Origin of the sequence: Guptibacillus hwajinpoensis, from assembly GCF_020171785.1 — a bacterium.
GTDB classification, from domain to species: domain Bacteria; phylum Bacillota; class Bacilli; order Bacillales; family Guptibacillaceae; genus Guptibacillus; species Guptibacillus sedimenti.
Window position 1 is genome coordinate 230686 of the sequence record NZ_JAIVAE010000007.1, and the last position, 57671, is coordinate 288356.

Consider the following 57671-nt stretch of genomic DNA (forward strand, 5'->3'; position numbering starts at 1 on the left):
GGCTCCGAAGCCGCGCCAGTGTGAGTGAGGAGGATCAACAGCAATTGTAGTATGGCCATTAACTTGATACAAGCCAATTAGAATCATGCTGTTCATACCTTTCCAGTTATGAATTTTAGTTCTCCTTATTTTAAAGGAGCTAGTTGTTAATATCGGGTTTATTGATACCCCAACTACACATTATACACGCTAGATTACATATGTCAAATGCAACTTTGTTATTTTTTTGAAAAATACCCGAAAAATCCAAGTGCTATGCCTAATAAGGCACCCCCAGCTACCTCAGCGGGCTGATGACCAAGTAATTCGTTCAATTCTACATCGCGCCTTGCATGAAACAGATCGGGATATTGTCCTGATAAGAGCTCAAAATCTTCATCAAGGTCATTAACAAGACGAGCGATCTCACCTGTATGTCGTCTAATACCTTGAGCATCGTACATAACAATGACTCCAAAAACAACCGCAAGAGCGGTCTCGATCGATTCTTTACCAGTTTTTAAAGCTGTGTAAGTAGCTAGTGCTGACACACCTGCAGAATGAGAACTAGGCATTCCTCCTGTTTGAAGGAGAGGTCGCCAATCCCACTTCCCTGATGTTGCTTTATGTGTCAGTATTTTTAGTCCTTGCGCAAGGACGATTGCTGAAAGTGCCAGGTTCATACCTTTATTCATTTTCTTCACCTCATTGTTATTCTGGCGAAAAACCACATGATTATGATAAGGGAGGGAGAAAATAAGAAAAAAAGTGGAAGAAGGTATGCATGTGAATATTACGCATCGAGAAGCAGAAGTAATTCGTTCCGCTTTAGCGACATTAATCAATGATACTAACCAAGAGTATTATGCGGGGATATTAGAGAAGTTGGCTCTTTCTCCGTCTGTCATCGAGTTATGTGATATGGAAGGATTTATGAATGGTGTGGATGATAGCAGTGATGCTGCGAATTAGTCAGAAGTTTTCAGCTTCTGACTATTATTTTTTTAAGCACATTAATAACCGATTCAAATTAGAACCGTGCCGTTTCTTTCAGTACTCTTAACATAGGAAAGAAAGAAGGGATGGTTTAAATGGATAAAGTCGTGATTGTTACTGGTGCAACGTCAGGAATCGGGCAAGAAACAGCGCGCTATTTTGCAGAAAAAGGAGCTAGTGTTCTTGGGCTTGGACGCTCAAAAGAACGCGGTGAAAGCCTAGAGCGAAGTAGCAAAGAGCTATTGGGTTCCATTACCTTCTATCAAGTCGATGTTGGGAAAGAAAACGAAGTAAAAAAGTTCGTTGAAGAATTTAAGACAACCTATGAGAAAGTAGACGTTCTCTTTAATAATGCTGGTGTAGCAGATGTCGCGATCGGACCTCTGAGTCGCGTTTCAGATGATGAATGGGACCGTCTTTTTCAGACCAACTTAAAGTCAATCTATTATATGGTGAATCATTGTGAAAGACTTTTTAATAAAAATTCAGCGATTGTAAACAATGCTGCTATTGTGGGAACACTCAAATACCCTTCAGCTCTCCCGGCATATAGTGCTGCGAAAGCTGGGGTAGTAGCATTATCAAAATCATTGGCAATTCGTTATGCGAAGCGAAAAATTCGTGTGAATGTCATTTCTCCTGGCCCCATTGATACTCCTCTTGCAAGAAAGTTATATGGTTCGGAAGAAGTATTTCAGACAGCTTTCCAACAGCATCCAAGGGGTTCATTTGGATCACCACTTGAAATCGCCAAAGTCGTATACTTTTTATCTAGCGAGGATGCTAGTTATATTAATGGACACAATCTCGTCGTAGACGGTGGGTACACGCTTTCGTAAAAAAATAATAAAAGGACTACTTTCGTTAAGACGTTATTCTAACGAGAGTAGTCCTTTTATTAGAGTTTAGGGACTTTTAGGCTTGGAATCCATTTTTTCATATGATTGTTTATTTCCTCTAGTCGCTCAGGCTTGGCTTCTATAAGAGGATGAACGTGATAGTTCTGATCAACATACGTTGGCGTGAAGGAGGGAGAGGTGATTGAAAAGGTCGTTTTTCCTCTAAATTGCTCTTTGGCAAACTTCACTTTCAAAATGCCGCCGATGTCTTTGTAATCATCCTTCTGGCCAGACCAAAAATTACCGAGTGAATAAGCTACGAGTACGTTTCGTTTGTCTTTTGTTTCAATCCATTCAAGTGGTTGAAGCACGTGAGGGTGGTGGCCCAAAATAAGGTCAGCTCCTGACTCAGCTAGAAATGAACTTAGCTCCAATTGTGTTTTATTTGGGTAGCGTTCATATTCATTTCCAAAATGTACGCTTACAACGACACCATCTGCTTGCTTTTTGGCATTCTGTATATCTTGTTTCATCACGCTTTTATCAATGTAGTTAACGAGGTGCGGCTTATTAGCCGGAGGACGTATACCGTTCGTACCATAAGTATAAGAAAGAAAAGCTAACGAAATGCCATTATGTTCCATCGTTCGAATTTGATTCCTATCTTCTTTGGATAAGTAGCTTCCTGTATAAAGTATACCGATTTTTTTCCAATGTTGAATCGCATTTTGGATGGCCTTTTCTCCTCGGTCTAATGTATGATTGTTCGCCATTGAGACGATATCGACTCCGGATATTTTTAAGGCATCGCCAACTTCAGTTGGACTGTTAAAAGAAGGATAGGAAGAAAGGCCAATTGAGGTTCCACCTATTACTGTTTCCTGATTGGCAATGGTTATGTCTGCATCTTGCAATTGATTTTGTACGTTTTGAAGCATCGGATTAAAATTGTACTTCCCAGCTTCCCCTGCTTTTTCGTAGACGCGATCGTGGATCAAAATATCTCCAATTGCTGCAAGTGTTAAAGAAGAAGTTTCAAGTGTACTATCATTAGTGTGTTGTGTTACGTTTCGATAAGCAAGGAGATCTGATGTGTTCTTTGGATCTTCCTTTTGACTGGATAGCCAAAAGACGACACCTCCAACAAAAATCAAAAGAATGATAAGTAATAGCGACCTTCTTTTCATTGTTTTCACCTATATCCATATGTAAGTTATCTTAAAGCGTTATCATCGCTATCGTACCACCTTTTCATAAGAAAAGCATGTGGATGAAAAAAGGACCATTCGATTTGTGTAGAGAGTTCATTGAAAAAGAGAGGATCCATTCAAATAGACATGGTGAAGTCACCATGTCTATTTGAGGGAGAGCATATCAGGTTGAATGACTACTGAAGAAGTATTAATGCTTTTTAGAAAAGTGGAAGTGGTGGTATCTCCTGCTTGAAGTAAACCAGTTAGGCATGTTTTTGTGCTTGTCCTGTAAACTCCTTCAAATGGTTTTAGAACACCATTAAATACAGGAAGAGCACCGTCTACATCCAATTTCAACAAGTTTTTTATCAATCTACCTGCGATGCGAGTAGACGGGGCAAGATTATCTGATTCGATGACCCATACCACATCGGTCCTAGCGAGTGAAATCCCGGCATGTAAACCACCTAGAGGACCTTTGTTTTGAAAAAAATCTGTAATGATGCGTGTATCTGGTGGTACGAAGGGCAATAAGTCTCTAGGCGTATTCGTTACGACAATCATTTCATCAACAATCTTACGCATTTCTCTAATCTGAAACTGAATAAGCGGTTCACCATGATGTGGTAGAAGGGATCTGTGGCGACCGTAAATATACTCATTTGGTCCCCCGGCTAAAATAACTCCAGTTAGCATTCTCTTCACCTTCCAATTCGTTTGTTAGTTTAAATGTAACCGGTATTTGAAAAGTAGACTGTAAGGAATGTCACATCTTTATTAATAAAACGGGCGAGGTGTGATGTTTATCACACCTGAATGAGAAGTGAACTCTTATAATGAAAGCAACAGAAAGGTTCTAGGAGGGAAATCGATGAAGGTTACATGTCCAGTTGCGATGATGAATAAAGGGAGTTACAATACACAGTCTTTTACTAATGAAAATTTTGTGAAATTAGAAGAGTTAATGTATGAACAGCAGGTGCAACGTGGTGAAAAGATCTACTGGGAAGGAAACGACTGCAATCATTTATATTATTTAAAAAGCGGAGCAGTGAAACTTACGAAAAGTTCGGATGAGGGGAAGGACCTCGTTCTCTACCACTTTCAGGCAGGCGATCTTTTTGGGGAAATTGGAGATGATAGCCACGTGCTTAATAGCTTTAGTGCAGAAGCAATGACAGATTGCAGTCTTGGCGTCATTCAACAAAAAGACCTTGAAACAATCCTCTGGCAAAATGGTGACCTGGCGGTTGAATTTATGAAATGGATGGGATATATGCAGCGTTTTACGCAGACGAAACTTCGTGATTTAATGTTTTTTGGAAAGCATGGAGCTCTTGCCTCAACATTGATTCGAATCGCAAACACTTACGGTATTGAAGAAGGGAATACCATTCGAATGACTACAAAGTTCACGAATACGGAAATTGCTGATTTAATTGGCGCCACGCGCGAAACGGTCAATCGCATGTTAAATCAGTTAAAGAAAGATAACATCATTGCTTACGAAAATGGCACCATCATGATTAAAGATCTTGAACAGCTAAAAGCAATTTGTCATTGTGAAGGCTGTCCTAAAAACATATGTCGGTTATAACAAGTTCAGGAGAGTTGTCCTGAACTCTTTTTTTTGAGGTTTTATTGGCTAAAAAGCAAACTATATGGTCCAATTTCAAATTTTACTGGCCATACCCAAAACCTCTCACTGTTTTGTGAGTAAAGTCACAGAATAAACCCTTTTATTCTCCTAAACTAAACCTATACCGAGCATACAAAGGAGGAGGAACAATGGGGGTTCTTGAGGAGAAAAAGGAAACGGTGCGAAAAGTCGTTACGACAAAGGAAGGACCAAACCTGAAAGGAACGATGATTGCTGTCATGTTGCTTGGGGGATTTATTGTCCTGTCCTGGTTTAGCGTCTACTGGTTGTATATGGTTCGTCTTTAGAGAGAGAGGGGAGAGTAGCATGCACATGCATAAATTAGAAAGGCTATGGCTTATGATTGGAAGTGGAGCACTGATTCTTTTTTTAATGGTAATTGGTGTGAACGCTTTCGCAATGGGTCATACACCGCCAAGCGATAGTGAGATTCTTGATCCAACTCAAGTCGATTTAACGGCACCTTTCGATGACCCAGGCTTAAAAAAGATAGGTGAGAATGAATATGAATTGGTTCTGGTTGCTCAAGCATTCACATTTCAATCGAACGATGAAATAAAAATACCTGAAGGGGCAACTGTTCATTTTAAAGTAACGAGTAAAGATGTAGTACATGGATTTCAAATTCCGAAAACGAATGTGAATATGATGATTACACCAGGTCATATCAATACCATTACTCATACATTTGATGAAGCGGGACAGTTTCTTATTTTATGTAATGAATATTGTGGAGTTGGTCACCAGGCCATGGGTGTGCCGCTGGAGGTGATAAAATGAAAAACGAATTAGTAGTCGATCGAAATGATGCAAAGCTTAGTATGGCTCATTTGTATATCGCTTTTGCAGCCGTCCTATTAGGTGGGATTGCAGGACTTTTACAAACGCTAGTTAGAAGTGGAACGATTCAACTTCCTGCAGGGATAGGCTATTATCAGCTGTTGACCGCTCACGGTATTTTACTTGCACTTGTATTTACAACTTATTTCATTATTGGGTTTTTCTATGCCGGCATGAGCAGAACAATGGGGAAATTCTATGACCAACCTTATCGGTTGGGATGGCTTGGTTACATTGTAATGACAATTGGAACGGCGCTTACAACAGTGATGGTTCTTTTAAATGAAGGGACGGTTCTTTATACCTTCTACGCACCTTTAAAAGCTTCCCCATGGTTCTATATTGGCCTTACGTTATTTATTGTTGGTACCTGGTTAGCGGGGGGTGCGATGTGCCATCAATATTACATTTGGAAAAAGGTAACGCATAAGAAGATTTCACCTTTGTTTAGCTTTATGGCTGTTATGACAATGGTTTTATGGTTTGTCGCTACGATTGGTGTCGCCGTTTCCGTTATCTTTCAATTCATTCCATGGTCATTTGGATGGGTTGATGAGATTAACATTCTACTAAGTCGAACGCTTTTCTGGTATTTTGGTCACCCACTTGTGTACTTCTGGCTCTTACCTGCCTATGTGTGCTGGTATGTTATTATTCCAGAAATCATTGGTGGGAAAATTTTCAGTGACTCTTTAGCTCGTTTATCTTTCGTGCTCTTCTTACTGTTTTCTATTCCTGTTGGCTTTCATCATCAGTTACTTGAATCAGGAATCTCTCCGTTTTGGAAGTATTTGCAGGTTGTGTTAACGTTCATGGTTATCGTTCCTTCTCTCATGACTGCTTTCTCACTGTTTGCTACTTTTGAAATAGCAGGACGAAAAAAAGGAGCAAAAGGATTATTTGGTTGGTTTCGTGCATTACCATGGAAGGATGCAAGATTCTTTGCACCTATGGTTGGTATGCTCATCTTCATTCCTGCAGGTGCAGGAGGGATCATTAATGCTAGTAACCAAATGAACCAGATTGTTCATAATACGCTGTGGGTTACAGGGCATTTCCATCTTACTGTTGCTTCGAGCGTGGCGCTTACGTTTTTTGGAATAGCCTATTGGCTTATCCCTCATCTTACCGGTCGCGTACTAACAGGAAGAATGCATCAAATTGCAAATCTCCAAACAATTCTATGGGCGGTTGGCATGTTCTTTATGTCAGGGGCTATGCATACCGTTGGCTTGCTTGGTGCACCGAGACGAACAGCTTATACGACATACCAAGAGCATCCTGATGCATTAGGCTGGATTCCTTATGAAGTCACAATGGCGGTTGGTGGTTCCATTCTCTTTATAGCTATTTTACTGTTAATTTATATTATTACAGATCTTGCTTTTTTTGCCCCAAAAGGAAAAGAAGATTTTCCGATTGGAGAAGTGGCAGAGGCTGCAGAAAAGACACCAGTCATTTTAGAAAATTGGCGGCTGTGGCTTGGCATTGCAACTGTGCTTATCCTTGTAGCTTATATCGTACCAGTCATTCATATGATTGAACACGCTCCCCCAGGTTCTCCTGGATACAAGTTCTGGTAAACGCCGGCGATTAGCCGGCGTTTTTCTATTTAGACACCTTTTGATATAGTTAAGAAGGAAATTGAGGAGGGATTATGTTGAAAAAACCGAATATCTTGTTTATTGGTGCAGGGCGAATGGCTGAGGCTATTTTTTCTGGACTTAAGCAGTCAGATACGATTGGTAAAATTACGATTTCAAATCAGTCTGATCAAACGAGATTGACTCATTTGAAAGAAACATATAACGTGGAAACAGGTATATGGCAAGAGGTTATTTCGACCCATGATGTTGTGATACTAGCAATGCCTCCTGCAGCTCATCCTAATGTTCTTAAGGAACTTTCTAGTAAAGTAACCGATCACTTTGTCATTACGGTAGCTGCAGGGATTGGGCCTTCTATTTTAGAAGCTTCCTTGCCAGGTGTTCCAACAGCGTGGATTATGCCGAACACTGCAGCTGATATTGGCGAGTCAATGTCACTGTTTGCTTGCGGGAGTGAGGTAAAGGAAGAACATCGAGAAGTGCTACAAACAATTTTAGATGCTATTGGTGAATCCGAAGAGCTATCAGAAGAACAGATTCATGACTTAACAGCGGTTACGGGAAGTGCCCCTGCTTTTGTTTACCAATTCGCTGAGGCGTTAGAAAAGTCGGCGCAATCCTATGGTTTATCATCGGAAGTGGCGAGAAAGCTCGTGATGCAAATGATCTTTGGTTCAGCTTCGATGCTTAAAGATGGGCGGAAGGCAGGAGACCTTCGGGATCAAGTCACAACGCCAGGCGGCGCGACAGCTGCAGGACTTGACGTTCTAGAAAATGCTGAATTTAGTCAACTTTTACACAAGGCGGTACTAGCTGTAAATCATAAAGCTTCAGAACAAGCAAAGTAAAAAAGCATGTCCTCTGGCCAGAGGACATGCTTTTTTATTTGTTAGAGGATATAAGGTCCTAATAGGAAGATTAGCATGCCGAGATTTAATCCAAGTTGATAGGAGGTTCGCTGCATGATGGTCCATTCTTGATCTTGAGCAACGCGGCTAATCATATAAGATACAACAAAGATAATTAGCGGCCAGACGTATGAAGCTCCTGAAAAGGTTAGGTAAGATGGAGCTAGATATTGAAATGGTCCATCAAGAATAGACGGAAGGAAAATAATTTGAGAGGCAACACATAAAAGAATGATCGTCCATTCAACCCATTTTTTGTCTTGTTCAATTGCTGTTGTATTGGCGAAATAGAAGTACATTAATGCAACGGCAGGAAGGATGAGAAAACCAAATGAGAAGGCTAACATCGCAAACATACCGACAATTGCTGTGAACGTATAGTAAAGGGCATACGTTAAGTCATCGCTCGAGATGGAGCTACTGCTTTTCACAACGGTAGGATCTGTTGATGCGCCGTGCAAGACGAGTTCGTTTTTCTCTTGATCCATCCAGACTAAAGACTGATCGGTAATTGCAATGGGGCGGATAGATAACTCTTCTGTCGTACTCCGGCGAGAGGCAACCCACTCGCCATCCTGTTGCGAAGCTTCATAGATACTAATGACGGAACGTTTTGGTGAAATTTCTCCGTTCGAACTAAACAAAAGATGAGCCGCACCGTCTTTTTCGATTAATGAAAAGTAGTTTGGCTTCTCAAACCTGTCACCAGTTTCCGCATTTTGGATTTTCAAAAGCTGAACGTCAGCTTCCTTACCAGCAACACTTTCTCCAAAGTACGTATTTACAACTCGTGTACCCTGTCTCGTTGCACTAATGGTATAGGTGAACGTAAGTTTGTTATCGAGTTCAATCATTTGAAGATTGCTGTAAATTTCTCCTGATGTAAGTGGAGTCTCATATAGAACAACTGGGTCTTCACCTGCATCAAGTGTTAGAAACTGGTTCACATCATCCGTTTGAACATAAAGAAATGCCAAACCTTCTTCTGTTAAAGTACCGCTTTTTATGTATTGAGGTAGTTCGATTTCTGACTTAATTTTTCCTTCTGGTGAAATGGTGTATGCGGTGTGCCGTGACCACGCAATTACGCCATTTTCTGATACGTTCATTCCTTCAATTTCCTTTAAAATGCTTGTTTCTTTCTCGTCTGTTGCGTAAATTAATTCATCATTCTTCTTGTAAATCGCTTGCTGATCATCAACATAAAACGAATATCCGTCTGGAATGGAATAGCTGAGTTCTTCTGTCGTTGTATCCAACTTTTCGTTCACGACCACTTTTCGAACGGGATCACCGCTAAAAAAGAGAGTGCTACTATCTTCCTCACGTTGAACAAACATCTCACTATCTTCTGCAGCTACGTCAAGATTGACTGACCTGCTCCAATCCGTTGCCGGTTTTTCTTGAAGAATGGAGAGCTGATGAAGATAAACGAAAAGCAAAATGATAAAACCAGTGAGAATGGGAAAGCCTATTTTTTTCATTCTATTCCTCCTTGTTCCTTACATACGTTTGAATTTTACACAAGTTTCAAAAAATTTACAATAGTTATTAGTGAGAATCTCCGAAAGGTAGCGTGAATACAATACGGTAGCCTACTTGAGGAGGGAGCGCCATGCTAGAAAAGAAAGTAGATGAAAAAATAGAAGACCTATTAAGTGAGGCATTACGGCATCAACAAGGGAATGGTGCCTTTCACTTTTGTTTTGAGAATAGTTTATTAACGGATGCGATGATGATTGTCTTAATACGCATGCTTAAACTTCCAGATAAATCATTGCTTGAGGCTCTTGTGAAACGACTTCTATTTAAACAATCTAAAGAAGGATACTGGAAATTATATGAAGACGACCGGGGGAATCTTTCCGCTACCGTTCAGGCTTACCATAGTCTCCTTTATTCAGGGATGATGACTTGTAAACATAGTGAGATGAAAAAAGCAGAGCACTATATTAAAAAATGGGGTGGGATCGAAAGGGTTGATTCGATGACGTCCATTTTCCTCGCCTTAAACGGTCATCTAAATTGGCCTCACTTATTCCATATTCCGATGCTTTTTCTACTTATTCCGAAGGCTTCACCAGTTTCTTTCTATGATTTAAGTTCTTATGCAAGAGCGCATTTTGCACCAATTCTTCTATGCCAGGACCTTCGTTATTCCATTAAAACAAGATGGACGCCAGATCTCACGCATTTAACTTTGGAAGATCGATCCATGAAAGAAGATATTAAACAAGCATGGACTGCTATGAGTCAATTTCCATCAAACCAGCTATATAAAGCAAGAAAGAGAGCGGAACAATACATGCTTCAAAGAATTGAATCAGATGGGACATTGATGAACTATGCAACGGCTACTTTTTTTATGATCTATGCGATGTTGGCTCTAGGATATGAAAAACACGCTCCTTCTATTATACGTGCCTTTAATGGACTGAAAGGAATGCTCTGTGATTCTAATTCCCATCTTCAGAATTCACCTTCAACAATATGGGATACTGCCCTTCTGTCCTACACGATACAAGAAGCTGGCTTAGTTCATGCAGTACCTTCAACTAGAGCGGCTAACCATTATTTAGTTAGACATCAGCAGACAAAGTATGGGGATTGGGCGATTACAAGAGAGGGTATTGCCCCTGGTGGATGGGGGTTTTCTGAGGGTAATACAACTCATCCAGATGTAGACGATACAACTGTTGCGTTAAGAGCGTTGAAGGATATGAAAAATGAGTCCAGTCGTTGGCATGACGGAGTCAATTGGCTTCTAGCCATGCAAAATCAGGATGGAGGTTGGCCAGCTTTCGAACCGGATCGTCAGGCTTTTCTATTAAAAGACTTACCCATTGACGGGGCAAGGTCATCTTTTCCAGATGATTCATCGGCTGATTTAACTGGTAGAACCGTTGAGTTTTTATGTAATTATGCTGAACTAAACCGTAATCATCCTTCCATTAGAAAGGGAACAAACTGGTTAGTTCGGAATCAAGAGAGCGATGGTTCTTGGAGAGGTAGATGGGGGATTTGCTACATTTATGGTACATGGGCAGCGTTAACGGCTTTAAAGGCAGCTGGCTATCCATCTGATTTTATTCCTGTTCGAAAAGGAATACAGTTTCTTAAGAAAATACAGAGACATGATGGGGGATGGGGAGAGTCGTGTCAAAGTGATATTCAACAGAAATTCGTTCCTTTACACGTTAGCACGCCATCACAAACAGCATGGGCCGTTGATGCTTTATCCGTTTGTAAAGAAACAGGTGAATCATTATCTAGAGGTGTGGGTTACCTTCTCAAAAAATCATTTGATATGGAAGAACGCATGTATCCAACAGGGGCGGGATTACCAGGTGGGTTTTATATTAGGTATCATAGTTATGAAGTGATATGGCCACTACTTGCGCTATCACACTATAAAAAGTTACAAATTCAACAATAAAACAATAATCGAGAGGCGGTATGGAAACGCCTCTCTACAGTCAATTACTGTGATTCTACACCACTTTTTTCAATTTCTTTTACGGTAATTTCTCCTGCGCCACGAGGAATTTTCACTGTGTGAATGGTTTTTGCTTCTAAAGACCTTGCGATCGCATTCGCTGCTTCGGAAGGATCAATTTTATCTCCGCATGTATAGACATCAACAGAAGCATAGCCATGTTCAGGGAAACTGTGGATGGTTAGATGGGATTCAGCGATAATTACCGCCCCACTTATACCTTGAGGTTCAAATGGGTGGAAAACAACATCTCTTATTTCTGCTCCAGCTTCAAGAGCCGCACTAGCGAATGTTTCTTCTATATACACTAAATCGTTTAGTTTTTCTTTGTTACAATTCCACATCTCAGCAATGATATGATGACCGAGCGTTTCGATAGTAAATTGCCTCCTTCTTAACTGCATCCTTGTATAGTGTTGATTATAGGTATTGCTTTTATGCAGGTTTTCCCCTCAAACAGGAAGAAATAAACCTATAAAAGAGTTTTAAGATTGACATATTATGTTTAAATGTTTAAACTAAAGAACAATAAAGTCGTTAAGAGGAGAGTATAAGATGGAGCATATTGCTAATAAAGTAAGCCTGCAAAAAGAATATTTTTATACAGGAGAAACAAAATCCTATTCGTTTAGAAAAAAACAGCTTGAAACGTTAAGAGATGTGATTAAAGAGTATGAACCTGAGATTTTACAAGCGCTTAAAGATGATTTGCATAAATCAGAATGGGAAGCTTATACAACTGAAATTGGTTTCCTTCTAGAGGAAATTAAGTTCACACTTAAGCACCTAAAAGAGTGGATGACACCGGAGAAAGTAAAGTCACCCGTTACTCACTTTGGCTCTAAAAGTGTCATTCACCGTGAGCCGTTCGGGGTCACGTTAATTATAGCGCCGTGGAACTATCCATTTCAACTTCAGTTAGCTCCACTTATTGGAGCAATCGCATCGGGGAACTGTGCCGTCTTAAAACCATCAGAATTAACACCTGCTGTCTCAACTCTTATTAGTAAAATGATTCGAGAAGTTTTTCCTGAAAAGTACATTGTGGTTATTGAAGGTAGCGTTGAAACGAGTACTGAACTTTTGAAACAACCATTTGATCACATCTTTTTCACAGGAAGTGTTGCTGTAGGAAAGATTGTGATGGAGGCGGCTGCAAAGCAACTTATCCCTGTTACGCTTGAATTGGGAGGGAAGAGTCCAGCGATTGTTGACAAAGACGCTAATTTAGCTCTAGCTGCCAAACGAATTATGTGGGGGAAATTCACGAACGCTGGTCAAACATGTATTGCACCTGACTATTTGTATGTCCACAGTGACGTAAAACTAGCATTGATCGAACAAATGAACAATGTGCTGATTGAATTCTACGGAGAAGATCCACTGTCAGATGAAAAATACGGTCATATTGTAAGTGATCGTCACTTTGACCGATTAAAACGGTTTTTAGCTGATGGAGACGTATTAATTGGTGGACAGCATAAAGCAAGTGATCGGGTAATTGCTCCAACGATTATGGACAATATTTCATGGGAAGATCCAGTGATGCAAGAGGAGATTTTTGGTCCTATTTTACCTGTGCTTGAATTTACAGAACTTGAAACGGTTATTAACGAAGTACGTCGCCGTCCAAAACCGCTCGCACTTTACTTTTTCTCTGAATCTGAAGAAAAACAAGATGAAATAACGTCAGCCATTTCATTTGGAGGAGGGTGCATGAACGACACATTTATGCATATCGTCTCTCCTTACTTGCCTTTTGGTGGTGTTGGGTCTAGTGGTACGGGGAGTTATCATGGGAAAGCAAGCTTTCAAGCCTTCTCGCATGAGAAGAGCATTGTAAAACAAACAACGAAGTTTGATTTCGCCTTCCGTTACCCCTCAGCCAAAAACGGGCTGAAAATCATCAAGAAGATCATGGGGTAATGACGTTTTCTTCTTTAGTGTTTTACCTTGCCATGGTATGATTACGGAAAAGCTGTACCCTTGGTGCAGCTCTACAATTGATAGACATAGGAGGAAGTAGATATGAGTAAAGGTGTCATTAGTTTAGGGGAGGCATTAATTGATTTTATACCTCTTGACAAAGACAATTTAACGTATCAAAAAAGCCCTGGTGGAGCTCCGGCAAATGTAGCAGTTGGGCTTGCCCGTCTAGGCGTAAATTCCACTTTTCTTGGAAAAGTAGGCGATGATGTGCTTGGACGTTTTCTTCAAGAAACGTTAAAGAACTATGGTGTAGATGTTTCGACGATGATTCTAACTGAATCTGCACGCACAGGCGTTGTATTTGTGACCAATGCCGAAAATGGTGAACGTAGCTTTGACTTTTACATAAATCCAAGTGCAGATCGTTTCTTAAGTGAAGAAGAAATAAGCGATCAGTTATTTGAGCGTCATCGCATTCTCCACTTCGGATCCATTTCTATGATTAGTGAACCCTCTAGAACAGCTACTAAAAAAGCTGTTGAGAAGGCAAAAGAGAACGGACTGCTTATTTCCTATGATCCGAACTTACGACTTGGTTTATGGGAGAGTGAGGAGCGAGCAAGAGAAACGATTGTTTCCATGCTATCTGAGGCAGACATTCTTAAGCTTTCTGAAGAAGAATTAACTTTTATTACTGGTGAAGAAACTGTCGAAGCTGGAATTAAAAGATTGGCTCACTATCGTATCCCAGTTATTTTCATTACAATGGGCGGAGAAGGTAGTCTGGTTTTTACCCCTAACTATTCAATCAGAGTTCCTGCTATGAAAGTAAAAGCGGTTGATACGACAGGTGCTGGCGATGCATTTGTATCAGGCATCCTTCATGGTTTTAACGAATATGTTGGTTCTCTCACCGAACTATCGCGCGAAGAGCTCGAGCGAATGACACAATTTGCTAGCGTTTCTGGTGCTTTAGCAGCTGCAACAAAAGGCGCTATGACGGCTCTGCCAACGAAAGAAGAAGTGGAAGAAATTTTATTGAAAGAATCGAAATAGCGAGGTGCCCCGTCTAAATGCGGGGTGCTTTTTTGTATTGAGCTGGCATCCAAAACTAGAATGAAGACTAGCTGTAAGATACAATGAAAAAGGAACTAATTAACTAATCGGAGGTGCTTCGTATGAATCGGGAATTTTTATTGGAATTGTTATCAACTGCTTCACCGTCAGGAGCTGAAATGGAGATTCAGCATAAATGGATGGAGTATGTGAAGGAATTTGCGGACGAAATGAAAACAGACAATGCAGGAAATGCCATTGGCGTTCTTAATCCCAATGCAGAATTTAAAGTTCTCCTTGCTGGCCACTGTGATGAGATCGGATTTATGGTAAAGAAAATTGATCAAGATGGTTTCATTCGTGTGGAAAAGTTAGGTGGGATTAGTCATAAACCTGCTATCGGAATGAAGGTAACCATCCTTGGCACACATGGAAACTTAACTGGAGTATTTGGGGTGAATGCTGAACATCATGGTGGAGCAAAAGAATTCAATTTCGAAGATCTTTACATAGATTGTGGAGCAACTTCAAAAGAAGAGATTGAAAAGTATGTTCAGATAGGGGATCTAGCTGTCTATAAACGCGAAGTTGAGCACTTATTGAATGACAGAATCAGTGGTAGAGGTCTAGATAATCGCACGGGCTCGTTTATTGTCGCAGAGGTTCTACGAAAACTCGCTAAGCGAAATCCTAAAGTAGGTGTATATGCAGTTAGTACAGTGAACGAAGAAACCAATATGGGCGGAGCATACTTTGCCGGTGCAGGAATTCAGCCAACGATGGCCATTGCTTGTGATGTGACATTTTCTTCTGATTATCCTGGCATTGATGCAAGAAAACACACGGAGGTTAATCTCGGGGGCGGCCCTGTTCTTGCGAAAGGTGCTCCAATTAATATTAAAATTAATCAACTACTCGAAAAGGCTGCAAAAAAGCTTGATCTTAAACTTCAGTATGAATTAACACCAAGAATGACAGGAACCGATGCTGATAAGCTTCGCTTAACAGGATATGGTGTGCCGATCTCACTCGTATCTTTGCCGCTTCGCTATATGCATGCGCCAGTTGAAACAGTTAGTCTCAAAGACATGCAGGAAGAAATTGATTTGTTAGTTGAAATGATTGCAGAATTAACTGGTGAAGAAAGTGTAAATCCATTAAGTAAATAATAATATTGACAAAATTGTGACAATTATGCTACGATGACAAAGTGAAAAATAACGGTAAAGGAGAGTGTGTGTGATGAGACATGTTTTAACAGGTATAATCCAACCAATTTCATGTACTCATAGACGCACTTTGCCAGAGAAGTAACCCCTTTGTCACAAAAAGGAATCGGCACGCGTCTTAGACGTGTGCCCTTTTTTTTATGTCCAATGATTGGATGAGACATAGCCGCATACGGCTATGTCTTTTTTGATCCTCAAATATGATGACAAAGAATGAAGTAGTAGGGGGTGGGAGTGATGATTGCAATTTACTAAGGAAGACCATGTTAGGGAAAAGACTGGGGGGAAAAGAATGTTTTCGATTTTAAAGAAGCTAAGCTGGTTTTTTAAGCAGCATTGGAAGCGTTATAGTATTGCAATCGGGTTATTGATATTAGGTGGGATCCTTGAGGTTATTCCTCCGAAGCTAATTGGGATGGCAATTGATGAGATCAATGTAGGAAGTTTAACTTGGGATAGCTTACGGAATTATCTATTTTTTTATGGTGCGTTATTGATTGTCGTTTATCTCGTCACATATGTATGGATGTATCAACTATTTGGTGGTGCATTTCTAGTTGAGAGAATGCTTCGGTCTAGATTCATGAAACATCTTCTGAAAATGACGCCGTCTTTTTACGAGAAAAATCGAACTGGGGACTTGATGGCAAGAGCAACAAACGACTTAAAAGCTGTGTCCCTTACAGCGGGTTTCGGTATTTTAACTTTGGTTGATTCAACGATCTTTATGTTTCTTATATTGGTTACGATGGGTGTTTTGATTAGCTGGAAACTAACGCTTGCGGCTATTCTGCCTCTTCCATTAATGGCTCTTGCCATGAACCGTTATGGAAAGGTTATTCATAAGCGCTTTACCGCTGCGCAGGATTCTTTCGGTCATATGAATGATCAAGTACTTGAATCGATTGCAGGCGTTCGCGTAACGCGTGCTTATGTACAGGAGAGAGCGGATCAGCAAAAATTCAAAAACTTAACAGAAGATGTTTACAGAAAGAACATTGATGTAGCAAAGATAGATGTCCTTTTTGAACCAACGATTAAAGTTCTCGTAGGGATGAGTTATTTAATTGGTTTAGGATATGGGGCTTATCTTGTTTTTCACAATGTACTTACACTAGGAGAACTAGTGTCATTTAACGTGTATCTAGGTATGTTGATTTGGCCGATGATTGCGGTTGGTGAGCTAATTAATGTCATGCAGCGTGGAAGTGCCTCACTAAATCGGGTATTGGATACGTTATCTCACGAAGAAGATGTGAAGGAACATCATGCTCCGAAACATCACGAGTCTCCTGGTACGATTTGCTTTGAACATGTTCAGTTTACGTATCCAACTTCTTCAGTTACTAATTTAAATGATGTTTCATTTACGCTTGAAAAAGGTCAAACGCTCGGTATCGTTGGGCGAACTGGTAGCGGCAAAACCACTTTGCTAAAGCAATTGTTGAGAGAATACCCAGTAGGCAAAGGGAAAATCAAAATCTCTGATGTACCGATCGAAGAGTTTTCGCTTGGAACGCTTCAAAGCTGGATTGGGTATGTTCCGCAAGATCAAATGCTATTCTCTCGATCAGTGCGAGAAAACCTACTTTTTGGTAAGAAAGATGGAACTGACCAAGATATCGATCAAGTGCTCCGTTTATCTGATTTTAAGAAAGATGTCAATCTTCTTCCTCAAGGGCTTGAAACACTTGTAGGAGAAAAGGGGGTAGCACTATCTGGTGGGCAAAAGCAGAGGGTTTCGATTGCTAGAGCTCTCATGATTGATCCAGAAATTCTTATTCTTGATGATGCGATGTCAGCAGTGGATGGGAAAACAGAGGCACAAATTCTTGCAAATATAAGAAGTGAACGTGCTGGTAAAACGACGCTTATTGCCACACATCGGCTTTCAGGTGTAAAGCATGCTGATCGTATTCTTGTTCTAGAAGATGGCAAAGTGATTGAAGAAGGTACACATGAGGAGCTTCTTACTCAACAAGGATGGTACAGAGAGCAATATGACAGACAGCAACTTGAAGATTCACTAAAGGAGGTGCTGTAAATGAATCGACATGTAGGAAAGCGTTTAGTAAAGTATGCACTTGGATTTAAGAAGAATATTTTAATTGCACTTCTACTTTTAACAGTTGCCGTAACAGCGGAACTATCTGGCCCTTTCATTGCTAAACGGATGATCGACGTTCATATTCTTGGAATTGAGTATCCATGGTATGAATCAGATCAGGGGGAAGACGCTGTTCAATATGATGGTGGATGGTATAAGCGAAGCGATCATTTTGAAAATAATGAAGCAAAAGGAGAAGAGGCAAGAATTCTTCAAATCGGGCGTGATTATTACTTCATTGACGAACCGATCGCTTTCGACGGTGAAAGATCAATGAACGAAAATACGCTCACGATCGAAAAGGATGGGCAACGACAGTCCTACGGAGCATCAGAAATAAGCAACGAAGAACTGCTCGCGTTTTATCAACCTCAGATTGAACCGATGATCTGGCTCATTGCATTATACTTCGGACTTCTCGTCTTCGCTTCATTTTTTGAGTATGGGCAGGGACTTCTTTTGCAAACTTCAGCTAACAGAATCATTCAAAAGATGAGAACAGATGTCTATGCGCAAATTCAGCGATTGCACATCAACTACTTCGATAATTTGCCAGCTGGAAAAGTAGTGGCAAGAATTACAAATGATACAGAGGCGATACGTGAGCTTTATGTAACCGTACTCGCAACTTTTTTCACAAGCATCTTTTATATGACAGGGATCTTTGTTGCCTTGTTCTTATTGGATGTAAAGCTTGCATTTATTACATTAACCATTGTTCCCCTGCTGGTTGTTTGGATCATTGTTTATCGCAAATATGCTTCGAAATTTAATAAAGTGATCCGGGCAAGAGTGAGTGACATTAATGCTATGATTAACGAATCCATTCAAGGAATGTCACTCATAAGAGCTTTTAAACGCCAGCAAATGACAGAACGAGAATTTGAAGAATTAAATGATAGCCACTTTACGTATCAAAACAAGCTTTTACATTTAAATTCTTTAATGTCTCATAACTTGGTTAACATCTTAAGGAATATCTCATTTGTAGCATTGATTTGGTATTTCGGAGGAGCTTCTCTTACATCAAGCGCCGTGATAAGTCTTGGGGTTCTCTATGCTTTCGTCGATTATTTAAATCGATTGTTTCAACCCGTTACAAACATGGTCAACCAACTTGCCAATCTAGAGCAGGCATTGGTTGCTGCAGACCGCGTTTTTGAGCTTCTTGATGAAGAAGGAGAAGATGTAGCGGATGGAATTTTCCCGCGATATGATGGGAATGTTTCTTTCGATCATGTTTCCTTTGCTTATAAAGAAGATGAATATGTGTTAAAGAATCTTTCTTTTGAAGCGAAAAAAGGTCAAACCATTGCGCTCGTTGGACACACGGGCTCAGGAAAAAGCTCCATTATGAATTTGTTATTTCGATTTTATGATAATCAAAAAGGAACAATATCCATTGATGGGAAAAACATTCAGGATATTAAAAAGCAAGAACTGAGACAGCATATGGCCATAGTGCTTCAGGATCCATTTCTATTCACAGGCACGATTGCATCAAATGTTAGTCTTGACGACCCCTCTATTTCAAGAGAAAAAGTAGAAAAAGCTTTAAACGATGTTGGAGCAGATCAGCTGCTCCGTTCGCTTCCAAACGGTTATGATGAGCCAGTTATAGAAAAAGGAAGCACGCTTTCTTCCGGGCAAAGACAGCTTATCTCATTTGCAAGAGCGTTAGCGTTTGATCCTGCTGTCCTTATACTTGATGAAGCGACTTCAAATGTTGATACTGAGACGGAAATGATTATTCAAAACGCTCTCGATATTTTGAAAAAGGGGCGTACCACATTTATCATTGCCCACAGACTTTCAACGATAAGAGAGGCAGATCAAATTCTCGTTCTTCATCAGGGAGAAATTGTTGAGCGAGGCGATCATGATCAATTGATGCAGAAAAAAGGAAGGTACTTTCAAATGTATCAGCTTCAACAAGGGAAAAAGATTGAGCAAGCCGTGTAGAAGTAAGATAAAAGCCGTAGCTTCTTCAGCTACGGCTTTTGAGTTGGAGCGCCAGGTGGAAGATAAGGTGGCGGAGATTTTAGCCATCCTCTCTTTTCCATTAACGTTTTAAAATCCGCAGCAAACAGTAGGATGTGGGTTTGAAACTCAAGAAACATTAACCCAACATCGGTTCGAATGGACTGAGAAACGGTCGTTGCACAGAGGACATTCACTGAGGCAAGCTTCAGTGAAATCCCGTTAGCAATTTCATCGTCCGTTAGCTTTACCCCCATAGGGATCGTTTCTGAGGATGAATCAGGCTTTGCTTGTGATGTTGGTGGGAGAGGAACGCCTTCTTTTATTAAAAATTGTTTTAATTTATTTTGGTCTTTAACAGATGCATCAAAAATCTCCTGTGTTTTTTTCTTGAGTTGTTCATCATCGGTTGTATTTAATGCCATTCGATAAAAAACTTGAGCTTCTTTAAAGATCGCAAAAGCTGTCCAACAGTTCATCACTTCACCGACATGTAACGGGGATTTAGGCTCACCATCAGTGTGAGATTGGAGAATGCCAAGCATTGATTTTAAAATTGTTTTCATCGTTTCGCTACCTCCTCTAGCCTATGATGGTACAGAAGGTAACAAATTATGTGTGTTTGTCTAAAGAGAAGGCGTAATGCCAGAGGGTTATCTGGAAGATGGACGGAAACCTGCTTCCTCTGCTTCGTTTTTCGTACAAAACATTTCTTCTGCTTTGGTCATTTCGTAGTAGGATCCCTCAGGAACATGATAAATTTTTTCGCCTTTTGAATTTATATTTCCTTTTATTTGGCACTCCTCAGAAGCGAATTTTTCTTCAGTGGGAGTTTCTGCTTCTTCGTCAAACCCTTCTTCTTGAACATAGTCTTCTATGCTCCAAATTCCTTTCCCTTCTTCTTGAGCCTGTCGCTGTGTTTTTTGAAATTGGTCAACATATTTTACGTTAGGCTGATAAATGTATGCGACCCTTGCAAGCCCTTCTTCAAGAAGCATTTCGTTGAACATTTGATCACCGATCCAGACGTATGCTAGAAGTCGTCCGTACTTATCCCGTTCTGAAACATCGATCTCGATTCCAACTTTCTCTCCTTCAAGCCGGTCCTTCGCAAAATCTGACGCTTCAGGTCCAAATGGTTGGACAGGTTTACTAGGATGCTTCGTTTCAGGTGTATCGACAAGTAGAAGTCTGATTGTTTCTTCTCGCTCTTCAAGTGTTACTTTTAGAGTGTCCCCATCTACCACCCGATCCACTGTTGCTGGAATTGTGTTTTCTGGAATTTCGTTATTGGAAGTGCTGAAAGAACACGCAGATAAAAAGAGTAATATAAAAAGGTAAGGCACTAGTTTATGCGTCAAGTTAAGTTCTCCTTTCCTGGCTTTTAGGTCTTAGACATACTAATTCGTCATAATCTAAAAGGGGGGTGATCCAATTGAATCACGGATGTATTTACTGTGAGAAAGAATTGCTCTTCCCGTGGGAAAGAAGAAGGATGGTGTGCGATGAATGTCACTATGCGATTTCAGACACGTATCATGAAGATTATCGAGAAATTGGTGAACGAAAAATAGAACAGAAATCCCGTCAATAGTGACGGGATTCTTTTTAGGTTCTATCGTTTAAATGAGTGTCGTGATGTTGAACTGCAAGTGGGCAGACATTCGGGCGCTTCCGCTTTTCGTGTCCAGCTACGCGGGCCAAATCCTCCGGCTGTTTCGCCCAATCGAAGGAGACAAAAAGCGTCTCATTCGATTGGGCTCCAACTTCCTGCGGATTTAGGCAGGCCCGCTCCGCTTTTCATGTCTAGCTGCAGCGCCCAGCCTCTCGATCGCTTCACCCCATAAAATGAACACCAAGACCGTGTTCTTTTTATGGGGCTCCAGCGCTTGTCGAGGTTAAACGGGCGCTTCCGCTTTTCGTGTCTAGCTGCAGCCTCCAGACCCTCGGTCACTTCACCTTTTCATTCGAACACAAAAAACGTGTTCAAATGAAAAGGCTCCAGTGCCTGCCGGGTCTAATCGGAGGCTTCCGCTTTTCTTAATACCTTTTAACGGCTAGGGTGCAGCGGGATATGCAGATTAGTTCTTCTTGTTCGTCGACGATGTTGATTTCCCAGACCATTGTTCTTCGTCCGATGTGGATCGGCTCAGCGATCGCTCGGACAACGCCGTCTTTTTTGCTACGTAGATGATTAGCGTTGATTTCCATTCCGAATGTGGCTTCGTTTTCTGAGTTAAGGTTAAGCGTGCCACCGATGCTTGCGGCTGACTCTGCAAGTGCAACGGATGCACCTCCGTGAAGAAAGCCGAGTGGCTGATGAGTGCTCGGTCCAACTGGCATTTCAAGAACGACTTTTTCAGGTGTTAATGTAATGGCTTTGATTCCGAGTGCCTCTAGCATTGTATTTGCGAATTCCATCTCATTCCTCCAATTTAGCTGTCGCGCCAAAACCTATGATTCCTTCCTCAACAAAATGAACACCGGACAATTTTTCAGGTTCAAGATTTTGTTGAGGTTAATCGGACGCTTCCGCTTTTTTCTATGTACTTATTTACAGTATACACGAGCAATTGGCTATAAAAAGGGAAAATTAGCGGGGAAGAAGCTAGGTTTTTTTCCTTTTATGTCTAGTTCTTGCTATATTTCCGCGAAATTCTCAATATTTACGCGAAAAACCAATTAATTCTGCGATCTTAAGAGATAATTCCGCGAAAATCTAATTAATTCCGCTAATTAGATTAAAAAGAAGTGCTTCCCTCTGTAAAGCGACGTAAAAAAGCCAGAGACGGTATTCGTCTCTGACTCTAGATTAAATAAAATACGCGAGCAATAAACCAATGGCCATGAGCAGTCCAAACTGAGTATGCATTTGAGCCGTTGCTTGCATAGCGGGCATCATTTGAGCAGCCTGCGTTTTCCCTTCAAACAAGCGAATGGCTTTGAATGCTTTAGGGATGCTTAGAATAATTAACAGCAACCAAAGTGATAAATCAATTGTAATGATGAGTGCGACCACCCAAAGGTAAGAAACGATAAACATCCACTCTAAAAGGGCAACAGCTTTATCGTGTCCAAGAAGTATTGCGAGTGTTTTTCGTCCTTTTTCTTTGTCGCCTTCTAGGTCGCGGATATTGTTCGCCATAAGGATACCGCCAACTAGAATGGAGATCGGGATCGAAACGAGAATGCTTTCAAATGTAATAACGCCCGTTTGAATGAAAAAAGAAAGTAAGACAAGAATGAGTCCCATAAAGACGCCAGCGGCAATTTCGCCAAATGGTGTGTAGGCAATTGGGTGTGGGCCGCCAGTATAGAAATACCCTGCAGCCATACAGATTGAACCAATGACCGCAATCCACCATGTCGTCAGGATACAGATGTAAACGCCTAACAGAATGGCAATGCCAAAGAAAATAAAAGCAAGATTCAATACTGTTCTTGCACTAACTCCATCTCTTACGATGGCGCCACCAATTCCTACGCTACCAGCGTGATCAAGACCCCTTTTGAAATCATAGTATTCATTAAACATATTTGTTGCTGATTGAATAAGGATAGAAGCGATCATCATCGCCATAAACAATCCAAAATGTAATGTATGACTTTGAAGGGCAAGCATTGTGCCCAGAAAAACCGGGACGAAGGAAGCTGTTAATGTGTGTGGTCTTAATAGTCGCCACCACACCTGCCATGTTGGTTTTGAAGGCGTCACTTTGTTCAGCTTATCGTTGCTGTTGTTCATACGCTCTTCCATAGAATAGTGTCTCTCCCTTAAATAATAAACTTCTTAAAAAATCCCCTTGTAACCATTATAGTTTAAAAAAATGGATAAAGGGTGTCAATCCTTTTGTCAATATCAAGAAGTCTCTGTCAATAGAAAAAAGCCGATCATCTGTTTACGTTCCAAATGTCTTTAGCCTCTATCTAAAAGAGAATGGAGAGAAACAAATGCGATCACTATAAAGTGATCGCATTTGTGGAATTAATAATAATACGGGTAAGGATATGGCCGGAAAAACGCGATGCTTCCTAAACCTACGCCTAATAATCCGCCAAGAAAGCCGCCTGCAAAAGCGCCGAAGAAAAACATTCCTGGTCCCTCGGGATGTTGTGGTCCATCACAATTGCGATTTAAAGGGCGAATGTAGACGAACTCATCATCAACATCCTCAATATGACCTCTATGCAATTGACCGTCATGACATTTGATTTCAACACATTGTCCAATATGCTGACGACAAACACCATGATAATAGTGTCTGGACATGTGAGACACTCCCTTATCATTTAGTGTATAAACAACGGTTCACCGTTGTCTACATTTATCAGTGTATGCTCATCAATTATTTTGCTAAGGGCATCTGCGGAGCATTAAAATGGTTTTTTTTGAGGAGATAGGGAATCTATACATAAGAAGGCGATAAAAACGGCAAAACAGCTTCGTTGACAGTCTTAGCTACACAGGTGTATCCTTTAAGTAACTGTGGCCGAGGCTAACTCGGTCTGCTTTTGCATGGACAGAAAGTTGGGGGGAGAAGACGGTGTCTACATTACAACATCAAGAATTATTTAGCCTGCTTCATCAAGGTGTTAGTAAGGCAGAAAAGCGGGGAACGTCTGTACTTGTTAGTCAGGTGCTATCAGTAGCTGCTGTCGATCCCCTCTCCTTTTATGCAGCGGGTTCGTCTACTTATAAAAATGATCGAACATTTTGGTCAGACCCAGAGAATGATACGACGATTGTAGGACTTGGACGGATGAACCAATTTCAAGCCAATTCCGATCGGTTTCGTACAATAGAAGAAGAGTGGCAGCGTTTTCTTGAAGGTGCCATTATAGAGGGGGCACCATCTCGTCCAGGAGTCGGACCTGTGCTCCTCGGTGGTTTTTCTTTTGACCCTTCTGCTCCAGAAAGCGGTGAATGGGGTTCATTTCCTGAAGGCGGTATGGTACTTCCGGAAATTATGCTAACTTCCGCTCTTGATCAGGCATGGTTAACAATTAATGCTGTCGTGAGTGTAGAAGATGATCCAGAGAAACTTTCCGAAGCACTTCTAAAGCAACATGCCAACCTCTTAAATAAAATAACGACTGTATATTCATCGGATGTTGAAGCTTTTTCTATAGAAGAAATAAACCCTGATCAATGGAAAGAAACAGTCAGAAGTGCAGCCGAAAATATACGAGAAGGGCAGTTGGATAAAGTTGTTCTTGCTAGAGAAATCAAGCTCAAATCTACTCAATCTTTCTCTTCTACACGAACGCTATCAAATTTAAAAGAACAGCAGAGCGATAGCTACGTATTTGCGTTCGAGTACGGGGGGGAATGTTTTCTTGGTGCCTCACCTGAACGGTTAGTGAAAAGGGAAGGGCAACAGGTTTATTCAACGTGTCTTGCTGGCTCGATTCAGCGAGGGATATCGGAAGAACAAGATGAAGCACTTGGACAAGAACTGCTTTATGATCAAAAAAATCGAATCGAGCACGATTTAGTTGTTCAGATGATTCGAACCGCTATGGAAGAAGAGTGTGAATTTGTGCAGGTACCGTCTACGCCTGAAATTTTAAAAACGCCGCATATTCAACATTTGTTTACACCTGTTGTAGCGAGAGCTAGCAAAAGAACAAGTCTTTTACGGATGGTTGAGCGATTACACCCTACCCCAGCACTCGGTGGATATCCTCAAGTAGAGGCGGTTAATGAGATTAAGCGTATCGAAAACTTGGATCGCGGCTGGTATGCTGGACCTGTTGGCTGGGTTGATTACCAGGGGAATGGAGAATTTGCGGTTGCGATTCGCTCAGGTTTGTTAAATGGCGATCAAGCAACGCTCTATGCAGGGTGCGGGATTGTAGGAGATTCAGATCCCGATAGTGAATACGAAGAAACCAAAATGAAGTTTAAACCGATGTTAACGGCGCTTGGGGGTAAAAAATATGACTGATCAAGAAATATTATCAAGATACGTTGGTTCGTTTGTAGATGAACTTGTACGATCAGGCGTAAACCATGCTGTGATTAGTCCAGGATCGCGGTCTACCCCACTTGCGATGATGATGGCCGAACATCCTTTAATGAAAGTCTGGATGCATATCGATGAGCGATCTGCTGGTTTTTTTGCGCTTGGCATGGCCAAGTCACATCATGAACCGGTAGTACTTCTGTGTTCATCAGGCACAGCAGGAGCGAATTACTATCCTGCAGTCATCGAAGCTGCTCAATCCAATGTTCCGTTGATTGTATTAACGGCCGATCGTCCTCATGAGCTTCGTGACAATGGTGCGCCACAGGCGATTGATCAAATTAAGCTATATGGAGACTATGCAAAGTGGTTTATGGAAATGGCGCTTCCATCTTCCTCCCTGACGCGATATATCAGAACAGCCGCTTCTAGAGCCGTTGCTGTTTCTTCGAGTGTACCAGCTGGACCTGTTCATCTTAATTTTCCGTTTAGAGATCCTTTAACACCGGATCTTTCATATCCAGGTCTTTTTTCTTACGGTAGAGATGGTCACGAGCCATGGGTACAGTCAATTGATTATGCACGGGTTTTAGACGATAAATCAGTAAAGTATTATGTAGATAAGTTGGCTAATAAAAAGGGAATTATCGTTGTAGGTCCACAGGAAAATGAAGAATTAGCCGAGCCGTTGTATGCTCTTGCGGAAGCACTAGGATATCCTGTTCTTGCTGATTCTCTGTCCATGTGTCGACATGTGAATTCTCCCAATTTAATTGAAGGATATGATGCTTTTCTAAGAGGTGAAGTGGATTCCTCTCTTTATCCTGAGGTGATTATTCGTTTTGGGGCGATGCCCGTATCAAAAGCTTATACGCTTTTTGTTAATAAAGTGGAAAGTCCTCTCCATCTCGTAATAGATGAGAATGGATGGAGAGACCCAACTCTTTCAAGCTCTGACATGCCAAATGTTTCACCAGTAGAGTTTGTAAAGAGCCTTCTCCCAGTTTTACAGGAGTTTAAACATCGGGAGAACAAGTGGCTAGAAACGTGGAAAGAGTTAAACGAGGTCACTGTTAACCTGCTTCGTGAGGATTTGGAGGTAGACGGACTCTTTGAAGGATATGTGTTTAGAGAATTGGGTCAATTAATGGATAAGGACGATCTTTTGTTTGTAGGCAATAGTATGCCGGTACGCGATTTGGAAAACTTTTTTTTACCTGAAGGAGCTCGACCGACCATAATGGGAAATCGCGGGGCGAACGGTATTGATGGGATTATTTCAACTGCTCTTGGTGCTAGTACTGATTATTCTTTCGGCGTTTTGGTTATCGGTGATCTCTCTTTTTATCATGATATGAACGGTCTCCTTCTAGCAAAGTTATATGAAATCAATTTAACCATTGTTGTTGTGAACAATGATGGAGGTGGAATTTTCTCCTTTTTACCGCAGCGTCAGGAGGAGAAGCATTTCGAGCAACTGTTTGGAACACCGCTTGGACTAGATTACGAGCATGCCGCAGCGCTCTACGGGGGAAGTTTTGAGCGCATAGGGAATTGGGAAGAGTTTAGCTTAGCTTTTGAGAAAAGCAAGAAGCATAAAGGGCTTAGCATTATTGAAGTCCCGACCAATCGTGATGAAAATCTTATGCTCCATCGGAAGTTATTCTCAAAGATTTCACACGAGACAGCGAAGGTTCTAAAATCATGATTTACACAATTGAAGGACAACCGTTTTACGTCAAAATAGAAGGTGAGGGGGAACCTCTTCTTTTATTACACGGTTTTACAGGGTCAAGCGCAAGTTGGATGCCGTTGATGAAAAAACTATCAAATTTCTATAAGGTAATCGCCATAGATTTAATCGGGCATGGCGCAAGTGGAAAACCAGATGATCCCGCGCTCTATACGATGGAAGCAATGGGAAGTTATTTAAAAAAGCTCTTACAGATTCTTCGAATTGATAGCATCCATTTACTTGGTTATTCAATGGGTGGTCGCTTTGCCTTATCGTTTACTGTACAATATCCTGATTGTGTTAAAACACTCATCCTCGAGAGTAGTTCACCAGGACTTATCACAAAAGAGGAAAGAGATGAACGAATACAAAATGATCATCGCCTTGCTAGACGGATTGAACAGGAAGGCATGGCATCTTTTGTAGATTTTTGGGAAAGCGTTCCTTTGTTCTCTACTCAGAAAAAACTTCCTTTACGCAAACAAGAGGAAATAAGAAAACAGCGTTTGAGCAATACTGAAAGAGGACTAGCTAATAGTCTTATTGGAATGGGGACAGGGGCACAGCGTTCCTATTGGGAAATGCTAGATGATTTGTCAATTCCAGTTCTTCTTTTAGTAGGTGAGCAGGATCAAAAGTTCGTTTCTATTGGAAAGAAGATGGAAAAATTACTCCCTCAAGCTGATTTTGTGCAAATAAATGACGCAGGGCATACAATTCATGTAGAACAACCTGAAATCTTTGTTAAAATGGTAGTAGCTTTTCTAAAAAAGCATGCAGATTCTAATCTGTAAATTTAGGTACATAGGAAAGGAGAATTTCTAAATGATTCAATGGAAGACTGAACGTGAATTTAAAGATATTCTTTATGAAACGTATGATGGGATTGCTAAGATTACAATTAACCGTCCAGAGGTGCGCAATGCATTTACACCAAGAACGGTTAATGAATTAATTACAGCTTTTTCATTTGCGAGAGATGATTCTAATATTGGGGTTATTGTTCTTGCAGGTGCTGGAGACAAAGCATTTTGTTCTGGTGGAGATCAAAGTGTTCGAGGGCATGGTGGATACGTCGGCGATGATGAAATCCCTCGTCTTAACGTATTAGACCTTCAACGTCTTATTCGCGTAATCCCTAAACCAGTTATTGCAATGGTATCTGGTTATGCGATTGGTGGAGGACATGTACTACACGTTGTATGTGATCTTACAATTGCTGCTGATAATGCAATCTTTGGACAAACAGGTCCTAAAGTAGGGAGCTTTGATGCTGGATACGGCGCTGGATACCTTGCTCGAATCGTAGGGCATAAGAAAGCCCGTGAGATCTGGTACCTTTGCCGCCAATATAACGCACAAGAAGCCCTTGATATGGGTCTAGTTAACACGGTTGTCCCTCTTGAGCAGCTTGAAGCTGAAACCGTTCAGTGGGCGCAGGAAATGCTTGAGAAGTCACCAACTGCTTTACGTTTCCTTAAAGCTTCACTTAATGCTGATACAGATGGTCTTGCAGGACTTCAACAAATGGGTGGAGATGCAACGCTTCTTTATTACACAACTGAAGAAGCGAAAGAAGGACGCGATTCGTTCAAAGAGAAACGCAAACCGGACTTTAAACAGTTCCCACGTTTTCCATAAATCGATTGCACGGAAACAGCTTGATGGATATCCATCAAGCTGTTTTTTCAAGCTAATGAAAGGATGGTAAAGATGGATACGATGCCAAATTGGTTACACAAACGCGCTTTCATGACGCCTGACCGAGTGGCGCTGATTGAAAAGAATAAGCAGTTAACTTACAAGCAATTACAAGAAGAGGCAGTTGAAATGGCGAATGCTCTAAAAGCAAAAGGCATTGCTAAAGGGAAGCATGTTGGTTTTTTTATGGAGAACGCAATAGAGTCAGCAGTCTGCTTGCATGCGCTCATGTATATTGGGGTTATTATTGTCCCGCTGAACCATCGATTGACAGGTCCTGAGTTAGCGTTCCAATTGCACGATGCTGAGCTTTCTTACATAATAACGGACCGATCTCTTGCGAATAAAGCTCGTGAAAGTTTACTAACTATCGACCTTTTTATTTGGGAGGATATTCGTCCAGAAGGATATTGTTTGGAGGGTCTACAAACCTCAATTGAGTTAAACCAACTTCATACGATCATGTACACGTCTGGTACGACAGGGAAACCAAAAGGCGTGATGCTAACATATGGAAACCATTGGTGGAGTGCAATTAGCTCGAGCCTTAATCTAGGTTTAGAAATGCAAGATCGCTGGTTATGTGCCGTACCGCTATTTCATATGAGTGGTCTTTCTATATTATTACGCAGTGTTATCTATGGGATTACCATGGTTATACAAAAACGATTCGATCCGCATGCCGTTAATCAATCGATTCAAAAAGAAAACATTACAATTGTATCGGTAGTAAGCGCTATGCTAAAGAAAATGCTTGATGAACTTGGAGACAATCAGTATCCCGCTACGTTACGCTGCATGCTGCTTGGCGGAGGCCCAGCTCCATATCCACTCCTAACGATTTGTGAAGAAAAGCAAATTCCTGTCGTCCAAACATTTGGAATGACCGAAACAGCATCGCAAATTGTGACGCTTTCACCTGAGTATATGCTTGATAAACAGGGTTCTGCTGGGAAAGCTCTTTTTCCTTCAGAAGTAAAGATTAGCCATAATCATAAAGAACTTTCACCACAAGAGCATGGCGAAATTCTTGTGAAAGGACCCACGGTGACGAAAGGATATTGGAAACGTGAAGGCGCGACAAGTGAGGCATTTGAAGATGGATGGCTTCATACGGGTGATATCGGTTATGTGGATGAAGATGGTTTTCTCTTTGTATTAGACCGAAGAAAAGACTTGATTCTTTCTGGGGGAGAAAATGTGTATCCAGCAGAAATTGAAGCCGCCATCCTTGAACATATAGATATAGAAGATGCAGGCGTAACAGGTGTCCAAGATCCGCATTGGGGAGAAGTACCGGCGGCTTTCGTGGTAAGTAAAAACCCAATGTTAACCGAGCATCAGTTACTCGATTATCTTTCAGATCGACTGGCTCGGTATAAATTGCCCAAGTCGATTACCTTTGTTGAGGCTCTTCCAAGGAATGGAGCCAATAAACTACAGCGGAATTTGTTAGCGAGTGAAGCAGAATGATCATCGAGTCGGTCACGCTCCATCATATTAAAATGAACCTTAAAACGCCTTTTGGTAATAGCCTTGAAACGGTGTCTGATCGCGATTTGATTATCGTAGAGGTGAATGATGCTGAAGGTAATAGCGGTTTGGGAGAAGGGGTGGCATTTACAACCCCATGGTACACTGAAGAAACGCTCCAAACGTCCTGGCATATGTTAAGGGATATCATGATCCCCCTAGTAAAAAAACGTTTGATTGCACACCCGTCTGAGGTTAACGGCATGTTGTCAGGAATTAGAAGAAACCCAATGGCAAAGTATGCAATAGAAGGGGCGATATGGGATTTATACGCCAAAAAAGAAGGCATTAGTTTATCAAAAGCATTAGGCGGAACTTTAAAGAAAATTAAAGCAGGCGTTGCGGTTGGTGCTGCTGATCAGGAGACGATGTTAGAAGAAATAAGCAATAGAATTTTGGAAGGGTATGAGCGGATTAAGGTAAAGATAAAGCCTTCTCAAGATGTCTCCATTCTAAAAGCAATAAGAGAACGCTATCCAAATTTATCTTTAATGGCAGATGCTAATTCCGCCTATACGCTTCGAGATATCGATCAATTGAAAGCGTTGGATGACTTTAATCTTCTGATGATTGAACAACCATTAGCGGCAGATGATATCGTTGACCATGCTAAACTTCAAAGGGAATTAAAGACACCGATTTGTTTGGATGAAAGTATTGCTTCTTTCGATGATGCGCGCCGAGCGCTAGATTTAAATAGCTGCCAGGTGATAAATATTAAGCCTGGTCGCGTAGGCGGGTTAACTGCTAGTAAAATGATACATGATTTATGCGATGAGCGCGGTGTCCCTGTCTGGTGCGGTGGTATGCTTGAATCAGGAATTGGAAGGGCGCATAACATAGCTCTTTCTAGCTTATCTAACTTTGTTTTCCCAGGAGATATTTCGGCTTCTACACGATATTGGGAGCGGGATATCATTCAACCTGAAGTGATCGTAGAGGAAGGATACATTACCGTGCCAGAAGGTAATGGTATTGGGTACGAGTTAAACCGAAAAGAACTATCACGGGTGACAGTCGTGAAAGAAGTTTATTGAGCGCATGCAAAAAGGCAGAACCTGTTAAAGGTCCTGCCTTTCATTTACGCTTCTGAATCTTTCACAATACGTGCATCAAAGATAAACGGGCCGAATGGAATGACGGAAGAGACAACGGCTAGCGTCGCCTTAATAAAAGACCAGCGTTTAACAATGGTGACGTAAAGGATGACGGCAAGATAGAGAACGAATAATCCGCCGTGTAAGGCTCCAACAATCGTGACGGCCATCGGAATGTCCATCAAGTATTTAAGAGGCATCGCAATTCCTAGTAGCAATAGAAACGAAATTCCTTCCGCATAGCCGACCCCTCTGAATAGTTTTAATGGTTGTTTCAACAAATGGAGTTCACTCCTTTAAATAAGCTATTGTGACCCATTTTAATTGATCAGAATCACACAATTTACAATCAGTATATCAATCCTCGTCCAAGAATAGAAGTCGAAGTTATCTCGATTTCTTGACAGTTTTAGTCACAAGTTTGAATAAAAGGCATCACGATTGTCAGAACATTTAGTACTAACGCAGTGTTTTCACTTCTTTTGGAAGGGATCATTGCTTATAGACGTCATTATCGAGTAGAATGAATGAGGATAAACTAAATCAACTCTGAAGGAGATTTATATGAATAATAATAAAAAAGCGATCTTTATATACATTCCAAAGTCCAAAGTTGATGAAGCCAAAAAAAACATGAAAAAGAATGATTAATAGATAACTTAAAAAGAAGTCGAGCCTCTTGTGGGCTCGACTTCTTTAAATTATATAAGTAATAGTAAAATTTCAATTGCTTTATGAATCTTAAAATGTAAGATTTTAAATAAATGAAATGATTGCTGCGATAACAGCTACTGCGCCAATGATCATAAGAATCGTACGTACCATTGCTATTCCTCCTTGATAAAGTCAATTTAGTTCATCCATAGCTTTATTAATTATGTTGTCTTCTAGAATAAAGCACTGACAACAAATGCAACGACTACAACAATACCGACAATAACTAGAACTTGTTTTAACATAATGACTTCCTCCTTCAATAGTAGCAATGTTCTTTGCTACTATTGGTATACCCTATTCACTTTTTATATCAAACCTTTTTTTATGAAGAATAGGTAAAAAAGACTAGTATTTAAAGGGAAGTGATGAAACATTAACTTAGTTATTAAGATCTCATCCACCTTCCTCTCTATACAAAAAAACGGTCTCCCAAAATAATTCACGGGAGGCCGTTTGATTTATTGTAACTATTATTGATGAAGGTTCACTTTCATACGCTCTTGTTGAAAGAATTCCTTTAACTCCGGGTTAAGGTACTCCGGCTCCTTGTCATTTAAGTTCAGTCTGATCAGCTTGCCTTCAAGGTAATCCATTATTCCGATAATCGTACCGTTGCCAAGCTGTTTCTGAAAAATGGTTTCATAACGAATGCTGCTCATCGGAGCCCTCCTGTTGCGCGTTTTTTTCTACTATAGCACGTTTGAAGGGGGAAATCCGTAAGTTAAACGTCTCTTAAATAATTTGTAATCAAAGCGCAACAATGCTTAATACGATGACATCATTACGACTTATTTAACGAACTTTTGTGATATAACCATCGGCTTTTCACAGAGAGGACATAACTTTTGCTCAGGTTGCTTATTCCCTTCAACCTTCATCCATCCTTTGCAGAATTCACTGCTACAAACCCAGGCTTTCACTGATTTTCCTTCTTGCTTTATTTTCTTTTTAAAAGCGTCTGTTAAAAAACGGGAGACTGGCGTTTGTTTTCCAAGGTGCTTTTCAGGTGAACAAATATAAAGCTCTTCTTTTGCCCGTGTAATCGCAACGTAACAAAGCCGACGTTCCTCTTCAAGGTCAGCGGTTGGGTTTTTTGTATATAACTCCTTCTGAGAAGCTTCTTTATCTTTCATAGAGTTAAGTGCTGAAACGTGTGGCAATATGGTTTCTGAAGCGCCAATCACGTAAACGACAGGGAACTCAAGTCCTTTTGCCTGATGAATGGATAACAGGGAGAGTCCATTCGCAGCGCTTGCCTTTTTTTTGTGCTCATTAAAGCGTTGGATGATGCGATCAACATAAGCTAGAAATTCAGGAATTGTTTCAAAGCGTGAGCTTGAGAACTCTAGCTCGTCCATCATTTCTTTAAGGGTCGTTTTGTGAACCGTTAAAGCTTCATCATTCGCACTATCAAGATGTTTCATATAATCGTCACGCAATAATTGGATTGCCTTTTGTGGTTGGTGACGCTTTGCTTCCTGAATGAGACGAATACGCCGATCAATCGACTTCTTTTGGAAATCACGAAGCGTTTTCCATGATTTTAAATGAACTAAAGGAAAATCAACAGGTTCAACAAAATTTTCCATCTCGATATGACGCATACCAGCTTCTTGATTAATAAATAAAGAGGGAAGAATAGCGGCCGTAGCGTCAAGGTTTTGATGTTCATATGCAAGACGAAGATGTTCCATCATGCCTTTGATAATGGATTGTTCATAAAAGACCTGTTTCATTCCTTGGGCATTAAAAGGGATATCCTGCTCAATCAATTGTTCGAAAAGAGCTCGAGCATTTGTATAAGTTCTTGTCAGAATGGCGATATCTTTCCAATCTCTTTTTTGCTCTCGAATATGACGAAGAACATATCCTGCTTCATCTTCTGTTGTTGCAGGTCTAAGATAGAAAGGTTGCTTTCCATCTTTGTTTGTTGCATTCATCGTCTTCGCCCTTCGATACGTATTATGTTTAATCACATGATTACCTAGCCCTACAATGGGAGGCGCTGATCGATAATTTGTGTCGAGCGTTACAACTGCCGCATCTGGATAAGTGCGATCGAACTCTAAAATAATCGAACTATTTGCTCCGTTAAAGGAATAGATTACCTGATCATCATCCCCGACGACAAACAGATTGTTTTGCGGGGCAGCAATTTGTTTTATCAACTCGTATTGAATTGGGTTTGTATCTTGAAATTCATCAACTAAGATGTACTGAAACCGATTTTGCATTTTTTGAAGAAGGGCTGGGTTTTGATTAAATTCTCGATACATAAACACAAGAATGTCATCAAAATCCATATAGTGATTAGCTGTTTTCCACTCTTCGTATTCTGTGTAAGCTTTTTTCAGTTCTTCTGTTTCTTTATGATCGGGAACATCACTCGGTTCCATCATCTTTACTTTGCACGATGAAATGGATGAAAGCATAATTTCTGGTAAAGAAGCTTCCGGACTTTTCATCTTTTTTAAAATGTTTTTCATAATAATTTGTTTGTGACGATCGCTATTCAATATTTTTTGATTATAGCCGAGACTTCTTAATAATTTCAGAAATATCGAGTGAAAGGTTCCCGCTGTTAATCTCCCTGAGTCTTGTGGAGAAACGCCTGGTAAGCGACTAATACGCTGTCGCATTTCTTCAGATGCTTTTCTAGTGAAAGTAATAAGTAGAATGCTAGAAGGGTCTTTCTCCTTAACTGTAATTAGAAACGCGGTTCGTGTTGTTAAGACGGATGTTTTCCCACTACCAGCTCCTGCAATTGTTAAAAGAGGACCTTCTGTATGTTTGACTGCTTTTGTTTGGGGTTCATTAAGGCAAATTCCTTTTTTTTCTAATGCATGAAAAAAAGCCTGTTCTGCTTCATCTTCCAATGGCCTAATAGACGAATGGGGTGTTAAAGGAGCAGAAAGGTCCAATTCAGTCACTGCTTGATGCGGTGTTGTTGTAAAATTCATGATCATCACCTGAGTTCTTATGGATTCATCCCCTCATTTTAACACAAATTTGAGCGTATTCGTTTCTAATGAAAAGATTAATCTTCATCTGAAACGGGTAAAGTGACAAACACGATAAGTTAAAGAGGAGGAAAGAGCAATGGAGAAATTTATTCAAGTTATCGTCGATCATGATAAGAAACAATTTCATGTTGAATCAGAAGCAACGAAGGAAAAAAATTATGATGAGCGCGTCGAGGAAGCGAAGAAGCAGGGACGCGACGTTGGATCTTTTCATTCAAGACTTGACACTGTTGAAAAAACAATTGATGCAGCTCAGCATGAGTATAAAGGATATAGCCACTCGGAAGTTAGTCCTGTTTAAATCTTCATGGAGGTGAGAAGCAATGGTACGTGAGACGTATTTTGTAACACCAAAAGGCGAGCTTCATGAAACGAATGTTGGTACTCAAATGAATGCATTTGAAATTAGAGCTACGAAAGAAGAAAAAATGAAACTCGAGCGAACGATTGAGAAATTGCGCTCACAGAAATATGTGCAGCAAAATGATTTCTTTTCATTAAACCATTATAATGAAGCAGAAGTAGACAGTCATCGAGACTGGACAGATGAAGCGATTTATGAGCTTTATGAAATGATTTATCGATTAGGAACAGATAAGACAAAAGTGCAAATTGATCAAATGGGTGTTTTATCTGCACTTAACCATAACACAAGAAATTAGGGGCATACGCCTCTTTTTTTGTTTATCCATAAACCATGCTATGGTGGCTTAGCCACAATGAAGAGTTATCAAGAATAAGATTGTTTTTCTATAAGAACTCCGCTCCTGCCCTTCCTAAATAGTCACTGCGACATACAGTATTAATGTAGTGAAAGAATTTTAATGAGGGGGATAAAGATGAGCGGAGGATATGGTAAAGGATTTGCGTTAATTGTTGTATTGTTTATCTTATTAATTATTGTAGGAGCAGGCGCTTTTGGCGGCGGCTATGGTCCGGGACCAGGCGTTGGCGGAGCTAATTACAATCCTTATTGTTGTTAATGAGAAAGAGGAACCGACTTATTTAAGTCAGTTCCTCTTTTTATCATTCGTCTCTTTTTTCATCGTAAGTACATAAGAAAATAGTAACCCTTCCAAAAAAACAATGAAAGCATCATGTAATTCAGGAAGCTGAATAAAACTATAGATGAAACACTGCAGGATCAATAAACCGAAAATCATCTTAACGATCGAATGACCTGTCAAGTTGTCTTGAAGAATGATGAGAAATGTATCTCGGTACTGTTCTTTTATTATTGCAGTAAGTTGTTGGTAAGTGACCCACAGAAAAAGAGGAACGAATAGAAATATGATAATCTCATTAGACAAATTGGAAAGAATGAGAGCTCCTAACACAAGTAACCTGAGGTACATCCAAACATATGAGCCTTTACGTAAAAAAGTTCGAACTGAAAGATAAAGACGTGGATCGTGAACATGAATTAATGAAAGAACAAATCCAAAGTATCTTCGCGCTCGTACTTGATTTTGTAATGAAGGAACGTCAACAAATAGGTTAGCAAATTGCTCAAAGCGGTTTTTTTGTGAAGCTTCAAGTTCGATCAATCTTTCCCACTGTAGCATTTTTTTCCTGCGTAATAGAAAAGGAAGAGTGGTAAGCGCAATCGAAACGAGTACGCCGATCCAAACATTTCCTTTTATCGTCAAGTAAAGAACCGCACTATTCATAACCAATAAATAAAAGCGAAACCATTTTATCTTTACTATGTAGGAACGGATAATAACAAAGAAAGATAGGAAATGAAGCATGAATAGTGTAATACATCCGACAATAAGGTCGTTTTCTTCAAAGCCTAATCGAATGAATACAGGAGTTGTCAGTAAACTAGTGAGTATAATGATAGGAAGGGAGCGAACGTATGAATATAAGAAGCTATATCGGATATACTTCTCCATTCGCCCTTCATATGCTAATAAAAAAACCCGATCAGCTGGCAAGAGAAAGAACTTTACTTTGAGTGAACTGATTACAATACTAATTGTTAAGATCGTCACAATTAGTGTTAGAAAATTTTCTGGAATCGCCCCCAGGAACTGTCGATAGTAGACAGCCCCGATGCCACCTGCAAGAAGTACTGCTATGAGAAATCCACCTTGAAAAATATAACTTAAATAGCTTAAGCGATGGCGTATATAATGGTCGAATCTTTTTTTCCATAGCTCTGTCAATGAAAGTTCTCCTATCCGAAGTGAATTCTAAAAAATCGAAACGTTCCGTTATCTTTATTCGTATTACTATTGTAATCAATTTTAATGAATTTGCATCGTTCTCCTAAAAATTATAGTAAAAAAGACTTAATTATCGACTAGTTTGTTTGACACTTGACTTCATGAGGAAAGTGATTAGTAACGATGAAATACTACAATAATTAAAAGGATGAGTAACTTGAAAAAATACATAAGTATAGCCATGTTGGTAGGTGCCCTTACATTCACTTCAGGCTGTGGTGCGGAAATATCAAAAGTTGCGGAAGAGCATTCACAAATAGTGATGTCTTCCATTGAAAACAAAGCTGAAGCAAAAACAATGGCAGTAGAAAAACCTAATGTTGAACAACTATCAACTGACCTTATTGACCGTATTGTTCAAGAAACCGATGCTAATTATAAAGTGAAACAGTTTCAGTCAATCGAGGAAGTTGAGCAGCATTTACAAAAGGTAGCGTCAAAAGAGCTCTCTTCTCAAATCGCTGATGTTTACTTTAATGAACGTGAAGGTGGTCTTTATCTTGTTCCTACAGAACTCTTTCCATGGGTAAATACAGATAAGCCGTATGAGTTAGATCAAATAAGTGAATTTGAATACAAGCTAACCCAATCAAACCAATCGGATCTTTATGGTAATTATACAATTGATATTGATTTTATTTACGAAAACAACAACTGGATTATTAAAAACTTTGAGATTAAATAAGACAAACGCACGGTTAAATGCCGTGCGTTTTATTATTGATTTCAGAAATGGAGAATCTTGTTTTTACTTTTTATATAGGGGGATTGGACAAGGACAGGCTACTCTTTTACAATAAAGTAAGAAACTAAAGGACGAGGTTATCAAATGAGCGAATTTATGTTTACAGATTACTATCATAATCAGGTGACATTTTCCTTCCAGGACCACCCGTACTCCTCAGATCCCAAGCATGTTTGGGTTATTTGTCGCCTCGAAAATCAATGGTTGTTAACGGAACATTCAAGAAGAGGCATTGAGTTCCCTGGTGGTAAGGTGGAAGAGGGTGAAAATGCGGAAGAAGCTGCTGTTCGTGAAGTTTACGAAGAAACAGGAGGCGTTGTCAAGCGTCTTAAGTACGTAGGTCAGTATCGGGTGGAAGGAAAAGGCGGTACAATCATTAAGAACGTCTATTATGCTGATATTGATCATCTTGTGAAAAAAGATGATTATATGGAAACGAAAGGCCCCGTCAAGCTAAAAACACTACCGAAAGACCTTCACTTAAATGAGCATTATAGTTTTATGATGAAGGATCAAGTCCTTACGTATAGTTTAAAGCAGCTTAATTTTTTGTAGCGAAGCATCTAACGATAGTAGCTAAAACAAAAAGTCCAGTTCAACGAACTGGACTTTTTGTTGTTAGTTAGATGGTTTCTTTCCCTGGCTCCACATGAATGATTGCATTCCGAATATCGTGCTCTTTCTCGAGCTGTGCTTCAATTTCATCTGTAATACTATGACCTTCTTTAATGTTTAAATAAGGTGCTACTTCTACGACAGCATCAACAATGATCTTATTTCCAGCCATTCTCGCTTTAATATCTACAAGCGTTTCAACGCCTTCAATCTCTTGAATCGTTGCTTCGATATCATTTAGTTTCTCTTTGTCAAAACCATCAGTAAGCATGAGAGAAGAATCCCTAAAAATATCGTAAGCGGTTTTACAGATGATAAGGCCGACGATAAATCCAGTTAAAGGATCTAACCAGTGCATGTTAAATTGTGCTCCAATAATTCCAACAAAGGCTCCAAGACTTACAAGTGCGTCTGATAAGTTATCTTTTGCTGCAGCCATTAGTCCATGACTGCCTGTTTTTTTAGCGAGCCTGGAATTAAAAAGATAGACACTCCCCATAACAAGCATCCCTAAAAGAGCGACCCATGCTGATGTTAATGGAGGAGATGAAACGGTTCCGTTGATTAAAACGGTCGCTGTATGGAAGAGGACTTGAATACCAATTGCAAACATTACGAAAGAGGCAAATAAGGAAGAGACCGTTTCTGCTCGAGAATGTCCATATGGATGATTAAGATCTGGTGGTTTGAGAGAAATCCTCATTCCAATTAAGACGGCAACTGATGCTACAATGTCCGATGCATTGTTCCAACCATCTGCTAACAGAGCCTCGGAACCTAACAGGTATCCAGCACCTAATTTTATGATTGAAAGTAGTAGGTATGCGGCAATGCTAAGCCATACGCCTTTCAGAGCATTCATTTTCTTCACCTGTCTTTTAAATTAGAAATATGTTCTTCTATATGCTAGCAGATGGCATTTGGGTGGGTCTATAGCAATCATTTTGCCAGCGGTAAGACGTGTAGGGGTCGATCACGTTTGTAACCTCTGGCTAACTAGTTTGCCCACTTACAACAAAAAAAGCCCCTCTGAAAGAGGAGCTAATGTTTGATTAATTTCCGCTCAAGCCATTCAACGCCAAGATACATAATGGACGAAAAAATCGCAATCATAAATAAGCTTAGTAAAACGAGTGTGAAATTAAATACTTGAAAACCATAAATGATCATGTAACCGAGCCCTTGTTTCGAAACAAGAAATTCTCCAACAATGACCCCTACCCAAGACAATCCTACATTTACTTTGAGTGTCGAGATGATAGCTGGAAAAGAAGCGGGTAGGATAACCTCACGAAATATCTGCTTCTTATTCCCACCAAATGAACGAATTACTTTAATATAATTTGGCTCTACCGTATGAAAAGCGTGATAGATCACAAGTGTTGTGATGATGATCGAAATAGATGCTCCCATTGTAATAATTGAAAGGTAGCCTGGTCCGAGTGCCACGATAATAATCGGGCCAAGCGCTACTTTGGGCATCGAATTTAATACGACCAGATAAGGATCGGAAATTTTTGACGCTTTTCGGGACCACCAAAGGACCGCAGCGAAAGCTGTGCCAAGTACTGTACCGATCATAAAACCTGCAACGGTTTCAAGTAGGGTTACGCTTGTATGCAGTAACAAAGAACCGTCATAAAGTTTTGTGAGAAAGAGCGAAGCGATCTTAGTAGGGTAACTAAATAATAAAGGATCAATCCAGGTAAGTCGCCCTGCAAGCTCCCATAGGGAGAGAAATGCTAAAAGAATAAAGATTTGCCAGGTTACGATCTCATACTTTTCTCTCTTCAACTTCTTTACATACTGCTGATGCTGTTTATCAAGTTGGAGATTGTTCAAGAGAATCAAGCTCCTTCCATATCATTTGGAAGTTTTCGGGAAAAACTGGATCGTTTCTAGCTTCAAAAGGCAGTAATGTTTGAAGTTGGGACGGAACTTGAAAAATCTTTGCGATTTTACCTGGTCGCGGTGATAAAAGAATGATCCGGTCTGACATCGCTATCGCTTCTCCGATATCATGCGTTACGAGTATCGCTGTTTTCTGATGTGCTTTTAACGTTTGGAAGACAAGATCTTCAAGCTTTAGTTTGGTTTGATAATCAAGAGCTGAGAAAGGTTCATCTAATAAGAGAAGATCAGGATCAGTTGCTAGCGTTCGAACGAGCGCAACTCGCTGTCTCATACCCCCTGAAAGCTGATCAGGATAGGCGTGACGAACGTCTGAAAGCCCCATACTGTCAAGTAATGCAAGTGTGATTTCTTTCTTCTCGGGAGTTAATTTGTTTAAGAGCTTTAACCCGATATAACAATTGTCTTCAATGGTCTTCCAGGGGAATAAATAGTCTTGTTGAAGCATATAGCCCATTCGCTCACCCGGTGATTGAATCATCTTGTTCTGAAGAGAGACGGTTCCTTCAGTTGGCTGTAAGAGCCCTGATATAATTGATAACAATGTGGATTTTCCACAACCACTTGGACCAAGCAGTGATACGAATTCACCTTCCGCAATAGAAAACGAAAGGTCAGATAGGGCTTCCTTTGCTGCACTTTCTGTTAAATAAACATGTGATATGGCATTTAGTTGAAGGAAAGACATTCTATTTCCTCCTATTGTTGTGCTTCTTCTGCATAGCTGTTATCCACTAGTTTGCTATAATCAACACGTTTTGGAAGTTCGCCAGCTTCATCCATAATATTTTGTAGGTTATCCCATTCTTCCTGATCAAGAGTAGGATTTGTAGCGAATGAATGTTGACTCTTATAACGATCAACGACCGTAGTAATCAGCTCCAGATCAGTGTCCTGAAAAAATGGCTCAATTGCTTTAGCGATTTCTTCAGAAGAGTGGGTATCTACCCATAATTGTGCTTCATAAAGTGCTGCTGTAAATCGTTCTGCTACATCCGCATTTTTAGTTAAATAACTGTCTTTTGCCATATAGCTTGTGTATGGAATCTTTCCTGATTCTTTACCGAACGAGGCTACGATATATCCGACACCTTGTTCTTCAAAAACACTTGCGGTCGGTTCGAAAAGTTGAACATAATCTCCAGTACCCGATGCAAACGCACTTGAGATATTTGCAAAATCAATATTTTGAATAAGGTTTAAATCATTTTGTGGATCAATGCCTTTTTGTTTCAGAACATATTCCCCTGCCATTTGTGGCATTCCACCTTTACGCTGACCAAGAAAAGTGCTTCCTTTCAAATCTTCCCATGCAAAATGATCGACTTTTTCTCTTGATACAAGAAATGTTCCATCTGTTTGCGTGAGCTGAGCAAAATTAATGACGGGATCATCTGTGCCTTGCGCATAAACATAAATAGATGTCTCAGAACCGACTAAGGCGATATCTGCTCCATTTGAAAGCAACGTGGTCATTGTTTTGTCGCCACCCCAAGTGGTGGTTAACTCGACATCAAGTCCATGCTTTTCAAATATACCTTCGGAGAGAGCCACATACTGTGGTGCATAGAAAATAGAGCGTGTTACCTCAGCTACGCGCACCTGGTCATTTCCATTATTCGTTCCACATGCTGAAAGAATAAGAAGAAAGACACCTATAAAAATACTGCTTTTAAATACCCAACTTTTTTTCATTAGTTAGCCCCCAGCATTATCACATGAGATAGGCTCATGTTTAAGATACTATAGCCTATGAATTTCGTAACATTTTGTGTTTGGCAGATAAAAAAGGATAATGCTATAGGGGGGTTCTTTTAGTTAGTTAGCGGTAAGAGCTTTTTAGCATTTGCTCATTTCGAGGCGGTTAGTCCAAAAAAAGCGTTGTTACAAAGCAAAAAGCACCATTTAGGTGCTTTTTGAAAGTTTTTAAACGTTAGGTCCAGCTTTTTTAATCTCTTCAGATACGTTTGAAAATTTATCAAAATTCTTAACAAATTGAGTAGCAAGTTCTTTTGCTTTTATGTCATAGTTTTCTTTGTTTTCCCATGTTTGTTTTGGTTGCAGCACATCTGCTGGTACGCCAGGACAGTGAGAAGGAATATGCAATCCGAAAATGGGATCTGTTATTGTTTCTATACGATCAAGCTCTCCGTTCAAAGCAGCTTGAATCATCGCTCTTGTGTAGGATAGCTTCATTCGCTTTCCAACACCATATCCGCCACCAGACCACCCTGTGTTCACAAGGAAAACTTGAACATCATGTTCCATGATTTTCTCACCAAGCATTTCGGCATAGCGGTGAGCAGGTAACGGTAAGAACGGTGCGCCGAAGCAAGTAGAGAAAGTAGCTTCGGGTGAAGTTACGCCTCTTTCGGTTCCGGCTAGTTTACTTGTATAGCCAGAAAGAAAATGGAACATCGCTTGTTCTTTCGTAAGCTTACTGATCGGCGGAAGGACTCCGAAGGCATCAGCGGTTAAGAAGATAATCGTATTAGGATGACCCGCTACGCTTGGAATAGCGATGTTAGGAATGGCATCGATTGGATATGCAGCTCGAGTATTTTCAGTTAAGCTCGTGTTATCGTAATCAGGCTTACGTGAATCGGTATCCATTATGACGTTCTCAAGAACTGTTCCAAAACGGATGGCATCCCAGATTTCAGGTTCTTTTTCTCTCGATAAGTTGATGCATTTAGCGTAGCAACCGCCTTCAATGTTAAAAACACCGTTCATGGACCAGCCATGTTCATCATCACCTATAAGCGAACGGTGTGCGTCAGCAGAAAGCGTCGTTTTACCTGTTCCAGATAAACCGAAAAATAGAGCAACATCGCCTTCTTTACCAACGTTTGCAGAGCAGTGCATGGAAAGAATATTGTTCTCAGGTAATAAGTAGTTCATGACGGTGAAAATTGATTTTTTGATTTCGCCAGCATATTCTGTACCGCCAATTAAAACGGTGCGCTTTTCAAAGGAAATAATGATGAACGTTTCGGAATTTGTCCCGTCAACGTCAGGATCAGCTTGAAAACCAGGAGCAGATATAACAGTAAATCCTGCTTCATGATCTTGTAGCTCTGACTCATTTGGACGTATAAAAAGTTGGTGGGCAAAAAGGTTATGCCAGGCATATTCGTTAATCACCTGGATGGGTAGCCTTGATGACTGGTCAGCACCAGCAAATCCTTTAAATACATAAAGATCCTTTTTCTCACCAAGATAGTTCAGCACTTTCGTGTAAAGGTTTTCAAAACTTTTTTCGGAAATTGGTTGATTTGTTTCCCAATTTACTTTGTTCTTTACGGAGTCTTCGTTTACAATAAACTTGTCCCCAGGAGAACGGCCGGTGTATTTTCCGGTTTCTACTCGAAGAGCGCCGGTTGAAGAGAGCGTGCCTTCATTTTTAAATAAGGAATGTTCAACCAGTTCAGAAACTGATAAATTTACATGTGGATTGTTCTTATTTAAGATAGCATCCAATAACGGTGAGGAGAAGGAAGCTGTTTTCATACGTTAAACCCATCCTTTATGAAAGATTTCGTTGACTGACTCGTTTAACTCAAAAATAGTATAACACATTTGCGCGATTATTCTATACTAATCTATGTATTTTTTGCTTAAAGAGTGAAAAAAGAGCGAATGACGATTTGGTTAGGTTTGAGGGGTCCCTTCTTTAATATAAGAAGTCTTTTTTTATGTGAAGCTAATGAATGAATAATTCCGTTCTTTCGAGTCAGGGTTCCGCTTTTCGTGATATTTCACTCCTTCATAGGAACACCAAAAGCGTGTTCCAGTTCAGGAGTTCCAATATCTCCGTTTCTAACCGCTCGTCTTCGCTTTTCGTGTCTAGCTGCAGCGCCCAGACTCTCGATCGCTTCCGCTTTTCTTCATTGACACATTCTTTCATCTGCGTTATTATATTTCGAGAATGGATACTCTTATCCCGAGCAGGCGGAGGGACAGGCCCGATGAAGCTCAGCAACCAACTCCTATACAACAGGATTAAGGTGCTAACCTGCAAGACAATAGTCTTGGAAGATAAGAGGCGAAAGGCATGAGATACCAGCTCCTTTTCCCTCTAACAAGAAGGAAAGGGCTTTTTTAATGTCGTTCTAGATGATGACACTATAAAAAAAGGTAAGACGATAAGATTCTGAATTCGTTCTCTCGTTTCGGCACAGGATAATAGGGAAATGAGTACCGTATCCATTACACTATAACTAGATAGAACCCTTAAGGAGGTACTTGAGTGAGTAATCGTCGTTTGTTTACTTCTGAATCAGTAACAGAGGGGCATCCTGATAAAATTTCAGATCAGATTTCAGATGCCATTCTGGATGATATTCTTGCGCATGACCCAAATGCGCGCGTTGCCTGTGAAACTACAGTAACAACTGGGCTTGTATTAGTTTCCGGTGAAATTACAACTTCGCACTATGTGGATATTCCAAAAGTCGTTCGTGAAACGATTCAAACAATCGGTTATACACGTGCAAAATACGGATTTGATGCTGAAACCTGTGCGGTGCTTTCATCTATTGATGAGCAGTCTGCCGATATAGCAGCAGGTGTAAACGTTGCTCTTGAAGCGCGTGAAGGCACGATGTCTGATGATGAAATTGATGCAATTGGTGCAGGTGACCAGGGACTTATGTTTGGTTACGCATGTAATGAAACAGCGGAATTAATGCCACTTCCGATTTCTCTTGCACATAAATTAGCACGTCGTTTAAGTGAAGTAAGAAAAGAAGAAATTCTTCCTTATCTTCGTCCTGATGGTAAAACACAAGTAACTGTGGAATACGATGAAGCTGGAAAGCCAGTTCGCGTCGATACAATTGTTGTGTCGACACAGCACCACCCTGAAATTTCACTTGAACAAATTCAGCGTAACATTAAGGAACACGTTGTGAAGCCAGTCGTTCCTGCTGAATTGATTGATGAAGAAACAAAGTATTTCATTAACCCGACAGGACGCTTTGTTATCGGTGGACCTCAGGGTGACGCAGGTTTAACAGGAAGAAAAATTATTGTGGATACTTACGGCGGTTATGCGCGTCACGGTGGCGGTGCATTCTCTGGTAAGGATGCAACGAAAGTAGACCGTTCTGCAGCATATGCAGCTCGCTACGTTGCGAAAAACCTTGTAGCAGCAGGCCTTGCCGATCGTTGTGAAGTTCAGCTTGCTTACGCAATTGGTGTTGCTCAGCCTGTATCGATTGCGATTGATACATTTGGCACTGGGAAAGTTTCAGAGGAACGACTTGTGGAGCTAGTAAGAGAAAACTTTGATCTTCGTCCTGCAGGCATTATTAAGATGCTTGATCTTCGTCGCCCTATTTATAAGCAAACGGCTGCGTATGGTCATTTTGGACGTACAGACATTGAGCTTCCTTGGGAGCAAACAGATCGTTCAGAATCCCTTAAACAGGGTGCCGGAATTTAATAAATGATGAAAAGAGGCCACTGGTCTCTTTTTTTTGTCTTCATTTAGAGAATATAAAGTCTTTGTGAGGGTGTGATAAAATGGAAGGAAATGTAGGAGGAGAAAAGGAATGAAGAGAATTTTTGGTGAAGAAATTACAACGCTGCAGGAACTTGAAGAGGTGGCCGGAAATCCGAGTCAGCTTGCTGCACATAAGGTTATTTCTTTTCTTGATGAACATTGTAGAGAGTTTATTCGCTTTACACCTTTTATTACGATAGCTACCCATTCAAGTACGGGTAGTGATGTTTCTCCAAGAGGGGATAAGCCAGGCTTCATTCAAGTGTTAGATGACTATCATCTCTTAATACCAGAAAGACCAGGAAACAAACGAATGGACTCGATGAGAAACATAGTAGAAAACCCAATGGTTGGTTTGCTTTTCATGATTCCAGGACGAGATGAAACGTTGCGCATCAATGGGATTGCGACGATTGTGAAAGATAAAAGTCTCCTTGCACGATTTGAGCACAAGGGAAAAACGCCATTATTTGGAATTGGTGTTGAAGTAAAAGAATGTTTCATTCACTGTGGAAAAGCACTAAAACGATCCCATCTCTGGGAACCGGAGCGTTGGCCAAATATAGAAGGACTCGCACCGGCTACTAGAATGCTTTCAGATCATGCGAAGATCGGTGAAGATCACGTTGCGGAATCGTTAAAGGATAGTTATACAAACCGTCTTTACTGAATGGATTGTACTGAAATGGAACCCAATCCTTTATAGATGTTTGGGCGACCAATTGAACAGTAAATTAAATCATAGGTGTTAGCAATGATTCGCATTTCATCCAGGGGGTATAAGTTATGACCGTCTACGACTAATGGAAGCTTGAGCCCTTTGATGATTTTCCCCCAGTTCAGTTGTTTAATAGACACTAATTCACTCATCAATAAAAGAGCATCGCAACCTTGCACTGATTCGTAAATCATTACGTTTTCTTGTTTGCTCTTCGTTTTTTCAGTATCAAACTGTTGAACAATAGCACCTTCCTCTTTCAATTTCTTAATGACTAACTCATAAGGTGGAAGTGCTGGGATCAGTTTTACTGTAGATGAAGTGAAAATAGCAATTTTAGCTCCTTTGAGAGTTCCTAGGAAATCTTTCAGTTTCTGAATCAATAGTTCAGGTTGATATTGATCAATTTCTTCTAGTGCCTTAAACATTTGATTTGCAGAAGAAGATGCTTTAATCATTGAACGAAATAAAGCAAGTTCGTCTAACGTGTCAGTACCTAGAAAAGAAGAACCGGAATGAAGAGAGTGCTCACTAAATTTTGGTGTCTTCGGTAATGCGCCTTGAATCAATTCGACGTCACCCCCGTATTTTTCTGCAACCCCAGCGATCATCGTAAGACACGAGACTTGTAATGATTGATACGTATGATAAGCGTACCTCATTAATTCTGCACTAGTATGGTCCATATATTGAAGAGACGACGTAATAGGCTCATAGAACGTTTCCATCGCACGACAAGCTCGAAGCGAAGAAGTGCCGATAATGATTTGAGACGGACACATAAAATCCTTTACAGCTGAGCCTTTTCGAATAAAATCTGGATTACTCACAACATCGAAGGAGCGATCAGGCACACCCTGTTCTATGAGAATGTCTTCTACTTTTGATGCTGTTCCTGGGGGAACATTACTTTTAATAATAAAGGTTTTATGTTGTTTAATTGTAAGAGCAATTTTTCTTATGAAACGAAAGAAACAAGTAAGATCAGGATGTTTATTCTCGTCAACTGGTATCGGTTCAGTGAATAGAAGAAGGTCTGCTTCAGAAGCGGCTGTTAATCGATTAACAGAAAAGCTTAATTGACCAGCCTTTTTCGCATCTGTCATCATTTCTGGCAATCCTTCTTCATTCACAGGAACTTCGCCTGAATTGAGTGCAACAATTTGACTTCGATCCTCATCGGTACAAACGACATGATGACCATGTGAAGCGAAGATAGCGGATGCGGTTAAACCAATTTCATTGGTGCCAAATACAGCAAGCTTCATTATTTTTCTCCTTTCTAAGCATATTGAGCAATCTTCTTAACTCCAATTGTTTTTTCGTAGTCCTCTAATAATCGACCAAAAATGGCATCCCAAGATTGAGAAAGTGCATACCGTCGGCCCTCATACCCCATCATTCTACGTTCAGTATGATCTGATAAGAGTCGTCTGATCGAGCTAATGTATTCCTCCTCCTTATTAGGGGAGCAGAAAAGTCCATTTCGTTCTTCCGACACAACGTCGGTTAAGCCTCCAGCATTTGCAGCTACAACAGGGGTTCCTGAGGCGAGAGACTCCAATGCGACATTTCCAAATGTTTCAGTAGCCGATGGGAATATGAATAGATCCGAAGTTGCGTATAGCTCTGCTAATTCGTCTCCTTCTTTGTATCCCGTGAATGTCACATTTCCAGGTACATTTTCTTTGAAGTGAGGCATGGCTGGTCCGTCTCCTACTACCAACCATCTTGTTTGTCGTTTTAATTCATCAGGTAATTTCCACATGATTTTTTGTAGTGTTTCAAGATTTTTTTCTGGAGCAAGTCGACTAACAAATAACAGAATATACTTTTCATGGAAGTTGTATCGTTCTCGTAGTGACTGATTCTTTTTAAGCGGAGAAAAGTGTTCACAGTTAACGCCTCTTCTCCAAAGTTTCAGGTTCTCAAATCCTTTTTCATTTAGCCGGTGGCGTGTTTCGTTAGACGGAACAAAGATGCTAGAGAATGGCTGGTTAAACCACGTTAAATATTTCCACATGACAGGGGAAAACCATTCAAGGTAATAATGTTTTAGATAGTCATCAAAATTCGTATGATAGGAAGCAACCATGGGCACGTTGTACTTTTTTCCATAGTGCAACCCGCACATTCCGATATTAAACGGTGTTGCCACATGAAGGAGGTCCGGGTTGAATCCTTGGAGCTGATTGCGGATAAGACTTAATTTAGGAAGGGCAATGCGGCATTCAGGGTATAGGAAAAACTTCATACTTGTAAACCGATGAACATTACTTGTGAACAGGTCTTCATCAGCCTGACAGTCGGGTGCGAAAAGCATGTAATCCACATGATGACGATCCATATATGTGGTTAACTTACCGAGTGTGCGAGAAACCCCATTGACCTGTGGATAATACGTGTCAGTAAAGAGTGCAAGTTTCATGGCTGATCCTCCTCTCTAGCCTAATATGAGTGTTGAAAGAATGCCTGATCCACCACCAAGTAAGACACCAACGAGAACATCAGAAGGATAATGATGACCTAAGTAGATCCGCGACAAGGCAACTAGACTCCCAAGAGCAAGAAGGGGGAGAGCTAGTGAAGGAAGATGAAAGACAAACGGTGTAAGAACAGAAAAGATCGCTGTCGTATGACCAGAAGGAAAAGAATGATCTTTCAGAGGGTAGACGAGCATCTTCGTTTCTGGCATAGCCAGATATGGGCGGTGTCTTGGGTAATGTTTTTTTAATAAATGAACTGGTATATGACTTGCAGCAAGAGCAAATACAGCTTGTAATGCCCAGATCTTTAATGGAGCGGGTAACAAAGCAAGTAACATAAGTGTGCTTATTATGGTTGCTCTAGCACCACCTGCATGAGTAACAAAACCAAAAAGAGATGTGAGATATCTTGAATGACACGTTAAATTCACAAATCGAAATACGGTACACTCCCGCTCATAAAGCCATCCAACCATTTTACTCAAAAAGAATCCCCCTTCAACCTATGTGTTACCTTAAGCATATAGCAGAATTTTAATGCCACTATTAAAGAAATCTTAAGGAATTGTTAAGACCAAACAAAAAAAGATCAGGAATAATCTTCCTGATCTTTTTCATCAAATTAACGTAAAATAGATTACATAGCCAATGGCTAATGCTGTTGCGATAATATAAACAAGAAAAATCGGATTACTAAAGAAAGAAGATTTGACCCGGGCGTTCCCTTGATTATCATATTCGCCTTTTTGATTTTGTCCAAGCCTGTACGTCATAAATGCGCCAATTAGCAAGGTGATGACGACGAGCACGATCAAGACCATTGTCATTTTATACACGAAAGCCACCTCGATCCATTTAGGATTGTATTGGTAACCTTCCTCAAACGAACGACAAATATGCGTGTTTTCTAGAGTGGGTTTTGCTCTTTGTAATAAGCTGCTTTTTCAACGTATTCTCTTCGAATGCGGTTCATATCTTGCAGATCATGCTCTGTTAATGTTCTAACCACTTTAGCTGGCCTTCCGAATGCAAGAGAATGAGGCGGGATTTTCTTTCCCGGTGGGACAAGACTTCCGGCACCTATAAAAGAACCTTCTCCAATCTCAGCCCCATCAAGAATGATTGAGCCCATTCCAACAAGAGCGTTCTTACGAATAATACTACTATGGAGGATAACCTGATGGCCGATCGTCACACCATCTTCAAGAATGAGTTTTTTATTTGGACTCTGATGGAGAACACAATTATCTTGTATATTCACTTTTTTACCAATTTCTGTTGGTGCAACATCTCCGCGAATCGTCGTGTTAAACCAGACGCTACTATGTTCTTCGATTGTCACATCCCCTGTAATGGTAGTATAATCCGCAATATAGACTGTTTCATGAATCTGAGGTTTTTTGTCATGATACGCATACAGCATTGCAATCCCAACCTTCATTTAGTATAGATGAAATCCTTTTCAAAAGTAGTGTATCAAAAAGAACGGACCTACATAAGGGGGCTGATTTTTCATGCGCATAAAAGAAACTGAATATCCAAAAGGAGTTATTGTATTAGTTCATGGAGCGAACGAACATCATCGTAGATATGATTGGCTCGTTTCAAAGTGGATTGAAGCAGGTTACCATGTAGTGCTTGGTGATTTACCAGGGCAAGGGGAGAGTACGAGAAGACGAGGGCACATTGATTCGTTTGACCAATATATCGAGACTATCGACAAATGGATCAAAAGAGCTCACGAATTTCAGCTACCAGTGTTTTTATTAGGACATAGTATGGGCGGTCTTGCTTCGATTCGAACGATTATGGAAAAGCGACCGTCTCTGACGGGAGTGATTTTATCTTCTCCTTGTATTGGTCTAGTGAATCCTCCAAATAAAGGCGTAGATCTTCTCTCTAAAGTATTAAATCCAATCGTTCCTTCGTTAAGGTTAAATTCCAAGCTAGAGCCGAATATTGGGACAAGGAATCCGGAATTTCATAAACGCGATCAAGAAGATCCACTAATGGTTCAAAAAGTATCGGTAAGGTGGTATCGTGAACTTCTTAAGGCAATGAAAATCGCAAACGAAGGTGCGAGAACATTTCACAATTTACCATTGCTTGTTGTACAGGGTGGCGATGATCGTATTGTTGATAAACAAGCCGTTATTTCATGGTTTAACCGTATTCCCTTGAAAGAGAAGGCCTATAAAGAGTGGGATGGATTTTATCATGAGGTGTTCAACGAACCAGATCGTGAAGATGTATTTCAAACAGCCAAATCGTTTGTTGAATTAAAACTTGAATTACTAAGCCGCAAAGAAAACCAGATAAATAATTAATACAGGAGTGGGGTCACTTGAAAGTACCGAGTCAACCCTGGACGCTGATGTATAGTATCTATCGACGCGTCTTACCGAGGGTTCATCATGAATTAGAATATTGGAGGAGACGGGCTGAACAAATCCCAAATCCTGAACTTAGAAAACAGGCACTAGACAGCATTGATTCAAAAACGTTTCACTGTGAAGGTGGAGGGATCTATGGGTTACTTGCTGGAAAGCAGATTGATCGTTCGATTTCATTTATCGCTGCTTATCAGACAATTAGCGACTACCTGGATAACTTATGTGACCGAAGTACTTCACTTGATCCAAAAGACTTCAGTGCTTTACATGAGGCAATGATTGAGGCTCTTTCGCCTGAGGTTGAAGCATCTAATCACTATTATCGCTATCGGGAAGAAAAAGATGATGGCGGTTATCTAGTTGAACTTGTTCAGACGTGTCAGAAGGTAATTCGCGAGTTGCCAAATCAATCCGAAGTGCAGCCGGCCTTACTAGAACTCTGTCATTACTATTGTGATCTTCAGGTACATAAACATGTGAAAGAGGAAGAACGCGTGCCAAGATTGAAGAGCTGGTTTGATCAGCACAAGAAGCAAATGCCAGAAATGACTTGGAACGAATTTTCTGCTTGTGCAGGATCAACGTTGGGTATATTTTGTCTTGTCTCGTACTCACTAGGTGAAGAAATCCCACAAGGTGGAACAACGATGATTAAAGATGGGTACTTTCCTTGGGTGCAGGGTCTTCATATTATGCTGGATTACTTTATTGATCAGGAAGAGGATCGAGCTGGTGGAGATTTGAATTTTTGTTTTTATTATAAAGACAATGATGAGCTCGCCAAGCGTGTTGCGCACTTTATTAAGGAAGCAGATAAAAGCGTCGAGGGACTTCCTCATTCTTCTTTCCACCGGTTAATTAATCGAGGTTTACTTGGAATCTATCTTGCCGATCGCAAAGTAATGGAGCAGAAAGATGTTCGTTCGTTAGCTCGTAAAATCATTCGTATTGGTGGACGATCGAGTATTTTCTTTTACTTTAATGGATGGGTTTATAGAAGACTTCACAAAGCTTCTCAGTAAAACGCGTATAAAAAACACTCATTCGTGAGAAAAGAAGCCTATAGGATTTTGAAAGGGGCTTTTAAGATGAAGAAGCGTTATTACGTAGAGGTTAGTTCAGGTGAAATTTTGGAAGATCAAGGAGCATCAAGTTACCATTTTGAAATTGATGCAGATGAGGAAGATATTTATGAGCTTAGTGAGCTTTTTGATCTAACAGATAAGGATAGTCGACTTTCCTTATACCGTGCTCATGTCCCTGCCATGAGTTATCATGAAGATAAAAACAATGATGACTATGATAACCATATGAAAGAGATATATAGCCTGATACACAAATTAGGGAATAAAAAAACAAGAGATCATATTGAATCGATGAGAATTCTATAATGAATAGGGGCTGTGCAGAAGCACAGCCTTTATTTTTTGCTGATTGCAAGAATATAGGGGGGATCATTGATTTGGTTAATAAACTGATATTTTAGAACCTGATAATGTGACTGATTAAGATCAGTAGCGAAATTTGTGACTTTTTCACTTTCGATTTTTCCCTCTGGATGCCCCGGATAGACAACTAGAATGAGAAGTCCTCCTGAATGAAGCAAACGTAAGATATCTGTTACAGATTGAATCGTTTCTTCAGCATTAGTGACAATGGATTTATCTCCACCTGGCAGGTAACCAAGATTAAAGATTGCGGCAGAAACTTTCCCTATATGTTCCTTCTCAATGTTGTTATTAATGGAAGCGTGAGTCTCCTGGAATAGAGTGACCTGGGTATATTGGTCAGCTTCTTGCAGTCTTTTTTTGGTCGATTCTATTGCTTTAGATTGGATATCGAATCCATACACTTTGCCTGACTTACCAACCGATTCGGCTAGAAAGAGAGTGTCGTGTCCATTTCCACAAGTACCGTCTATAGCAATGCTACCTTCTGCTAAGACTGAGTCCAGTAGCGTTCTTGTAAAAGGTAAGATACGTTGAAGGGTCATGATGTATATTCCTTTCTGTCACTAAAAATATTCTTTGCTTCATTTATCTGCTGCCTGACTTGAGCAACTTATCGTGAATGCAGACGTCTAGAAAGCGATGATTTAGCTCATTATGACTTTACCATGTTCGATCTTTTTCTCCAACTAACTTTCTTAAATGTTTGGGAATATATGGAGTGTGGTACAAACTAGTAAACAATAAATGAGGTGATCATATGGCAAAGAACGAAAAGGCACACAAACAAGGTGAAACCAATAACCCTGAGCAATTACCTGATAAAGAAGAGAATCAATTGGATGAGGATACTTCAGAAATGAATGTGGATGCGATTCCACTAGAAGATTTAAAAGAAGAGCAGAGAGAAGAAAAAGATAAGCCGCATTCAAAAGACGATTCGGCGAGTCAGAAAAAGCATCGCAAAGGATAACGTGCCCAGTATGGGTACGTTTCTTTTATATTTTCTATACCTAATTAAAAGTAAATTGTATCTGAAGATGTATAGATCACGAAAAAAGCGGCTATTCTGATAATGTTCTTGACATTTCTCACAAGTCTTCATACAATACAAATTATATACGTAATTTGTGAAGTTAAAGATAATGATAAGGAATAGTACCAAGGATTCTATTGCTAGAGAGTTAACGGGTGGTGGAAGTTAACATAGAACCTTTGCGAACTCACCTTTGAATCGGAACCTGAATGGAGTAAGGTGACCCGTATGCCTGCGTTAAAGGCCTTAAGTGAGTGCTTTTTAGCACTAAGCCGGGTGGTACCGCGGGTGATTGTGAATAGTAGATTCTCAACCTCTCGTCCCTGTTGATAAACAACGGGGATGGGAGGTTTTTTATTTTTTCTGTAAGGACTGGAAGGAGAGAGTAGCAATGGCATTTGATCACAAATCAATTGAAAAGAAGTGGCAGCACTTCTGGGAAACAAACAAAACATTTAAAACAGAGAATGACGCACAAGGTGAGAAAGTTTATATACTCGATATGTTCCCTTATCCATCTGGGGCAGGTCTGCACGTTGGACACCCTGAAGGGTATACGGCAACAGATATTTTATCTCGTATGAAAAGAATGCAGGGATACAATGTCCTTCATCCAATTGGATGGGATGCATTTGGACTACCAGCAGAACAATATGCACTTGATACAGGTAACAACCCACGTGACTTTACGCAAAAGAACATCGATACATTCCGTCGCCAAATTAAGGAGCTTGGTTTTTCATACGATTGGGATCGAGAAATTAATACAACTGATCCACATTATTACAAATGGACACAGTGGATTTTCACGAAATTATATGAAAAAGGTCTTGCCTACGTAGATGAAGTAGCTGTGAACTGGTGTGAAGCGTTAGGAACTGTTCTTGCGAATGAGGAAGTCATTGACGGTAAGAGTGAGCGCGGCGGTCATCCTGTTGTTCGTAAACCAATGAAGCAATGGGTCTTAAAAATTACGGAATATGCGGATCGCTTGCTTGAAGATCTAGAAGACCTTGACTGGTCTGACAGCATTAAAGAGATGCAGCGAAACTGGATTGGGAAGTCCGAAGGCGCTGAAGTGACCTTTACAATTGATGGTTATGAAGAGTCAATTGATGTCTTTACGACGCGTCCAGATACACTGTTTGGCGCAACGTATATGGTGTTAGCACCTGAGCATCCTCTAGTTGACAAAATTTCGACGAGTGAACAAATTTCCAAAGTTGAGAGCTATCGTTCAAAAGTTCAAACAAAGAGTGATCTTGAGCGAACAGAGCTATCAAAAGAGAAGACTGGTGAATTTACTGGCGCCTATGCAGTTAACCCAATAAATAATGCTAAGCTTCCGATTTGGGTAGCGGATTACGTGCTTATGAGTTATGGAACTGGTGCGATCATGGCTGTTCCTGCTCATGACGAGCGTGATTATGAGTTTGCGACTACCTTTAACCTTCCAATTCAAGAAGTTGTGGCTGGTGGAGATGTGTCGAAAGAAGCCTATACAGAAGATGGGGAGCATGTAAACTCTGAGTTCTTAAACGGCCTTCAGAAAGAAGAAGCCATAACGAAAAGCATTGAATGGTTAGAGGAAAACGGTAAAGGTACGAAAAAAACAACGTATCGTCTTCGCGATTGGTTATTTAGCCGTCAGCGTTACTGGGGGGAACCAATTCCAATCATTCATTGGGAAGATGGTTCAATGAGCGCAGTACCGAAGGAAGATTTACCGGTCGTTCTACCAGAAACAACGGAAATTAAGCCCTCTGGAACTGGCGAATCCCCTCTTGCAAATATCGAGGATTGGTTGAACGTTGTCGATCCTAAAACAGGTATGAAAGGCCGTCGTGAAACAAACACGATGCCACAATGGGCTGGAAGCTGCTGGTACTACCTGCGTTATATTGATCCTGATAACGATGAGATGCTAGCGGATCCTAAGAAGCTTGATGAATGGCTACCTGTGGATATGTATATCGGTGGTGCAGAGCATGCGGTTCTTCACTTGCTTTATGCTCGTTTCTGGCATAAAGTTCTATATGATATCGGTGTAGTGCCAACGAAAGAACCATTCCAACGTCTTCGCAACCAGGGAATGATTCTTGGTGAAAACAACGAAAAAATGAGTAAGTCAAAAGGAAACGTAGTAAATCCAGATGAAATAGTTGAAAGCCACGGTGCAGATACACTTCGTCTATATGAAATGTTTATGGGGCCATTTGAAGGGTCGATAGCATGGTCACACAATGGTCTGGATGGAGCTCGTCGTTTCCTTGATCGTGTATGGCGCTTATTTGGCGAAGGTGACCTAACAAAGTCTTCGATTTCTGAAGAAAATTCAGGAGAGAAGATGGAGCGCGTTTATCATGAAACAGTTAAGAAAGTAACTGAAGATATGGAAGGACTGCGCTTTAACACCGCTGTGTCGCAAATGATGGTATTTGTAAATGAAGCGTATAAGCAGGAGACGGTTTCGGTTACTTTAATGGAAGGGTTTGTGAAGTTACTTTCACCTATCGCGCCTCACCTTGCTGAAGAACTATGGAGTACGCTTGGACATGGCGAATCACTTGCGTATGCGAATTGGCCAATGTTTGATGAAAGCAAACTTACAGTAGACGAAGTTGAGATTGTTGTTCAAATTAACGGCAAACTTCGCGCTAAAATATCCATTCCTACAGAAGCCTCTCGTGATGAGATGCAGGAAATTGCGTTAGAGCATGAGAAAATTAAAGGTCAACTTGATGGCAAAACACTTCGTAAAGTTATTGCTGTTCCAGGTAAGTTAGTGAATATCGTAGCTAATTAACAACTAACCCTCTCCAGTTGATGGAGAGGGTTTTAACTATATAAAATTTTGCTGAAAATGATGAAACAACATTTTGTATAACCTTTTCCTATATTTGAGAATATTAGTAAGATGATAAGAAGATAGATTTCTTGTATTGAACTAACAAATCATGTACGATTGAATTTGTTAAAGTGAATATAATC

Annotated in this window: 56 protein-coding genes, 1 pseudogene, 1 riboswitch and 1 other annotated feature; of the genes and pseudogenes, 32 read left to right on the forward strand and 25 right to left on the reverse strand. The window is 40.4% G+C overall.

Translation table 11 applies throughout. From position 1 onward, the window contains the following. Positions 1 to 218: 218 nt before the first annotated feature. Positions 219 to 683, reverse strand: a complete 465-nt coding sequence (locus tag LCL91_RS12020; RefSeq protein ID WP_224882674.1) for a divergent PAP2 family protein — start codon at positions 681 to 683, stop codon at positions 219 to 221. An 82-nt stretch (positions 684 to 765) separates the two neighbouring features. Here LCL91_RS12020 and LCL91_RS12025 point away from each other — a divergent pair, with 82 nt between their 5' ends. Together LCL91_RS12025 and LCL91_RS12030 are read left to right on the forward strand one after the other, a co-directional pair. Beyond that, positions 766 to 951, forward strand: coding sequence for a hypothetical protein (locus LCL91_RS12025; protein WP_224882675.1), 186 nt, complete (start codon positions 766 to 768; stop codon positions 949 to 951). Positions 952 to 1070: 119 nt separating this feature from the next. Further along, the gene (locus LCL91_RS12030) at positions 1071 to 1814 is read left to right on the forward strand and encodes an SDR family NAD(P)-dependent oxidoreductase (RefSeq protein WP_224882677.1); all 744 of its coding nucleotides are present in this window, start codon (positions 1071 to 1073) and stop codon (positions 1812 to 1814) included. Between the two features lie 59 nt (positions 1815 to 1873). On the opposite strand, the gene LCL91_RS12035 is transcribed toward LCL91_RS12030, so the two are convergent. After that, entirely contained in the window at positions 1874 to 3001 is a 1128-nt protein-coding gene (locus LCL91_RS12035) for a CapA family protein (RefSeq protein WP_224882678.1), read from the reverse strand. A 168-nt stretch (positions 3002 to 3169) separates the two neighbouring features. Beyond that, positions 3170 to 3703, reverse strand: a complete 534-nt coding sequence (gene mobA, locus LCL91_RS12040) for a molybdenum cofactor guanylyltransferase (RefSeq protein ID WP_224882679.1) — start codon at positions 3701 to 3703, stop codon at positions 3170 to 3172. Between the two features lie 175 nt (positions 3704 to 3878). Between mobA and LCL91_RS12045 the strand changes: the two genes are divergently transcribed. The 5 genes from LCL91_RS12045 to proC all read left to right on the forward strand — a co-directional run bounded on the left by LCL91_RS12045 (position 3879) and on the right by proC (position 7962). After that, positions 3879 to 4604, forward strand: coding sequence for a Crp/Fnr family transcriptional regulator (locus LCL91_RS12045; RefSeq protein WP_224882680.1), 726 nt, complete (start codon positions 3879 to 3881; stop codon positions 4602 to 4604). Positions 4605 to 4795: 191 nt separating this feature from the next. After that, positions 4796 to 4954 (forward strand): cytochrome c oxidase subunit 2A, encoded by a 159-nt coding sequence (locus LCL91_RS12050; protein WP_098444652.1) that lies wholly within the window; start codon positions 4796 to 4798, stop codon positions 4952 to 4954. A gap of 19 nt (positions 4955 to 4973) precedes the next feature. Then, on the forward strand, positions 4974 to 5447 hold the full coding sequence (locus LCL91_RS12055) for a cytochrome c oxidase subunit II (RefSeq protein ID WP_224882681.1): 474 nt from the start codon (positions 4974 to 4976) through the stop codon (positions 5445 to 5447). Then, positions 5444 to 7090: a b(o/a)3-type cytochrome-c oxidase subunit 1 gene (locus tag LCL91_RS12060; protein ID WP_224882682.1), complete on the forward strand. Its 1647-nt coding sequence runs from the start codon at positions 5444 to 5446 to the stop codon at positions 7088 to 7090. Before LCL91_RS12055 ends, LCL91_RS12060 begins: the two co-directional genes overlap by 4 nt. Before the next feature lie 74 nt (positions 7091 to 7164). Further along, positions 7165 to 7962 carry a pyrroline-5-carboxylate reductase gene (gene proC, locus LCL91_RS12065; protein ID WP_224882683.1) on the forward strand — a complete coding sequence of 266 codons (798 nt, stop codon included), beginning with the start codon at positions 7165 to 7167 and terminating at the stop codon, positions 7960 to 7962. A gap of 41 nt (positions 7963 to 8003) precedes the next feature. Here proC and LCL91_RS12070 read toward each other — a convergent pair whose 3' ends face one another. Continuing rightward, complete coding sequence (locus LCL91_RS12070; protein WP_224882685.1) at positions 8004 to 9506, reverse strand: hypothetical protein; 1503 nt, start codon at positions 9504 to 9506, stop codon at positions 8004 to 8006. A 131-nt stretch (positions 9507 to 9637) separates the two neighbouring features. On the opposite strand from LCL91_RS12070, the gene LCL91_RS12075 reads away from it, so the two are divergent. Next, positions 9638 to 11458 carry a terpene cyclase/mutase family protein gene (locus tag LCL91_RS12075; RefSeq protein WP_224882686.1) on the forward strand — a complete coding sequence of 607 codons (1821 nt, stop codon included), beginning with the start codon at positions 9638 to 9640 and terminating at the stop codon, positions 11456 to 11458. Positions 11459 to 11502: 44 nt separating this feature from the next. Here the strand turns inward: LCL91_RS12075 and speD are convergent, their stop codons facing one another. After that, on the reverse strand, positions 11503 to 11895 hold the full coding sequence (gene speD / locus LCL91_RS12080) for an adenosylmethionine decarboxylase (RefSeq protein WP_098444647.1): 393 nt from the start codon (positions 11893 to 11895) through the stop codon (positions 11503 to 11505). A 178-nt stretch (positions 11896 to 12073) separates the two neighbouring features. Between speD and LCL91_RS12085 the strand changes: the two genes are divergently transcribed. The 5 genes from LCL91_RS12085 to LCL91_RS12105 all read left to right on the forward strand — a co-directional run bounded on the left by LCL91_RS12085 (position 12074) and on the right by LCL91_RS12105 (position 19801). Next, a complete protein-coding gene (locus tag LCL91_RS12085) occupies positions 12074 to 13444 on the forward strand; it encodes an aldehyde dehydrogenase (protein ID WP_224882687.1) in 1371 nt (456 codons plus the stop codon). 102 nt (positions 13445 to 13546) lie between these two features. Further along, on the forward strand, positions 13547 to 14503 hold the full coding sequence (locus LCL91_RS12090; protein ID WP_224882688.1) for an aminoimidazole riboside kinase: 957 nt from the start codon (positions 13547 to 13549) through the stop codon (positions 14501 to 14503). A gap of 122 nt (positions 14504 to 14625) precedes the next feature. After that, complete coding sequence (locus tag LCL91_RS12095) at positions 14626 to 15672, forward strand: M20/M25/M40 family metallo-hydrolase (protein WP_255640021.1); 1047 nt, start codon at positions 14626 to 14628, stop codon at positions 15670 to 15672. 352 nt (positions 15673 to 16024) lie between these two features. Further along, positions 16025 to 17776, forward strand: a complete 1752-nt coding sequence (locus tag LCL91_RS12100; RefSeq protein WP_224882690.1) for an ABC transporter ATP-binding protein — start codon at positions 16025 to 16027, stop codon at positions 17774 to 17776. Then, positions 17777 to 19801, forward strand: coding sequence for an ABC transporter ATP-binding protein (locus LCL91_RS12105; RefSeq protein WP_224882691.1), 2025 nt, complete (start codon positions 17777 to 17779; stop codon positions 19799 to 19801). It abuts the gene before it with no gap. Positions 19802 to 19830: 29 nt separating this feature from the next. Here LCL91_RS12105 and LCL91_RS12110 read toward each other — a convergent pair whose 3' ends face one another. After that, on the reverse strand, positions 19831 to 20385 hold the full coding sequence (locus LCL91_RS12110) for a DUF3231 family protein (RefSeq protein WP_098444641.1): 555 nt from the start codon (positions 20383 to 20385) through the stop codon (positions 19831 to 19833). Positions 20386 to 20472: 87 nt separating this feature from the next. Then, positions 20473 to 21180, reverse strand: a complete 708-nt coding sequence (locus tag LCL91_RS12115) for a thermonuclease family protein (protein WP_224882692.1) — start codon at positions 21178 to 21180, stop codon at positions 20473 to 20475. A gap of 74 nt (positions 21181 to 21254) precedes the next feature. Between LCL91_RS12115 and LCL91_RS12120 the strand changes: the two genes are divergently transcribed. After that, the gene (locus tag LCL91_RS12120; RefSeq protein ID WP_159783968.1) at positions 21255 to 21413 is read left to right on the forward strand and encodes a hypothetical protein; all 159 of its coding nucleotides are present in this window, start codon (positions 21255 to 21257) and stop codon (positions 21411 to 21413) included. 446 nt (positions 21414 to 21859) lie between these two features. Here LCL91_RS12120 and LCL91_RS12125 read toward each other — a convergent pair whose 3' ends face one another. The 3 genes from LCL91_RS12125 to LCL91_RS12135 form a co-directional block, all read right to left on the reverse strand. After that, positions 21860 to 22240: a hotdog fold thioesterase gene (locus LCL91_RS12125; RefSeq protein WP_165997334.1), complete on the reverse strand. Its 381-nt coding sequence runs from the start codon at positions 22238 to 22240 to the stop codon at positions 21860 to 21862. A gap of 391 nt (positions 22241 to 22631) precedes the next feature. Next, complete coding sequence (locus tag LCL91_RS12130; protein WP_224882763.1) at positions 22632 to 23564, reverse strand: 1,4-dihydroxy-2-naphthoate polyprenyltransferase; 933 nt, start codon at positions 23562 to 23564, stop codon at positions 22632 to 22634. Between the two features lie 240 nt (positions 23565 to 23804). Next, a complete protein-coding gene (locus tag LCL91_RS12135; protein WP_224592923.1) occupies positions 23805 to 24089 on the reverse strand; it encodes a hypothetical protein in 285 nt (94 codons plus the stop codon). Positions 24090 to 24363: 274 nt separating this feature from the next. Between LCL91_RS12135 and LCL91_RS12140 the strand changes: the two genes are divergently transcribed. The 6 genes from LCL91_RS12140 to menC all read left to right on the forward strand — a co-directional run bounded on the left by LCL91_RS12140 (position 24364) and on the right by menC (position 31791). After that, positions 24364 to 25767 (forward strand): isochorismate synthase, encoded by a 1404-nt coding sequence (locus LCL91_RS12140; RefSeq protein WP_224882693.1) that lies wholly within the window; start codon positions 24364 to 24366, stop codon positions 25765 to 25767. Next, positions 25760 to 27493, forward strand: coding sequence for a 2-succinyl-5-enolpyruvyl-6-hydroxy-3-cyclohexene-1-carboxylic-acid synthase (gene menD, locus LCL91_RS12145; protein WP_224882695.1), 1734 nt, complete (start codon positions 25760 to 25762; stop codon positions 27491 to 27493). Before LCL91_RS12140 ends, menD begins: the two co-directional genes overlap by 8 nt. Beyond that, positions 27490 to 28314: a 2-succinyl-6-hydroxy-2,4-cyclohexadiene-1-carboxylate synthase gene (menH, locus tag LCL91_RS12150; RefSeq protein ID WP_224882697.1), complete on the forward strand. Its 825-nt coding sequence runs from the start codon at positions 27490 to 27492 to the stop codon at positions 28312 to 28314. The genes menD and menH overlap by 4 nt, the downstream gene beginning before the upstream one ends. A gap of 31 nt (positions 28315 to 28345) precedes the next feature. Continuing rightward, positions 28346 to 29161, forward strand: a complete 816-nt coding sequence (menB, locus tag LCL91_RS12155) for a 1,4-dihydroxy-2-naphthoyl-CoA synthase (RefSeq protein WP_224882699.1) — start codon at positions 28346 to 28348, stop codon at positions 29159 to 29161. Positions 29162 to 29233: 72 nt separating this feature from the next. After that, positions 29234 to 30694 carry an o-succinylbenzoate--CoA ligase gene (locus tag LCL91_RS12160; protein WP_224882702.1) on the forward strand — a complete coding sequence of 487 codons (1461 nt, stop codon included), beginning with the start codon at positions 29234 to 29236 and terminating at the stop codon, positions 30692 to 30694. After that, a complete protein-coding gene (menC, locus tag LCL91_RS12165; RefSeq protein ID WP_224882704.1) occupies positions 30691 to 31791 on the forward strand; it encodes an o-succinylbenzoate synthase in 1101 nt (366 codons plus the stop codon). Before LCL91_RS12160 ends, menC begins: the two co-directional genes overlap by 4 nt. A gap of 44 nt (positions 31792 to 31835) precedes the next feature. On the opposite strand, the gene LCL91_RS12170 is transcribed toward menC, so the two are convergent. The 3 genes from LCL91_RS12170 to LCL91_RS12180 form a co-directional block, all read right to left on the reverse strand. After that, the gene (locus LCL91_RS12170) at positions 31836 to 32132 is read right to left on the reverse strand and encodes a DUF3817 domain-containing protein (protein ID WP_098444630.1); all 297 of its coding nucleotides are present in this window, start codon (positions 32130 to 32132) and stop codon (positions 31836 to 31838) included. A gap of 906 nt (positions 32133 to 33038) precedes the next feature. Continuing rightward, the gene (locus LCL91_RS12175) at positions 33039 to 33227 is read right to left on the reverse strand and encodes a hypothetical protein (protein ID WP_098444629.1); all 189 of its coding nucleotides are present in this window, start codon (positions 33225 to 33227) and stop codon (positions 33039 to 33041) included. Positions 33228 to 33356: 129 nt separating this feature from the next. Next, on the reverse strand, positions 33357 to 35528 hold the full coding sequence (locus tag LCL91_RS12180) for a UvrD-helicase domain-containing protein (protein ID WP_224882706.1): 2172 nt from the start codon (positions 35526 to 35528) through the stop codon (positions 33357 to 33359). 139 nt (positions 35529 to 35667) lie between these two features. On the opposite strand from LCL91_RS12180, the gene LCL91_RS12185 reads away from it, so the two are divergent. The 3 genes and pseudogenes from LCL91_RS12185 to LCL91_RS12195 form a co-directional block, all read left to right on the forward strand. Then, positions 35668 to 35892 carry a hypothetical protein gene (locus tag LCL91_RS12185; protein ID WP_224882708.1) on the forward strand — a complete coding sequence of 75 codons (225 nt, stop codon included), beginning with the start codon at positions 35668 to 35670 and terminating at the stop codon, positions 35890 to 35892. Between the two features lie 22 nt (positions 35893 to 35914). Further along, complete coding sequence (locus LCL91_RS12190; RefSeq protein ID WP_224882709.1) at positions 35915 to 36253, forward strand: hypothetical protein; 339 nt, start codon at positions 35915 to 35917, stop codon at positions 36251 to 36253. 177 nt (positions 36254 to 36430) lie between these two features. Then, positions 36431 to 36502 (forward strand): annotated as a pseudogene (locus LCL91_RS12195) (YjcZ family sporulation protein); the annotation flags it as partial. A gap of 99 nt (positions 36503 to 36601) precedes the next feature. Here the strand turns inward: LCL91_RS12195 and LCL91_RS12200 are convergent. Further along, positions 36602 to 37762, reverse strand: a complete 1161-nt coding sequence (locus tag LCL91_RS12200; RefSeq protein ID WP_224882710.1) for an ABC transporter permease — start codon at positions 37760 to 37762, stop codon at positions 36602 to 36604. Positions 37763 to 37979: 217 nt separating this feature from the next. Here LCL91_RS12200 and LCL91_RS12205 point away from each other — a divergent pair, with 217 nt between their 5' ends. Next, positions 37980 to 38507 (forward strand): hypothetical protein, encoded by a 528-nt coding sequence (locus LCL91_RS12205; RefSeq protein WP_224882711.1) that lies wholly within the window; start codon positions 37980 to 37982, stop codon positions 38505 to 38507. A gap of 144 nt (positions 38508 to 38651) precedes the next feature. Beyond that, positions 38652 to 39122: an RNA deprotection pyrophosphohydrolase gene (gene ytkD, locus LCL91_RS12210; protein WP_224882712.1), complete on the forward strand. Its 471-nt coding sequence runs from the start codon at positions 38652 to 38654 to the stop codon at positions 39120 to 39122. A 67-nt stretch (positions 39123 to 39189) separates the two neighbouring features. Here ytkD and LCL91_RS12215 read toward each other — a convergent pair whose 3' ends face one another. The 5 genes from LCL91_RS12215 to pckA all read right to left on the reverse strand — a co-directional run bounded on the left by LCL91_RS12215 (position 39190) and on the right by pckA (position 44603). Continuing rightward, entirely contained in the window at positions 39190 to 40044 is an 855-nt protein-coding gene (locus LCL91_RS12215; protein ID WP_224882713.1) for a cation diffusion facilitator family transporter, read from the reverse strand. Positions 40045 to 40223: 179 nt separating this feature from the next. After that, positions 40224 to 41024 (reverse strand): ABC transporter permease, encoded by an 801-nt coding sequence (locus LCL91_RS12220; protein ID WP_224882715.1) that lies wholly within the window; start codon positions 41022 to 41024, stop codon positions 40224 to 40226. After that, positions 41005 to 41781: an ABC transporter ATP-binding protein gene (locus LCL91_RS12225; RefSeq protein ID WP_224882716.1), complete on the reverse strand. Its 777-nt coding sequence runs from the start codon at positions 41779 to 41781 to the stop codon at positions 41005 to 41007. Before LCL91_RS12225 ends, LCL91_RS12220 begins: the two co-directional genes overlap by 20 nt. Before the next feature lie 11 nt (positions 41782 to 41792). Beyond that, positions 41793 to 42788 carry an ABC transporter substrate-binding protein gene (locus tag LCL91_RS12230; protein ID WP_224882717.1) on the reverse strand — a complete coding sequence of 332 codons (996 nt, stop codon included), beginning with the start codon at positions 42786 to 42788 and terminating at the stop codon, positions 41793 to 41795. 231 nt (positions 42789 to 43019) lie between these two features. Beyond that, positions 43020 to 44603, reverse strand: coding sequence for a phosphoenolpyruvate carboxykinase (ATP) (gene pckA / locus LCL91_RS12235; RefSeq protein WP_224882718.1), 1584 nt, complete (start codon positions 44601 to 44603; stop codon positions 43020 to 43022). A 425-nt stretch (positions 44604 to 45028) separates the two neighbouring features. Then, positions 45029 to 45138: riboswitch (SAM riboswitch) on the forward strand. 204 nt (positions 45139 to 45342) lie between these two features. On the opposite strand from pckA, the gene metK reads away from it, so the two are divergent. Beyond that, complete coding sequence (gene metK / locus LCL91_RS12240) at positions 45343 to 46539, forward strand: methionine adenosyltransferase (protein ID WP_224592960.1); 1197 nt, start codon at positions 45343 to 45345, stop codon at positions 46537 to 46539. Positions 46540 to 46648: 109 nt separating this feature from the next. Then, a complete protein-coding gene (locus LCL91_RS12245) occupies positions 46649 to 47269 on the forward strand; it encodes a pyridoxamine 5'-phosphate oxidase family protein (RefSeq protein ID WP_224882719.1) in 621 nt (206 codons plus the stop codon). On the opposite strand, the gene LCL91_RS12250 is transcribed toward LCL91_RS12245, so the two are convergent. The 5 genes from LCL91_RS12250 to LCL91_RS12270 form a co-directional block, all read right to left on the reverse strand. Then, positions 47263 to 48585 (reverse strand): nucleotide sugar dehydrogenase, encoded by a 1323-nt coding sequence (locus LCL91_RS12250; RefSeq protein ID WP_224882720.1) that lies wholly within the window; start codon positions 48583 to 48585, stop codon positions 47263 to 47265. The genes LCL91_RS12245 and LCL91_RS12250 overlap by 7 nt on opposite strands. Before the next feature lie 14 nt (positions 48586 to 48599). Further along, entirely contained in the window at positions 48600 to 49745 is a 1146-nt protein-coding gene (locus tag LCL91_RS12255; protein ID WP_224882722.1) for a glycosyltransferase family 4 protein, read from the reverse strand. Between the two features lie 15 nt (positions 49746 to 49760). Further along, the gene (locus LCL91_RS12260) at positions 49761 to 50279 is read right to left on the reverse strand and encodes a phosphatase PAP2 family protein (RefSeq protein ID WP_224882765.1); all 519 of its coding nucleotides are present in this window, start codon (positions 50277 to 50279) and stop codon (positions 49761 to 49763) included. Between the two features lie 141 nt (positions 50280 to 50420). After that, the gene (locus LCL91_RS12265; RefSeq protein ID WP_098444611.1) at positions 50421 to 50639 is read right to left on the reverse strand and encodes a hypothetical protein; all 219 of its coding nucleotides are present in this window, start codon (positions 50637 to 50639) and stop codon (positions 50421 to 50423) included. Between the two features lie 71 nt (positions 50640 to 50710). Then, the gene (locus LCL91_RS12270; RefSeq protein WP_224882724.1) at positions 50711 to 51226 is read right to left on the reverse strand and encodes a gamma carbonic anhydrase family protein; all 516 of its coding nucleotides are present in this window, start codon (positions 51224 to 51226) and stop codon (positions 50711 to 50713) included. Between the two features lie 91 nt (positions 51227 to 51317). Between LCL91_RS12270 and LCL91_RS12275 the strand changes: the two genes are divergently transcribed. The 3 genes from LCL91_RS12275 (at position 51318) to LCL91_RS12285 (ending at position 53587) form a co-directional block, all read left to right on the forward strand. Further along, the gene (locus LCL91_RS12275; protein ID WP_224882726.1) at positions 51318 to 52130 is read left to right on the forward strand and encodes an alpha/beta hydrolase; all 813 of its coding nucleotides are present in this window, start codon (positions 51318 to 51320) and stop codon (positions 52128 to 52130) included. Between the two features lie 17 nt (positions 52131 to 52147). Continuing rightward, positions 52148 to 53218: a tetraprenyl-beta-curcumene synthase family protein gene (locus LCL91_RS12280; protein ID WP_224882728.1), complete on the forward strand. Its 1071-nt coding sequence runs from the start codon at positions 52148 to 52150 to the stop codon at positions 53216 to 53218. Between the two features lie 66 nt (positions 53219 to 53284). Further along, the gene (locus tag LCL91_RS12285; protein WP_165997269.1) at positions 53285 to 53587 is read left to right on the forward strand and encodes a hypothetical protein; all 303 of its coding nucleotides are present in this window, start codon (positions 53285 to 53287) and stop codon (positions 53585 to 53587) included. A gap of 29 nt (positions 53588 to 53616) precedes the next feature. Here the strand turns inward: LCL91_RS12285 and LCL91_RS12290 are convergent, their stop codons facing one another. Beyond that, positions 53617 to 54189, reverse strand: coding sequence for a class I SAM-dependent methyltransferase (locus tag LCL91_RS12290; protein WP_224882730.1), 573 nt, complete (start codon positions 54187 to 54189; stop codon positions 53617 to 53619). A gap of 215 nt (positions 54190 to 54404) precedes the next feature. On the opposite strand from LCL91_RS12290, the gene LCL91_RS12295 reads away from it, so the two are divergent. Both LCL91_RS12295 and leuS read left to right on the forward strand, forming a co-directional pair. After that, positions 54405 to 54617, forward strand: coding sequence for a hypothetical protein (locus LCL91_RS12295; protein ID WP_224882732.1), 213 nt, complete (start codon positions 54405 to 54407; stop codon positions 54615 to 54617). A 163-nt stretch (positions 54618 to 54780) separates the two neighbouring features. Next, positions 54781 to 55008: a binding site (T-box leader), on the forward strand. Between the two features lie 63 nt (positions 55009 to 55071). After that, a complete protein-coding gene (gene leuS / locus LCL91_RS12300; protein ID WP_224882735.1) occupies positions 55072 to 57486 on the forward strand; it encodes a leucine--tRNA ligase in 2415 nt (804 codons plus the stop codon). Positions 57487 to 57671 lie beyond the last annotated feature (185 nt).

What these genes read in the sequence shown, in the direction of transcription:
- LCL91_RS12030 (WP_224882677.1), top strand. Translation starts at nt 1,071, where the DNA reads ATGGATAAAGTCGTGATTGTTACTGGTGCAACGTCAGGAATCGGGCAA.
- LCL91_RS12035 (WP_224882678.1), bottom strand. Translation starts at nt 3,001, where the DNA reads ATGAAAAGAAGGTCGCTATTACTTATCATTCTTTTGATTTTTGTTGGA.
- mobA (WP_224882679.1), bottom strand. Translation starts at nt 3,703, where the DNA reads ATGCTAACTGGAGTTATTTTAGCCGGGGGACCAAATGAGTATATTTAC.
- LCL91_RS12045 (WP_224882680.1), top strand. Translation starts at nt 3,879, where the DNA reads ATGAAGGTTACATGTCCAGTTGCGATGATGAATAAAGGGAGTTACAAT.
- LCL91_RS12050 (WP_098444652.1), top strand. Translation starts at nt 4,796, where the DNA reads ATGGGGGTTCTTGAGGAGAAAAAGGAAACGGTGCGAAAAGTCGTTACG.
- LCL91_RS12055 (WP_224882681.1), top strand. Translation starts at nt 4,974, where the DNA reads ATGCACATGCATAAATTAGAAAGGCTATGGCTTATGATTGGAAGTGGA.
- LCL91_RS12060 (WP_224882682.1), top strand. Translation starts at nt 5,444, where the DNA reads ATGAAAAACGAATTAGTAGTCGATCGAAATGATGCAAAGCTTAGTATG.
- proC (WP_224882683.1), top strand. Translation starts at nt 7,165, where the DNA reads ATGTTGAAAAAACCGAATATCTTGTTTATTGGTGCAGGGCGAATGGCT.
- LCL91_RS12070 (WP_224882685.1), bottom strand. Translation starts at nt 9,506, where the DNA reads ATGAAAAAAATAGGCTTTCCCATTCTCACTGGTTTTATCATTTTGCTT.
- LCL91_RS12075 (WP_224882686.1), top strand. Translation starts at nt 9,638, where the DNA reads ATGCTAGAAAAGAAAGTAGATGAAAAAATAGAAGACCTATTAAGTGAG.
- LCL91_RS12085 (WP_224882687.1), top strand. Translation starts at nt 12,074, where the DNA reads ATGGAGCATATTGCTAATAAAGTAAGCCTGCAAAAAGAATATTTTTAT.
- LCL91_RS12090 (WP_224882688.1), top strand. Translation starts at nt 13,547, where the DNA reads ATGAGTAAAGGTGTCATTAGTTTAGGGGAGGCATTAATTGATTTTATA.
- LCL91_RS12095 (WP_255640021.1), top strand. Translation starts at nt 14,626, where the DNA reads ATGAATCGGGAATTTTTATTGGAATTGTTATCAACTGCTTCACCGTCA.
- LCL91_RS12100 (WP_224882690.1), top strand. Translation starts at nt 16,025, where the DNA reads ATGTTTTCGATTTTAAAGAAGCTAAGCTGGTTTTTTAAGCAGCATTGG.
- LCL91_RS12105 (WP_224882691.1), top strand. Translation starts at nt 17,777, where the DNA reads ATGAATCGACATGTAGGAAAGCGTTTAGTAAAGTATGCACTTGGATTT.
- LCL91_RS12110 (WP_098444641.1), bottom strand. Translation starts at nt 20,385, where the DNA reads ATGAAAACAATTTTAAAATCAATGCTTGGCATTCTCCAATCTCACACT.
- LCL91_RS12125 (WP_165997334.1), bottom strand. Translation starts at nt 22,240, where the DNA reads ATGGAATTCGCAAATACAATGCTAGAGGCACTCGGAATCAAAGCCATT.
- LCL91_RS12130 (WP_224882763.1), bottom strand. Translation starts at nt 23,564, where the DNA reads ATGAACAACAGCAACGATAAGCTGAACAAAGTGACGCCTTCAAAACCA.
- LCL91_RS12135 (WP_224592923.1), bottom strand. Translation starts at nt 24,089, where the DNA reads ATGTCCAGACACTATTATCATGGTGTTTGTCGTCAGCATATTGGACAA.
- menD (WP_224882695.1), top strand. Translation starts at nt 25,760, where the DNA reads ATGACTGATCAAGAAATATTATCAAGATACGTTGGTTCGTTTGTAGAT.
- menH (WP_224882697.1), top strand. Translation starts at nt 27,490, where the DNA reads ATGATTTACACAATTGAAGGACAACCGTTTTACGTCAAAATAGAAGGT.
- menB (WP_224882699.1), top strand. Translation starts at nt 28,346, where the DNA reads ATGATTCAATGGAAGACTGAACGTGAATTTAAAGATATTCTTTATGAA.
- LCL91_RS12160 (WP_224882702.1), top strand. Translation starts at nt 29,234, where the DNA reads ATGGATACGATGCCAAATTGGTTACACAAACGCGCTTTCATGACGCCT.
- menC (WP_224882704.1), top strand. Translation starts at nt 30,691, where the DNA reads ATGATCATCGAGTCGGTCACGCTCCATCATATTAAAATGAACCTTAAA.
- LCL91_RS12175 (WP_098444629.1), bottom strand. Translation starts at nt 33,227, where the DNA reads ATGAGCAGCATTCGTTATGAAACCATTTTTCAGAAACAGCTTGGCAAC.
- LCL91_RS12180 (WP_224882706.1), bottom strand. Translation starts at nt 35,528, where the DNA reads ATGAATTTTACAACAACACCGCATCAAGCAGTGACTGAATTGGACCTT.
- LCL91_RS12185 (WP_224882708.1), top strand. Translation starts at nt 35,668, where the DNA reads ATGGAGAAATTTATTCAAGTTATCGTCGATCATGATAAGAAACAATTT.
- LCL91_RS12190 (WP_224882709.1), top strand. Translation starts at nt 35,915, where the DNA reads ATGGTACGTGAGACGTATTTTGTAACACCAAAAGGCGAGCTTCATGAA.
- ytkD (WP_224882712.1), top strand. Translation starts at nt 38,652, where the DNA reads ATGAGCGAATTTATGTTTACAGATTACTATCATAATCAGGTGACATTT.
- LCL91_RS12215 (WP_224882713.1), bottom strand. Translation starts at nt 40,044, where the DNA reads ATGAATGCTCTGAAAGGCGTATGGCTTAGCATTGCCGCATACCTACTA.
- LCL91_RS12225 (WP_224882716.1), bottom strand. Translation starts at nt 41,781, where the DNA reads ATGTCTTTCCTTCAACTAAATGCCATATCACATGTTTATTTAACAGAA.
- LCL91_RS12230 (WP_224882717.1), bottom strand. Translation starts at nt 42,788, where the DNA reads ATGAAAAAAAGTTGGGTATTTAAAAGCAGTATTTTTATAGGTGTCTTT.
- pckA (WP_224882718.1), bottom strand. Translation starts at nt 44,603, where the DNA reads ATGAAAACAGCTTCCTTCTCCTCACCGTTATTGGATGCTATCTTAAAT.
- LCL91_RS12245 (WP_224882719.1), top strand. Translation starts at nt 46,649, where the DNA reads ATGAAGAGAATTTTTGGTGAAGAAATTACAACGCTGCAGGAACTTGAA.
- LCL91_RS12250 (WP_224882720.1), bottom strand. Translation starts at nt 48,585, where the DNA reads ATGAAGCTTGCTGTATTTGGCACCAATGAAATTGGTTTAACCGCATCC.
- LCL91_RS12255 (WP_224882722.1), bottom strand. Translation starts at nt 49,745, where the DNA reads ATGAAACTTGCACTCTTTACTGACACGTATTATCCACAGGTCAATGGG.
- LCL91_RS12260 (WP_224882765.1), bottom strand. Translation starts at nt 50,279, where the DNA reads ATGGTTGGATGGCTTTATGAGCGGGAGTGTACCGTATTTCGATTTGTG.
- LCL91_RS12270 (WP_224882724.1), bottom strand. Translation starts at nt 51,226, where the DNA reads ATGCTGTATGCGTATCATGACAAAAAACCTCAGATTCATGAAACAGTC.
- LCL91_RS12275 (WP_224882726.1), top strand. Translation starts at nt 51,318, where the DNA reads ATGCGCATAAAAGAAACTGAATATCCAAAAGGAGTTATTGTATTAGTT.
- LCL91_RS12285 (WP_165997269.1), top strand. Translation starts at nt 53,285, where the DNA reads ATGAAGAAGCGTTATTACGTAGAGGTTAGTTCAGGTGAAATTTTGGAA.
- LCL91_RS12290 (WP_224882730.1), bottom strand. Translation starts at nt 54,189, where the DNA reads ATGACCCTTCAACGTATCTTACCTTTTACAAGAACGCTACTGGACTCA.
- LCL91_RS12295 (WP_224882732.1), top strand. Translation starts at nt 54,405, where the DNA reads ATGGCAAAGAACGAAAAGGCACACAAACAAGGTGAAACCAATAACCCT.
- leuS (WP_224882735.1), top strand. Translation starts at nt 55,072, where the DNA reads ATGGCATTTGATCACAAATCAATTGAAAAGAAGTGGCAGCACTTCTGG.